52 protein-coding genes, 6 pseudogenes and 1 riboswitch (1 of these 59 only partly in view) are annotated in these 57,671 nt (G+C 43.4%); of the genes and pseudogenes, 14 read left to right on the top strand and 44 right to left on the bottom strand.

Translation table 11 applies throughout. The annotated features are described in order from the left end of the window. Positions 1–178: 178 nt before the first annotated feature. The 14 genes and pseudogenes from JCM16418_RS16600 to JCM16418_RS16535 all read right to left on the bottom strand — a co-directional run bounded on the left by JCM16418_RS16600 (position 179) and on the right by JCM16418_RS16535 (position 12,770). Positions 179–1,476 (bottom strand): annotated as a pseudogene (locus tag JCM16418_RS16600) (ABC transporter permease). Continuing rightward, positions 1,469–2,371, bottom strand: a complete 903-nt coding sequence (locus JCM16418_RS16595) for an ABC transporter ATP-binding protein (protein ID WP_036651132.1) — start codon at positions 2,369–2,371, stop codon at positions 1,469–1,471. Before JCM16418_RS16595 ends, JCM16418_RS16600 begins: the two are co-directional and overlap by 8 nt. Before the next feature lie 2 nt (positions 2,372–2,373). Next, positions 2,374–3,287, bottom strand: a pseudogene (locus tag JCM16418_RS27085) (ABC transporter ATP-binding protein). A 6-nt stretch (positions 3,288–3,293) separates the two neighbouring features. Beyond that, positions 3,294–3,697, bottom strand: a pseudogene (locus JCM16418_RS16585) (GntR family transcriptional regulator). Between the two features lie 78 nt (positions 3,698–3,775). After that, entirely contained in the window at positions 3,776–4,498 is a 723-nt protein-coding gene (locus JCM16418_RS16580; RefSeq protein WP_036651130.1) for a hypothetical protein, read from the bottom strand. Positions 4,499–4,674: 176 nt separating this feature from the next. Continuing rightward, complete coding sequence (locus tag JCM16418_RS16575) at positions 4,675–5,559, bottom strand: DUF4850 domain-containing protein (RefSeq protein ID WP_036651129.1); 885 nt, start codon at positions 5,557–5,559, stop codon at positions 4,675–4,677. Positions 5,560–5,826: 267 nt separating this feature from the next. Further along, on the bottom strand, positions 5,827–6,291 hold the full coding sequence (locus JCM16418_RS16570; RefSeq protein ID WP_036651128.1) for a DUF420 domain-containing protein: 465 nt from the start codon (positions 6,289–6,291) through the stop codon (positions 5,827–5,829). A 27-nt stretch (positions 6,292–6,318) separates the two neighbouring features. Beyond that, positions 6,319–7,236 carry a cytochrome c oxidase assembly factor CtaG gene (gene ctaG / locus JCM16418_RS16565; protein ID WP_036651126.1) on the bottom strand — a complete coding sequence of 306 codons (918 nt, stop codon included), beginning with the start codon at positions 7,234–7,236 and terminating at the stop codon, positions 6,319–6,321. 98 nt (positions 7,237–7,334) lie between these two features. Next, positions 7,335–7,655, bottom strand: a complete 321-nt coding sequence (locus tag JCM16418_RS16560) for a cytochrome C oxidase subunit IV family protein (protein WP_036651125.1) — start codon at positions 7,653–7,655, stop codon at positions 7,335–7,337. A gap of 3 nt (positions 7,656–7,658) precedes the next feature. Then, positions 7,659–8,282, bottom strand: coding sequence for a cytochrome (ubi)quinol oxidase subunit III (locus JCM16418_RS16555; RefSeq protein WP_036651123.1), 624 nt, complete (start codon positions 8,280–8,282; stop codon positions 7,659–7,661). Next, positions 8,279–10,129 (bottom strand): cytochrome c oxidase subunit I, encoded by a 1,851-nt coding sequence (gene ctaD / locus JCM16418_RS16550; RefSeq protein WP_052020440.1) that lies wholly within the window; start codon positions 10,127–10,129, stop codon positions 8,279–8,281. Before ctaD ends, JCM16418_RS16555 begins: the two co-directional genes overlap by 4 nt. Before the next feature lie 75 nt (positions 10,130–10,204). Then, positions 10,205–11,248 carry a cytochrome c oxidase subunit II gene (gene coxB, locus JCM16418_RS16545; RefSeq protein WP_036651119.1) on the bottom strand — a complete coding sequence of 348 codons (1,044 nt, stop codon included), beginning with the start codon at positions 11,246–11,248 and terminating at the stop codon, positions 10,205–10,207. 384 nt (positions 11,249–11,632) lie between these two features. Further along, the gene (gene map, locus JCM16418_RS16540) at positions 11,633–12,379 is read right to left on the bottom strand and encodes a type I methionyl aminopeptidase (protein ID WP_242403874.1); all 747 of its coding nucleotides are present in this window, start codon (positions 12,377–12,379) and stop codon (positions 11,633–11,635) included. 202 nt (positions 12,380–12,581) lie between these two features. Beyond that, a complete protein-coding gene (locus JCM16418_RS16535; RefSeq protein WP_036651115.1) occupies positions 12,582–12,770 on the bottom strand; it encodes a hypothetical protein in 189 nt (62 codons plus the stop codon). A gap of 354 nt (positions 12,771–13,124) precedes the next feature. On the opposite strand from JCM16418_RS16535, the gene JCM16418_RS16530 reads away from it, so the two are divergent. The 4 genes and pseudogenes from JCM16418_RS16530 to JCM16418_RS16515 all read left to right on the top strand — a co-directional run bounded on the left by JCM16418_RS16530 (position 13,125) and on the right by JCM16418_RS16515 (position 16,020). Continuing rightward, positions 13,125–14,147 (top strand): serine hydrolase domain-containing protein, encoded by a 1,023-nt coding sequence (locus JCM16418_RS16530; protein WP_036651113.1) that lies wholly within the window; start codon positions 13,125–13,127, stop codon positions 14,145–14,147. Positions 14,148–14,251: 104 nt separating this feature from the next. Further along, positions 14,252–14,518: a hypothetical protein gene (locus tag JCM16418_RS16525; RefSeq protein WP_036651110.1), complete on the top strand. Its 267-nt coding sequence runs from the start codon at positions 14,252–14,254 to the stop codon at positions 14,516–14,518. 150 nt (positions 14,519–14,668) lie between these two features. After that, a pseudogene (locus JCM16418_RS16520) lies at positions 14,669–14,941 on the top strand (DUF4870 domain-containing protein); the annotation flags it as partial. 158 nt (positions 14,942–15,099) lie between these two features. Further along, positions 15,100–16,020 carry a diacylglycerol/lipid kinase family protein gene (locus JCM16418_RS16515; protein WP_052020432.1) on the top strand — a complete coding sequence of 307 codons (921 nt, stop codon included), beginning with the start codon at positions 15,100–15,102 and terminating at the stop codon, positions 16,018–16,020. A gap of 85 nt (positions 16,021–16,105) precedes the next feature. Here JCM16418_RS16515 and JCM16418_RS16510 read toward each other — a convergent pair whose 3' ends face one another. Continuing rightward, entirely contained in the window at positions 16,106–17,464 is a 1,359-nt protein-coding gene (locus tag JCM16418_RS16510; RefSeq protein WP_036651108.1) for a nucleobase:cation symporter-2 family protein, read from the bottom strand. Between the two features lie 83 nt (positions 17,465–17,547). Next, positions 17,548–18,129 (bottom strand): xanthine phosphoribosyltransferase, encoded by a 582-nt coding sequence (locus JCM16418_RS16505; protein ID WP_036651104.1) that lies wholly within the window; start codon positions 18,127–18,129, stop codon positions 17,548–17,550. 169 nt (positions 18,130–18,298) lie between these two features. Next, positions 18,299–18,398: riboswitch (purine riboswitch) on the bottom strand. Between the two features lie 228 nt (positions 18,399–18,626). Between JCM16418_RS16505 and mscL the strand changes: the two genes are divergently transcribed. Then, a complete protein-coding gene (gene mscL, locus JCM16418_RS16500; protein WP_036651102.1) occupies positions 18,627–19,106 on the top strand; it encodes a large conductance mechanosensitive channel protein MscL in 480 nt (159 codons plus the stop codon). A 141-nt stretch (positions 19,107–19,247) separates the two neighbouring features. On the opposite strand, the gene JCM16418_RS16495 is transcribed toward mscL, so the two are convergent. Further along, on the bottom strand, positions 19,248–19,553 hold the full coding sequence (locus JCM16418_RS16495) for a hypothetical protein (protein ID WP_172679238.1): 306 nt from the start codon (positions 19,551–19,553) through the stop codon (positions 19,248–19,250). 142 nt (positions 19,554–19,695) lie between these two features. Between JCM16418_RS16495 and JCM16418_RS16490 the strand changes: the two genes are divergently transcribed. Next, positions 19,696–20,343, top strand: a complete 648-nt coding sequence (locus JCM16418_RS16490; RefSeq protein WP_036651099.1) for an NUDIX hydrolase — start codon at positions 19,696–19,698, stop codon at positions 20,341–20,343. Here the strand turns inward: JCM16418_RS16490 and JCM16418_RS16485 are convergent. Together JCM16418_RS16485 and JCM16418_RS16480 are read right to left on the bottom strand one after the other, a co-directional pair. Then, positions 20,335–21,216, bottom strand: a complete 882-nt coding sequence (locus JCM16418_RS16485; protein WP_036651096.1) for a TrmB family transcriptional regulator — start codon at positions 21,214–21,216, stop codon at positions 20,335–20,337. The genes JCM16418_RS16490 and JCM16418_RS16485 overlap by 9 nt on opposite strands. Before the next feature lie 78 nt (positions 21,217–21,294). Next, on the bottom strand, positions 21,295–22,143 hold the full coding sequence (locus JCM16418_RS16480; protein ID WP_036651093.1) for a zinc ribbon domain-containing protein: 849 nt from the start codon (positions 22,141–22,143) through the stop codon (positions 21,295–21,297). 326 nt (positions 22,144–22,469) lie between these two features. On the opposite strand from JCM16418_RS16480, the gene JCM16418_RS16475 reads away from it, so the two are divergent. From JCM16418_RS16475 to JCM16418_RS16465, 4 genes are all read left to right on the top strand, one after another. After that, on the top strand, positions 22,470–23,966 hold the full coding sequence (locus JCM16418_RS16475; protein ID WP_052020430.1) for an ATP-dependent helicase: 1,497 nt from the start codon (positions 22,470–22,472) through the stop codon (positions 23,964–23,966). A gap of 61 nt (positions 23,967–24,027) precedes the next feature. Next, positions 24,028–24,582, top strand: a complete 555-nt coding sequence (locus JCM16418_RS26720) for a 3'-5' exonuclease (RefSeq protein ID WP_148298837.1) — start codon at positions 24,028–24,030, stop codon at positions 24,580–24,582. A gap of 112 nt (positions 24,583–24,694) precedes the next feature. Further along, the gene (locus JCM16418_RS16470) at positions 24,695–25,075 is read left to right on the top strand and encodes a hypothetical protein (RefSeq protein WP_036651090.1); all 381 of its coding nucleotides are present in this window, start codon (positions 24,695–24,697) and stop codon (positions 25,073–25,075) included. Between the two features lie 209 nt (positions 25,076–25,284). After that, positions 25,285–26,019: a GTP pyrophosphokinase gene (locus JCM16418_RS16465; RefSeq protein WP_373280725.1), complete on the top strand. Its 735-nt coding sequence runs from the start codon at positions 25,285–25,287 to the stop codon at positions 26,017–26,019. Positions 26,020–26,361: 342 nt separating this feature from the next. On the opposite strand, the gene JCM16418_RS16460 is transcribed toward JCM16418_RS16465, so the two are convergent. From JCM16418_RS16460 to JCM16418_RS16360, 22 genes and pseudogenes are all read right to left on the bottom strand, one after another. After that, positions 26,362–27,468 (bottom strand): toxic anion resistance protein, encoded by a 1,107-nt coding sequence (locus tag JCM16418_RS16460; protein WP_036651087.1) that lies wholly within the window; start codon positions 27,466–27,468, stop codon positions 26,362–26,364. 20 nt (positions 27,469–27,488) lie between these two features. Next, positions 27,489–28,205: a hypothetical protein gene (locus JCM16418_RS16455; RefSeq protein WP_036651085.1), complete on the bottom strand. Its 717-nt coding sequence runs from the start codon at positions 28,203–28,205 to the stop codon at positions 27,489–27,491. 62 nt (positions 28,206–28,267) lie between these two features. After that, positions 28,268–29,281: an ATP-grasp domain-containing protein gene (locus JCM16418_RS16450; RefSeq protein ID WP_036651082.1), complete on the bottom strand. Its 1,014-nt coding sequence runs from the start codon at positions 29,279–29,281 to the stop codon at positions 28,268–28,270. Beyond that, positions 29,278–30,132 carry an HAD family hydrolase gene (locus tag JCM16418_RS16445; RefSeq protein WP_052020426.1) on the bottom strand — a complete coding sequence of 285 codons (855 nt, stop codon included), beginning with the start codon at positions 30,130–30,132 and terminating at the stop codon, positions 29,278–29,280. The genes JCM16418_RS16450 and JCM16418_RS16445 overlap by 4 nt, the downstream gene beginning before the upstream one ends. Further along, positions 30,129–31,274 (bottom strand): cysteine protease StiP family protein, encoded by a 1,146-nt coding sequence (locus JCM16418_RS16440; RefSeq protein WP_052020424.1) that lies wholly within the window; start codon positions 31,272–31,274, stop codon positions 30,129–30,131. Before JCM16418_RS16440 ends, JCM16418_RS16445 begins: the two co-directional genes overlap by 4 nt. Before the next feature lie 2 nt (positions 31,275–31,276). Further along, positions 31,277–32,746, bottom strand: coding sequence for a phosphoribosyltransferase family protein (locus tag JCM16418_RS16435; RefSeq protein ID WP_242403870.1), 1,470 nt, complete (start codon positions 32,744–32,746; stop codon positions 31,277–31,279). After that, on the bottom strand, positions 32,682–33,893 hold the full coding sequence (locus JCM16418_RS16430) for an HpcH/HpaI aldolase/citrate lyase family protein (protein ID WP_052020422.1): 1,212 nt from the start codon (positions 33,891–33,893) through the stop codon (positions 32,682–32,684). Before JCM16418_RS16430 ends, JCM16418_RS16435 begins: the two co-directional genes overlap by 65 nt. Positions 33,894–33,994: 101 nt before the next feature. After that, a pseudogene (locus JCM16418_RS16425) lies at positions 33,995–34,788 on the bottom strand (MeeY/MeeF family manganese export membrane protein). Between the two features lie 30 nt (positions 34,789–34,818). Then, a complete protein-coding gene (locus tag JCM16418_RS16420; RefSeq protein ID WP_036651078.1) occupies positions 34,819–36,117 on the bottom strand; it encodes a TerD family protein in 1,299 nt (432 codons plus the stop codon). 62 nt (positions 36,118–36,179) lie between these two features. After that, on the bottom strand, positions 36,180–36,761 hold the full coding sequence (locus tag JCM16418_RS16415) for a TerD family protein (RefSeq protein WP_036651076.1): 582 nt from the start codon (positions 36,759–36,761) through the stop codon (positions 36,180–36,182). Between the two features lie 94 nt (positions 36,762–36,855). Beyond that, positions 36,856–37,437, bottom strand: a complete 582-nt coding sequence (locus JCM16418_RS16410) for a TerD family protein (RefSeq protein WP_036651074.1) — start codon at positions 37,435–37,437, stop codon at positions 36,856–36,858. Between the two features lie 24 nt (positions 37,438–37,461). Further along, positions 37,462–38,061, bottom strand: coding sequence for a TerD family protein (locus JCM16418_RS16405; protein WP_036651072.1), 600 nt, complete (start codon positions 38,059–38,061; stop codon positions 37,462–37,464). Positions 38,062–38,287: 226 nt separating this feature from the next. Beyond that, on the bottom strand, positions 38,288–38,743 hold the full coding sequence (locus JCM16418_RS16400) for a tellurite resistance TerB family protein (protein ID WP_036651070.1): 456 nt from the start codon (positions 38,741–38,743) through the stop codon (positions 38,288–38,290). Positions 38,744–38,779: 36 nt separating this feature from the next. After that, positions 38,780–39,544 carry a VWA domain-containing protein gene (locus JCM16418_RS16395; RefSeq protein WP_036651068.1) on the bottom strand — a complete coding sequence of 255 codons (765 nt, stop codon included), beginning with the start codon at positions 39,542–39,544 and terminating at the stop codon, positions 38,780–38,782. A gap of 204 nt (positions 39,545–39,748) precedes the next feature. Continuing rightward, positions 39,749–40,576 carry a M15 family metallopeptidase gene (locus JCM16418_RS16390; protein ID WP_036651066.1) on the bottom strand — a complete coding sequence of 276 codons (828 nt, stop codon included), beginning with the start codon at positions 40,574–40,576 and terminating at the stop codon, positions 39,749–39,751. Between the two features lie 83 nt (positions 40,577–40,659). Beyond that, on the bottom strand, positions 40,660–41,490 hold the full coding sequence (locus JCM16418_RS23890; RefSeq protein WP_052020420.1) for a hypothetical protein: 831 nt from the start codon (positions 41,488–41,490) through the stop codon (positions 40,660–40,662). Positions 41,491–41,554: 64 nt separating this feature from the next. Continuing rightward, positions 41,555–44,652, bottom strand: a pseudogene (locus JCM16418_RS16380) (DEAD/DEAH box helicase). 220 nt (positions 44,653–44,872) lie between these two features. Next, the gene (locus JCM16418_RS26715) at positions 44,873–46,165 is read right to left on the bottom strand and encodes a glycoside hydrolase family 31 protein (RefSeq protein ID WP_306304799.1); all 1,293 of its coding nucleotides are present in this window, start codon (positions 46,163–46,165) and stop codon (positions 44,873–44,875) included. After that, positions 46,129–47,325: a TIM-barrel domain-containing protein gene (locus tag JCM16418_RS26710; protein WP_306304798.1), complete on the bottom strand. Its 1,197-nt coding sequence runs from the start codon at positions 47,323–47,325 to the stop codon at positions 46,129–46,131. Before JCM16418_RS26710 ends, JCM16418_RS26715 begins: the two co-directional genes overlap by 37 nt. Before the next feature lie 99 nt (positions 47,326–47,424). Next, the gene (locus JCM16418_RS16370) at positions 47,425–48,714 is read right to left on the bottom strand and encodes an ABC transporter substrate-binding protein (RefSeq protein ID WP_036651063.1); all 1,290 of its coding nucleotides are present in this window, start codon (positions 48,712–48,714) and stop codon (positions 47,425–47,427) included. A 156-nt stretch (positions 48,715–48,870) separates the two neighbouring features. Beyond that, entirely contained in the window at positions 48,871–49,707 is an 837-nt protein-coding gene (locus tag JCM16418_RS16365) for a carbohydrate ABC transporter permease (protein WP_036651060.1), read from the bottom strand. Further along, entirely contained in the window at positions 49,707–50,588 is an 882-nt protein-coding gene (locus tag JCM16418_RS16360) for a carbohydrate ABC transporter permease (RefSeq protein WP_036651058.1), read from the bottom strand. Before JCM16418_RS16360 ends, JCM16418_RS16365 begins: the two co-directional genes overlap by 1 nt. A 144-nt stretch (positions 50,589–50,732) precedes the next feature. On the opposite strand from JCM16418_RS16360, the gene JCM16418_RS16355 reads away from it, so the two are divergent. Genes JCM16418_RS16355 through JCM16418_RS26705 form a run of 3 tightly spaced genes read left to right on the top strand, consistent with a single transcriptional unit; the run spans position 50,733 to position 54,155 of the window. Next, positions 50,733–52,541 carry a cache domain-containing sensor histidine kinase gene (locus JCM16418_RS16355; protein ID WP_036651055.1) on the top strand — a complete coding sequence of 603 codons (1,809 nt, stop codon included), beginning with the start codon at positions 50,733–50,735 and terminating at the stop codon, positions 52,539–52,541. Next, positions 52,538–53,734 carry a response regulator gene (locus JCM16418_RS16350; protein WP_148298836.1) on the top strand — a complete coding sequence of 399 codons (1,197 nt, stop codon included), beginning with the start codon at positions 52,538–52,540 and terminating at the stop codon, positions 53,732–53,734. The genes JCM16418_RS16355 and JCM16418_RS16350 overlap by 4 nt, the downstream gene beginning before the upstream one ends. Before the next feature lie 28 nt (positions 53,735–53,762). Then, complete coding sequence (locus JCM16418_RS26705) at positions 53,763–54,155, top strand: helix-turn-helix domain-containing protein (RefSeq protein WP_306304797.1); 393 nt, start codon at positions 53,763–53,765, stop codon at positions 54,153–54,155. A gap of 61 nt (positions 54,156–54,216) precedes the next feature. Here the strand turns inward: JCM16418_RS26705 and JCM16418_RS16345 are convergent, their stop codons facing one another. The 3 genes from JCM16418_RS16345 to JCM16418_RS16335 are packed head-to-tail and all read right to left on the bottom strand — an operon-like array spanning position 54,217 to position 57,236. Further along, complete coding sequence (locus tag JCM16418_RS16345) at positions 54,217–55,488, bottom strand: ABC transporter substrate-binding protein (RefSeq protein ID WP_036651052.1); 1,272 nt, start codon at positions 55,486–55,488, stop codon at positions 54,217–54,219. A gap of 30 nt (positions 55,489–55,518) precedes the next feature. Further along, positions 55,519–56,355 carry a carbohydrate ABC transporter permease gene (locus tag JCM16418_RS16340; RefSeq protein WP_036651048.1) on the bottom strand — a complete coding sequence of 279 codons (837 nt, stop codon included), beginning with the start codon at positions 56,353–56,355 and terminating at the stop codon, positions 55,519–55,521. Beyond that, positions 56,355–57,236 carry a carbohydrate ABC transporter permease gene (locus tag JCM16418_RS16335; RefSeq protein WP_036651045.1) on the bottom strand — a complete coding sequence of 294 codons (882 nt, stop codon included), beginning with the start codon at positions 57,234–57,236 and terminating at the stop codon, positions 56,355–56,357. The genes JCM16418_RS16340 and JCM16418_RS16335 overlap by 1 nt, the downstream gene beginning before the upstream one ends. Positions 57,237–57,408: 172 nt before the next feature. Here JCM16418_RS16335 and JCM16418_RS16330 point away from each other — a divergent pair, with 172 nt between their 5' ends. Then, positions 57,409–57,671 carry the 5' portion of a TspO/MBR family protein gene (locus JCM16418_RS16330; protein ID WP_036651042.1) on the top strand. It continues 496 nt past the right edge of the window, so only the first 263 of its 759 coding nucleotides appear in the window; it begins with the start codon at positions 57,409–57,411; its stop codon lies off the right edge, out of view.

Below are 57,671 nucleotides of genomic sequence, written 5' to 3'. Positions count from 1 at the left end.
TCTCGGCACAATAAACATGGAGATATATTGAATAATAGCAAAAAACCTTGATAGACCAAAGTATATGGTCATCAAGGTCCTCAGATTTGTCTCAAACATATAACATTATTAATCTCATTTATAACCGTGATCTGTCTCAATTATAAACGTTACCCACATCTCCTTTATTTAACATTCCTTAGATCTTATAAGCCTTCATAGCCTTACGTATCTCTTTAATCGATGGACGTTTACCATACATCAGCACACCCGTGCGATAAATCTTCGTTGCTAACCATCCAAAGACGCCTATGGAGAGAATTAGGATGATAAGTGACAAGAAGATTTGCCAAACTGGAATAGCATTCATTCCAATACGCACAAGCATCGCGGTAGGCGCCGTGAAAGGAATAAAACTAGTAACTTTGATTAACATGCTATTCGGCGTATTCATACTGAATATTCCGATGTAGAAGGTTGCCAGCGACAACATGGTGACGGGCATAATCGCCTGACCTAAATCCTCTGTACGACTGACAAGGGAACCGACCGCAGCGAATAATACCGCGTATAAGAAATATCCCAAGATGTAGAATAGGAACCCGTACATTAATAAGGACGTATCAATATCTGATAGTGATAGCTGATATTCATTAAGCTTATCAATATTTTGTGGCATTAATAAGTTTCCAAGAATAACGATGCCAAACACCGCAATCTGCGTTATACCAACTAAGAACATCCCAATGATTTTGCCAAACATCTGTTTGAGCGGTGAGACGCTTGTGATGAGAATCTCCATGATACGTGAGCTTTTCTCCGAAGTAACCTCAGCCGCAATCATGTTGCCTGTCATCATATTGGAGGAGAAGAATAGAAACAGGAGGAAGTAGACAACAACATAACTCATCGCCTTCTGCATTTTTTCCTTCTCTGTCGTTCCACCTGCTTCCGATTTACCTTCACTTGTTATTTTTAACGTATCCATTTGGATCGGCGCGTTCAGCGCGGCAATTTGCTCACTAGACAACGAGTTCTTTGTAACGATTATCGTCTTCACATTCTGCAGAGCACTTTGTAGATAGGTATTGAGCCCTTGGCTCATCCCATCCTCATTCCCTGTAAATACGACTTTGGGGAATCCCACTCCTCCTGCATTGCTTCCCTCGAAACGAAGATACCCTTTAATTTTGTCATCCTGTATATCTTTCTTAGGTTGTGCCTCATCTGTCCCCTCATATTTCACAAAAGTATAATCCTTCAAGCCTGATTTGGCGGCATATTCAGTCAGTTCAGCAGCAATTTCAGGCTGACTTCCGTACAATAGTCCGATTTGCTGCGCCTTGTCTGCTTTATCTCCCGTGAATACATCAATTAAATAGGAATATTCATTCCGACTGTTAATAGTAAAGCTAGAATAAGTGTCGTAAACAAGAATGATTTCGTTTTTACTTTATTCTTATACGTAAATCCAATAATCGTCCCTAGATTATTCATGTGATTCACCCACCTCTTGGATAAAGATTTGGTTAAGCGTCGGCTCCTTAATTTCGAAACGTTCTACTGTTCCTTGTGCCATCGCATGATGTAAAATCTTCTGTGCCGCTTCTGGCGTATCCATGCGGATATGATATCCTTGTTCAACATTCTCTACACTGCTCACTCCAGGAATGGACTCCAATCCATTGATTTGCCCTGAGGTATACAGAATGACCTCTTCTCGTGGATAGCGGTTTTTAATCTCTTTGATCTTCCCCTGAACGATGGTATTGCCTCGATGAAGGATGGCAATTTCCCGACATAGCTCCTCGACATGCTCCATTCGGTGGGTGGAGAATAGGATACTCGTCCCCTCATCACGAAGCTCCTTCACCGTAGCCTTGAGAAGTTCCACATTAACAGGATCCAGACCACTAAATGCCTCATCCAAAATCAAAATTTGAGGTTTGTGCACAATCGCTGCGATAAAGCCCATTTTCTGCTGATTACCTTTAGAAAGTTCCTCAATCCGCTTATTGTAATATTCCGGTACTTCAAAACGATCGAGCCAATATCGCAAACTTTTGTCAGCATCTTGATATGACATTCCTCGTAGACGTGCTAGATAAATAATCTGATCACTGATTTTAACTTTAGGATACAGTCCTCTTTCTTCAGGTAGATAACCCATTTGCTGTGTAAGTTCCTTATGATAAGGTTTACCATGATAGAGAATATCTCCACCATCCGGATAAATGAGTCCCAGAACCATGCGCATTGTCGTTGTTTTCCCTGCACCGTTTGCACCTAGCAAGCCATAAATTTCGCCTTCACCCACTTTGAGTGATACCTTATTGACTGCCGTCTTCTCACCATATTGCTTAAACACATGCTCTAACTTTAACGGTTCCATGATTATTCCCCTCTCCCCATCTGCACTTTGGCAGGCATATGTCCTTCGAGCCACAGGCTCATAATTTCATCCAGCTCTAAACTACGAGTCTTGAGTAACGTCATGCCGGCTTCATGCAGCATTTTCTCCACAAGATGGCATTCTGTCGTTGTCATCCGAACTACGTTATTCGGTTCCTGCTGGCTTTTTACGATACCAGGTAGACCCTCTGCTAATTCGATAGTTCCACTCATCCAAATCTCTTTCCAATTATCCAGCAGGCTATCTTTTTCAACCATGCCCTTCATCTCACCGTGATGCATCAATATGACGTAATCAGCTAACCGCCGCACCTCGTCAACGATATGTGTGGAGAGCAGAATTGTGGTGTCATCATCTTTAACATAATCTCTTAGTTCATCAATCATCATTTTCCATGCAAAAGGGTCCAGCCCTGATGAAGGTTCATCCAATAGTAGCAATTTCGGACGCGGTGCAAGTGCAACTGAAATCTCAAACTTCCGCCGTTCGCCCTTGGACATCTTCTTCAGCTTCGTATTCGCGGGTACATGAAATCTAGTTAATAGACTCTCAAAATAATTCTGATCCCACTTTGAATACCAACTCGCACGAAATCTAGCTGCCTCTTCAGCCGTTTGATTATCCTCTTCTTTATTCGATTTCTCCGGTACAAAGCCAATTTCCTGCCTAATCTGTACCGGAATCCCCTTACTATACGATTGTCCGAACCAAGTAATATAGCCCTCATCGGTATAAGCGTTTGTAGCAGCAGATTAATCAGCGTGCTCTTGCCCGATCCATTCTCACCCACGAGTCCGATAATATACCCCTTTGGAATATGTAAATGAATAGGACCGATCGTCTTACTCCGCCGTTTTTTACTTACGCCAACCAATTCAATAATAGCTTGCTCCACGGCTGATCATCCTTTCCCCTCTTCGGCATGATATTTACGCTTCAATATGCTTAAAAATAACTCTTTCAGCTCTACTTCATCACATTTTACGGATAATCCCACATCTACGGCCGTATTTAATGCCTCTTCAACTGCCTCACGTTTAAAATGTTCACGCTGCGAACTGTCCACCTTCGCAACGAAAGTCCCTGTACCCTGTCTGGTACGCAGTAACCCTTCACTCTCCAAATCCTGATATACGCGGCGCACCGTTATAATGCTGCATTTAAGTTCACCCGCCAACTCCCGAATCGATGGCAAAAGGTTCCTTCTTCAATTTGTTCGCTAATAATAAGCGATCTTAGCTGGGATTCGATCTGATAGTATAGCGGTTCAGCGCTATTCTCATTGAGTTGAATCGGTATCCACACCCTTCGCACCTCATTTCCTGACACAGTCATACCGTATTATTTTTATATGAACAACCACTTTACTTTTCATCTTTATCGTTACACTAAATCTCTAGTTTGCAGTTTACGCAAAGTTACTATAGAACTTATATATAGACTAATGACTCCGATCAACAACATTCCCCACATCAGTGGAGAAAGAATTCCCATTTGATGAGACATTTCAACTGTTAAATTGAACAAATTTCCTCCACATAGATTAATGATCAAGGCAATTACAATCATCAGTGGAACAAACGCACTGGATATCCAGAAATATTTCTTTCCACGATTTAAGAATTCTGCATAAATATAAATTGCATTTGTGATCATCGCATACCCTAGCCAGGTTAGGATAAACGCAACATATCCCATGCCTGCTAATTGCTCTTGGATCGATGGGGAGACCACGTACAATAGACCGAAGAAAACGATACTATTGATAGCCAGCGCTAGAAACGTCTGTAATAATCGATACGTCATCACGATTTGCGGGGAAATGGGTAATGTTCTGAAGTAGATTAACATCTGCGTATACGAATCTTCTGATAGATACTTGAAGGATCTTCTTGAGAAGTAGAACCCTAAAAAAGTCATGATCATGAGCATCATAAAATCAGTAATTGGATTTAAGAATCTTACATCGGCATTCGATTGACCCATAATCATAATACTTATCGTAAAAGCCATATAACCTGCAAATATAAAAGTCCAAAAGAAGTATCTCTTCTCGTTCTTTATATCCTTCTGCGTAATCCACCAAGCTTGTTTTAAATTACTCAATTCGCTCCATCCTCCCTCATGTCTATCTCGCTCTGCCCAGTGTGTATAATATTATAACAGTGTGCTTACTGTATATATCTTTATACACAGTATATAGAGTGTTTCCATATGTTGTCAACAACATTTCTTATTTTCTCTCCACAAAAAAAAGCATGGTGCCTCATCAGGCAACCACGCTATTTCCAATTACTATAAGAAGGATTACGAAAGAATGAATCCATCATCGTTTGAACTAATTCACTTTGTTCCCTAGGCATACTCACCTCAAGTTTGGTAAATACAGCTCCTTCTTCATCATAGTTCTGATAGGCTGCTCCGAAGGTGTTATAGCTCTGATTCTTATGGCTTAATGTATACGTTATATCGTGTTTATTCCGTTGGGATTGACTATTGAATTTCACGTGCTCTCCTGAAAATCCCTGCTGATCCGCCCATGCTTCTAGCTTAGGAAAATAGGAGCCAATCATAGATATTGCACATCCTTGACATCCACCCACATCCTGATATACCCACTGGCGATCTGGATGAACTGGATCAACCATCTTTATGCTTACTGATCCGTTTGCTCCCGTGTCCGCTTCCTCTGCTTTCCATCCTTTAGGAGCCACGACTAAGTGGCCACCGTTGAGTGACGTATCACTCAACCAGTATGCTGCCAACTGCGGCTTTAGACGTATCGGAATATCTAGATGCTCAATGATTGGCGATGTGGTATTGAGCCTTGAAGATAAGGGGCCGTCACCAACCGCATATTTGCCTGATATGCAGTATAAGGGGATTTGATCAACTTCTTTCTTCAAAGCACGATATTTCATTACGCCACATTGCACCGTTTCATACACATGTTGCTCTGCATTTACAACATTATCAATTTGAGGTACCTGTGTATTAGGGGAGGGTGATACAACCGTCTGCTGCTTATTACTGGTCTTATTTAGTTTTGAGGAATTTACGGCAGGGCTAGTCATCGATGTCGTAAACAACAACACCATAACTGCAACAATGATGATAAGCAGCTTTGACCACACTTTATTTCTTCTGTTGAATATTCCCTTCGTCATGGTTCTCATAATCCCCTCAGACCTTCGTATGATGTATACAATTATAAACGTAAGAAGTACCCCAATAGTTATCTGTCATATCTATAGTTATGGTATTCATTACCCAAATATTTTGGCTTATGAACAATAAAACTAGCATCCCGTGTCTTGCTTGTCTTATTTATTTTTAAACAAACATACTGCTAACAAAAAAAGCCTTTCAGCTTAAATGCTGAAAGGCTTAATTCTCCATTATTATGAGTCATCTTCACTCATTCGGGTTGTCCATTATACTCCAAGAATAACTTCCCATACGGGTTTAGTATGACCACCCGGATATAGGATATATAGAAGTACATATACCGCCACTCCCGTAATAGCCGTAAAGAACCAAATGGTTGCTGTTACACGGCCCCATTTACGGTGCTTAGAGAATTTCTCTTTAAAAGCAAGTACGAGTGTCGTTATTCCAAATACAGCCGCGACTGTTGCTAAGATGATATGGAAGATCAGGAAGATTTGATAATACGTCTTCATATCATCTGATCCACCCCATGATGTGTTACCTACGAAAATCGTTCTAGATGTATAAATCAGGAAGAATAGTAGCGCTGCGATAGCGCCACTGATCATGACCTTCTTATGAGCATCTCTTTTGCCTTGAATAATAAGTACCCAACCAATTGCTACCAGTATTGCACTGATTACAATAAACGAGGTGCTGATCGTCGGCATCAGCATATATAAATCCATGAATATCCTCCTTAAAGCTATTATCTTCTAAGCTCGATTCAAAGAATGTTCCGGGATATCGACAGATGAATTGATGTCATCGTCCTCATCCTGGTTTTCAGACTTATACCAACGGAAGAAGACGACCGCCAGCATGGAGGCAAAAATAAACTCCTGAATAAACTTCATAACAATACCACCAACCTGTTGATCCACCTTCGTGCTCATCAAATTAAAGAACGTTGGTCCACCAAAGGATTTAAGCAAAGCCGAAGGATCTCCGGAAAGACAATAACCCATTGCTTCCGCCCAAACTTTCGGATCACTGTACGTGGCATACATCGGCTGAGTGGAGAAAATAATCAATCCACAAGCTGGTGTTAAAAGCACCATGTTGATAAAGATAAATCCGATCTTCGCAAGACCCGTTGCTTGATGACGTTCTGGAAGCGGATTGATCAGTGTCCACCACATGAGTATCGCGGCGATAAACAATACCAGATAGTACAAACGATGAATCATGAAATGCAGCATGACGTAATCGTGAATAGCCGGAATGTGATAAAACGAGAACAAACCATTAAACACAACGGCCGCTACGATGGGCTTCGCTAAGAATCCCATCTTCTTAAACGGATTAACCTTCAAGATTGCACGCCACAACCATGCTGGCATCCCCATCATAAGTAATGGTGGAGCAACCAAATACGATAATGCCATCGAAAACATATGGAACGTGAACATCATATGCCCTAGCAGGCTGACTGGCCCACCCTGAGCCAAGTACAGGAAGAACATACCGCTGACGAACATAATCTTTTTGCCAACTGAAACTGGCTCCGCTCCTTCAAACCTGTCGCTGAGTGGTCCGATAATCACAAAGTATCCAGCAGTAACAATCAGCATGAACGCCAAAAATAAAGGACTGAATAATTCTGCAAAGCTAAAATATTCTAACCCCAGCATGTTGAACTCTCCTCCCACTGGGCGAAATTCTGTCCAAATTGTGACATGTCGCCTTTATTGAAAAAAAGAGGGGGCAAGTGCCCGCCTCTTTTTCTATTTTACCACCAAACCCAGTATAGAGCCATTATGACTGCTGTACCAGCTACGAAGAATCCGAAAATCATAAAGAGTATAGGCATTAAATGCCCTTTATCCTTCAAATGCATCCAGTAACCCAATTGCATAAAAACCTGAAGGATTGCCATGATCAACAGTAAAATGACGGTGAATGTTGCGTTAACTCCCCCAGCCGCTACAGTTGCAAAAGCAATGACCGTAAGGATGATGGAGAAGATGAACACAATAATATGCTTCTGAGGTCCTTCTGAACGATGACGATGTTTGATTACATCATGATCTGCATGTTGATCTACAGACATATTTTAGCCCACCTTTCCAAGAAGGTACACGACCGTAAAGATGAATACCCATACGACGTCGATAAAGTGCCAATACATAGCGGACACATAAACCTTTGGCGCAGTCACGACCGTTAAACCTTTTTTATAAAGCTGACCAATCAGAACTGAAATCCACAATACCCCGAAAGCTACGTGAGCTCCGTGGAATCCAACTAGCGTATAGAACGCGGAGCTGAATGCACTCGTGGTCATGCCGAATTTCTCAGCCGTAACATATTCAGCAAATTCATAAATTTCTAGTCCAAGGAATCCAAGACCCAAAACAACAGTAACCATTAACCATACTCTCAGAGCAGCAACTTTATGTTTGTGCATCGCTTGAATAGCGAATACACTGGTCAAACTACTCACGAGGAGAATCAAGGTAGCTGCTGCCGTCATTGGCAGTTGGAACAATTCATTAGCAGTCGGACCATCATTGGTCTGATTGCGAAGGGCCAAGAATGTTGCGAAGAGAGTTCCGAATAGCACAGCCTCTCCACCTAGGAAGAGCCAAAAGCTAAGGATCTTATTGCGGCCTTCCAGCGTCGCCTTCTCCGGCTCGTGTGGCAATTCGCCATTTACCGTTTCTGCGTGCGATGTCATGCTTTTACCCCCTCTTCTTCCAGCTCTTCTACTTCAATGTGCCAGCCATGATCGTCAAAGAGCGAGCGAAGCAGCATCGAACCAAATGTAATCAGAAGACCAATAATAACAACAATCCAGTTGTTAAAGATCAAGCTCATGAAGGAGTTAGAGAAATGTTCTTTACTAAACATCATACCCAATCCTGCAATGAAAATTCCGACTGACATAACGAAAGGTAAAATTGTTGGTGAAGGCATATGAATAGGGCCAAGTGGTTCTGCCGGAGTCATTTCCTTATTACCAGCCATCTTCTCTTTCCAATAAGCATCAATTCCGCGAACAAGTGGAATTTGTTTGAAGTTGTATTCTGCTGGAGGAGAAGCAATTGTCCACTCCAATGTACGACCATCTTCCCAAGGGTCATTAGCAACGCCCTTAGGCTTCGTCGCAGTAAGAATGGTGTTGAACAAGAACAGAAGAACGCCAACACCCATTAAGAATGCTCCGACAGTACTTACCAAGTTTAATGTATCAAAACCTTGGTTTGGCAGATACGTAAAGATACGACGCTGCATACCCATAAGTCCAAGGAAATGCTGTACGAAGAATGTTAAATGGAAACCGATCGCAAACAACCAGAATTCCCATTTACCAATCGTTTCATTAAGTACACGACCGAACATCTTAGGCCACCAGTAGTGAAGACCTGCGAAGAGACCGAATACAAGACCACCAACAATTACATAGTGGAAATGCGCTACAACAAAGTAAGTATCATGGAACTGGTAGTCAGCAGGAGCAGAAGCCAGCATGACACCGGTAACCCCACCCATTACAAATGTAGGAATGAACCCAATTGCAAACAAGTTTGCTGCAGTAAATCGTACTTGACCGCCCCACATTGTGAAGAGCCAGTTAAAGATTTTGATACCCGTCGGTACAGCGATCAACATCGTTGAAATGGAGAACAGCGCGTTTGCTACAGGTCCTAAACCCGTTGTAAACATGTGATGCGCCCAAACCATGAAGCCCAAGAAGGCAATCAGAATGGTTGCAAATACCATGGAGCTGTAACCGAAAAGACGTTTGCGAGCAAATGTCGGAATAACTTCGGAAATAACACCGAATGCTGGCAAGATCAAGATGTAAACTTCCGGGTGACCGAAGATCCAGAAGATATGCTGCCAAAGGACAGGGCTACCACCGTTTGCGACTTCAAAGAAATTCGCTCCCAGTATCCGGTCAAATGTAAGCAATACCAACCCTACCGTAATGGCAGGGAAAGCAAACAAAATCATTGCGGACGTAATGAAAGCAGTCCACGTAAACATCGGCATACGCATGAAGGACATTCCTGGTGCACGCATCGTAATGATCGTCGCCAAGAAGTTAATGCCCCCGATGAGGGTACCTAAACCGGCTATCTGAAGCCCGATTGTATAAAAGTCAACACCGTGTGTTGTGCTATACGTATTGGTAGACAATGGCGTATAGGATGTCCATCCGGCATCTGGTGCGCCGCCCATAACCCAGCTAAGGTTGAGCAGAATACCACCGAACAGGAATGTCCAGAATCCCAAGGAATTCAGGAAAGGAAACGCGACGTCACGAGCACCGATTTGCAATGGAATAACCGCATTCATCAATGCAAAGATGACTGGCATTACACCAAGGAAGATCATCGTTGTTCCGTGCATAGTAATAAGTTCGTTAAACGTTTGTGCGGATACTAAATCGTTCATTGGCTTAATTAATTGAAGACGAATGAGTAGTGCCTCAATTCCGCCGATGCCGAAAAACAAGCCGCCTGCCAATAAATAAAGGATGCCTATTTTTTTATGGTCAACAGTTGTTAACCAGTCCATTAAGCCCTTATGGCGCTTGACACTATGTGCATGAGCCAAGGTTGGTACCCCCTCTAATAAGAATCTTGCTGTTGCTTAGTAATTCAATTTGTAGTTAGCCAAGTAATCGGCAATGCCATCGATTTGTTCATCCGTCAGACCAAGATCCTTCGGTGAAGGCATTTTATTGCCTGGTTTCACAGCTTGCGGATCATCGAGCCATGTCTTCAAGTTTTCCTTAACTGGCTTTCCGCCCTCTTGACCTTCATTTAACAAGATACTGGCTACCGATTCACGTGAACCGATACCTGTAAGGTTTGGAGCCACAGGGCCGCCTTGGTCACCTACAGCATGACAAGACAAACATTGCTTCTTGAATACTTCAGCAAGAGCTGCATCTTCCGGTAAAACAGCAGGAGCTTTCATAGCTGTTACCCACTTGTCAAAGGAAGCTTCACTTACAGATTTAACTTTGAATTCCATGAATCCATGAGAAGGCCCGCACAATTCCGCACATTTACCACGGAACACGCCTTCCTTGTCCGCACTAAAGCTGAACTTATTCAGCGTTCCGTCCGGGTTAGTATCCATCTTACCTGACAGTGACGGTACCCAGAATGAGTGAAGAACGTCTGCTGTCTTAAGTTCAAATGCAATTTTCTTCTTAACTGGGATGATTAGATCCTGAGCTGTCTTAACGCCATATTGTGGATATTCAAATTCCCACCAGTATTGGTGAGAGGTCACCTTTACCTGTACAGCGTCCTTGTCATTAAAATGATCATCACCAAAAGCAAAAACCTGCTGTACGGTTGGAACCGCAAGCACAATAACTAAAATCAGTGGAATAACAGTCCAAATAATCTCTAATTTGAAATTACCTTCCACTTGTTCAGGTACACCTGATTGGCCCGCTCTTCTGCGGAACTTGACCAGTACGTACGCCGTTATTGCAAACACGATCAGTAAGACAACAACCATGATCGAGATTGCCAGCTTCATTAACCCAAATTGTCCTTCTGCCACTGGCCCCTGCGGTCTTAATACCGACAAGTCCTCGCGGCCACATCCGGCCAAAAGCAGAGAAAATACTGCGAGCAAGGGAAGAAGTCGCTTTACTGCCTGCCACCGTTTCATCATTGATCTACCCCACTTTTTACATTTTCACAGGCGCCACAGAAAGCACATTCAATGGCTACATACCTGCACGAACACGGAAGATTTACTACTGTCAATTAAAACAATCACCTATTAAATATAAGTTTAAGGTACTATTTTGTCAATGTTTCTGACCTAGTTCACAAATTGTTCGAAAAGTCTCTAAATGCCCGCCGCACAAGGGTTTGTAATCGGTTTCAATGCCCTTACCGCTCTCTTGAAACTCTTCCTATGCAACCAGATGTTTCCCTTTACGTATACCCAAGTTTGACTTCTTACATTCATTTTTACCTCATATAATGAATTTGAATCGTCAAATTCCAACAAAAAAAGAGCCCTTATGGCTCTAATTCCATTTGTTACTATTTATATTTCGGTTAAAATGTAAGGACCATCTTTTGTAATAGCTATGGTATGTTCAAATTGTGCTCCAAAGGTGCCATCCGCGCTACGTACTCCCCACCCATCATCATCCCACAATACCGCTCCCGAAGGACCTAGAGTGAAAATAGGTTCAATCGTGATGACCATTCCTTCTTCCAACTTCAAACCTTCTTTTCTCTTACCATAACTCGGAACGTCGGGCGGCTCATGAATGACGCGACCGATCCCATGACCCACAAGTGGCCGAACGATGCCATAATCTTTTCTACGAGCCACCTTCTCTACGGCATGACCAATATCGCCTAATGTATTGCCGGGTAATGCCTGTTCGATGCCTTTGTATAGTGCCTTCTCTGTGTGCTTAAGTAGCCTCTTCAGCGTCTTGTTTATTTCACCTATACCGTAGCTCCATCCGGAGTCAGCTAACCAACCGTTTTTATTCACGACAATATCAATCGTAACGATATCGCCTTCCTGAAGTGGAACTTCTGTCGGAAAGCCATGACATACGAGTTCGTTCACCGATGCGCACGTTGCATAGGGATACCCTCGGTACCCTTTCTGTTCAGCAGTTGCTCCATGTTGTTCTAGAAACATCTCTACAGCTTCGTTAACTGCCATTGTAGTTACTCCTGGTTTTATAATTTGAGCAACGTATTGATGACATGCCGCAAGAATCAGGCCCGCTTCACGCATATATTCAATTTCTTCTTTGCTCTTCAGGATCATGTCCAAGCTACATCCTCCTCTAAGCTGAACTCCCATAACGCTATACTATATGCTTGAAAACACAAAAAAACCGTATTCTGCAGAGAAAAAACCTCGCAAAATACGGCATATACTAGATAGATTGAAGCAAGCAGCTCCATCTAATCAAATGCTGACTTGAATTCAATGAGTGAATACGGCCTCGTTTATATAAAGCAGCCGTTTATGAAACAGATGAATTCATCCGTCCCAATTCATGTTCTACAACCGAGGTTAATTCCTCTTCGTATCCTCCCATAATATGATATTTCCGGACGTATTCCTTAACAAATTTCTTCGGATCTTTGGGCCGGAAAATCCGTGTCATCTCCCGCAGACTTTCTTTAACTTCGTTGTGACCTTTTGTTGCCATGATCGTTCCCTCCCAAAACACTCGTATGGATTGCTCCAGTTAAGAGAATTGCCGAAAAGATCTTACCTGACATCATGAAGTAGTAGTCGTTTGCAGTTGTAGGTGGGTTAAAAGACCCCGGCTACCACTTAAGGTGTCTGACATTATACATACCCTAAGTAGTAAAAAATGAATCATTTCTTCTAGTATAACATACTCACTGATCGAATTCAGCCTTTCAAAAAAATGTCTGTGATAACTTTTTTTGCATAATTGAAATTATCTTATTTGCGATAGCTTCATTGGGGTAAAATCATAAATAACCTTCATGCACGTGATACTTAAATATTAACTTATTTATGAAAGGAGATTTCCATGAAAGACCCTCTTCTTCTGATGGCTTCTCCCTCACTTCGTATACCGAGCATGACAGCCGATATGCAAGACCATACAGATCATATGCATTCTGAAGCTTTTGACATGACCCATCATCACATTTTAAAACATTATCCCAAAATGCATAGCTTTCTAATCGTGAGAGGCGGTAAATTAATCTTTGAGCGTTATTACAATGGACATGAGCGAGAAAAATTGAATGATTTGCGTTCAGCCACCAAAAGCTTCACATCCATTTTGGCGGGTATCGCAGTGGAGCGTAATGAACTTCCCGCATTAGATGATCAGGTGCTTGCTGTACTTAGTAAATATACGACACGCAAAACAGATCCACTCTTACAGGAAACCCTTACTTTGCGCCGCTTACTAACCATGACCACGGGTTTAGAATGGCAGACGGGTAATAAGCTTGGGGAACCGCTAATTCATCGTTTTCACCGCAGTAAAAATTGGCTTTCTTACGCATTGTCCCTTCCCGTTGTACAGGATAACGTAGGAACTTTTCAATACCGGAGCGTAGATTCACATCTAATTTCTGCCCTTCTTACGGAATGCTGCGGTCTGGATGCTTTCAGTTATGCACGTGAGCATCTCTTTGGGCCGCTTGGCATCGATTACGCTGCTTGGACACCTAGTCCTGAAGGACATAGTATGGGTCATATCGGACTTTTTCTAACATCTCGTGATATGGCCAAATTCGGCTTATGCTGCCTCCAAGGTGGAGTCTGGCAAGGAAAACAGGTTATACCTGAAGCTTGGCTGGAACAAGCCCTAACTTCACATATTGAAGGATATCCGGCATACGGTGATTACGGGTTTCAATGGTGGAATGGTAAAATGAACGGTCAACCATTCGCATGCGCACACGGGCATGGGGGCCAGCAAATTTACCTTTTCCCGAAATCGGATACCGTTGTCGTATTTACCGCGGACAGCCGTGTGAGCCGCTGGAAGAATCCGCGTCCTTTATTGCAGCAGTATATTCTGAATGCACTCGAATGATTCTTAAAAACTGGATAAGCGGCTTTTGCTCAGGGAACATTAAGAGGGAGAAGAAAGCAATTCACCCTGTCTTCTATATACATCTTGAGCGAAGGAGATTATGTATGGAACATGAAGATAAACGAATGCTACCTTTATCCCATGAAGAAGTTGAGTCTGACGGGATATATACGAATGAATGGGGTGGCACGGAAACGTTACACAGAGGCCAGACTTTTCCGGCGGATCCCGTAATGGGTGTTACCGAATGGAAGCTTAGCGAACTGTCTTATGATACGCATGTTGAAGGTCGAACAGATGCACGTCTTATTCCCAAAAAGAATGATACAGATAAAGAAGGTAAAATCACACATCCTCGTCGTCAAACTTAAAACACATCTTCATACCATCATTGCTATACACCCTGACCATGTCCTTATTTAGGATTTATCGTACAGGGTGTATTTTTGCTGCTCATAACTTGTCTCAGCCCCTCATATGTTAGGAGAAAGCCTTACTGTTAACAAGGAGAGTGGTCCTGAATGTCCCCGTTCAAATCGTCTACCGGATTACCGGAAAATATCGCTGCAACACTTTGTTATTTGTTTGCTTTTATTGGAGGCATCGTATTCCTAGCTGTAGAGAAACACAGTCGCTATGTATTATTTCATGCACTGCAATCGATTCTAGTGTTCGGTTTCATCATGATTGCACACGTTCTTTGCGGTTATATTCCTCTAATTGGTTCGTTCATTGCTTCATTGCTTTCTCTCATTTCATTCGTCCTGTGGCTATATATGATCTTCACCAGTCTGTAAGGGAAATGGGTGAAGCTTCCATGGGTGGGAGCGATTGCCGAAAACCAGCTTCGACATTTCTAATATATATTCGACAATATGTATTAAATGATTCCCTTTTCCCCCTAATCTTTTTACAATATAGATACGCTTACAAACGTTATGGGGGAAAACAGATGTATTTGTTTGTTATTAATAAAAAATCGGGCAATGGTCATGGCATGCGTACTTGGTCCAAGGTTAAGTCTATACTTGACTCGCGGCAAATTGCATACCATCATCTATTAACTGAATGTCCTGAAGAGGCAGAGCAGCGAACTGCCGAAATGTTACACCTTACCGAAGACTGGAAGGCTGTTGGCGTGATAGGCGGTGACGGTACCATCCATAGCGTACTACCCGTCCTAAGAGGCAGCGGTATCCCACTAGCAGTCATTCCAGCAGGTTCGGGCAATGATACCGCTCGCGGCTTCAATATCCCACGTGATACCGCCTCAGCGCTTGAGATCATGCTAACGGGACGGACCCGTTCGGCTGATTTAATCTCAACCTCAGGTGTTCTTACATTAACAGCAGTTGCCATCGGCTTTGACGCGCAGGTTGCAGAGAATGTTAACCTCAGTATGTATAAAAAAATATGTAATTTCTTTCGAGCAGGAAGATTAGCTTATATTATCGGCATACTACATACGCTACTTACCTTCAAGCCATGCAAATTAACAGTTCACTGTGACGGTGGACAAACAAGCTATCCTTCCGCATGGATGGCCGCCATCTCTAACGTAACGAGTTATGGTGGTGGACTGGACATATGTCCACAGGCGGACCCGGGAGATGGTCACCTAGATATTTGCATCGTTCACGGCTGTACACGGTTACAGTTGCTCCGTTTGTTTCCAACGGTACTTCTCGGTAAGCATGTAACGCTCCCTTTTGTCACCATGTTGAGGGGAAAGAACCTTATTGTCCTGTTTAATGAAGAACGACTTGCATTAGGTGATGGCGAGAATATGTCTACCCTCCCCTTTGATATTCATGTTGATCCGGGTGCCTGCAAGTATGCGTGGGCTAGTCTCAAAGATCTCATACCTACATAACACATACAAAGAACCACCAGTATAGCGGCTAAGACCCGCAATACGGTGGTTCTTTTCATTACGTATATATTTCATAAGCTTAATACTATGCAGCCTCTTCAGCTTCGGATATGGAATTACTCGTTTTAAAATCCGAGCGGTTCTTAAACCCATTAAATAATAAATTCAGTACAATCGCCGTTACGCTACCTGCAACAATTCCATTATCGACTAATATTCGAGCCCCATCAGGCAATACATCGAACAATTCAGGTACTACACTTACACCAAGACCCATTCCTACAGAACATGCGATGATAAAGAGGTTCTCATAACGGTTCAAGTCTACCTGTCCACCTAGCATGCGGATACCTGAGGAAACGACCATACCGAACAGTGCTACCATAGCTCCACCCAATACTGCTGTTGGAATAAGCTGTGTAAGTGCGGCAATTTTCGGTACGAAGCCGATGACGACAAGCAGTCCACCTGCTACAAAAATTACATCCCTTGTTTTAACACGGCTCATCTGAACCAGACCCACGTTTTGTGAATAGGTCGTATATGGGAATGAGTTAAATAATCCTCCGATTACGATTGCTATTCCTTCAGCACGGTAACCTTTCGCCAGATCTTTAGATGTTATTTCTTTATCCACAATTTTGCCTAAAGCCATAAATACGCCTGTTGATTCCGCAATGCTGACGATCGCGACCAGAATCATCGTTATAATCGACGACCAGTGGAACGTAGGCGTTCCAAAATAGAAAGGACGAACGGCATGGAACCAGCTTGCTTCTTTCAACGGAGTCAAATCAACATGACCATAAATAGCAGCAACAATGGTTCCTACAATTAATCCGATCAGTACGGAGATTGAGCGCAGGAACCCTTTTGCGAATCGGTTCATTAAAATAATAAAAATAAGTACACCGAATCCAAGTATAAGGTTGAGTGGACTACCGAAATCGGCCGCCCCCTGTCCGCCACCTAAATCACGGAGCGCAACGGGAACCAGAGTCACACCAATAATCGTAACCACCGATCCTGTAACAACAGGAGGAAAGAGTGCGATCAGCTTGCCGAATACACCAGAGAACACAATAACGAATAATCCTGATGCAATTATGGCTCCATATATGGCAGATACGCCATCCTTCATACCAATAACAATCATCGGTGATACAGCTTGAAACGCACAACCGAGCATGACCGGTAGGCCAATGCCGAAGAAACGATTACCCCAAATCTGAAGCAGTGTTGCTACACCACAGGCTAGCAAATCAATCGAGATCAAATACGTGAGTTGTTCTGGTGTAAGCTTCAAAGCCCCACCCACGATTAGCGGTACAATAACCGCACCTGCATACATAGCTAGCACATGTTGAATACCTAATGAAAAGGTTTTGAGCGGATGACGCTTTGTTGTTACTATCGTTTCCTCAGATTCATGAGTCCGTTCCATAGCGGTATACTTTCCTCCTGGTTTAGTGATCTAATAGTCAATTCAATACAGATGATACTTATAGCTCGCCCTTTCCCTTGTGACTACTCTAAAGGATCTGCGAAAGATACTGCTCCATCATCAAGCGAAGCAATCCGAACAAGTGATTCAACGCGGTACCCTGCTTCCTTCAGCAGACGACCTCCAGGTTGGAATGCTTTTTCAATAACAATTCCGATACCGATCACTTCAGCCCCAGCCTGCTCTACAATCCGTGCAAGTCCAAATGCGGCTTCACCATTGGCAAGGAAGTCATCAATGATCAGAACTCGGTCACCCGAATGAATAAATTTCTTAGCAACGGTAATTTCATTCGTTTCCTGCTTAGTGAAAGAGAACACTTTCTCTACAAAAATGTCATGACGTAACGTAAGTGACTTCTGCTTACGAGCAAAAATAAGAGGTACGCCAAGTTCCAACGCTGTCATGATTCCTGGAGCTATACCTGATGATTCAATGGTTAGTACACGCGTGATGTTCTGTCCATCAAATAAACGCGTAAATTCCTTGCCCATTTCCTTCATCAATACGGGATCCATTTGGTGATTGAGAAATGAGTCTACCTTGAGCACCTGATTGCTAAGCACGATGCCTTCGTCTAACACTTTTTGTTTAAGTAATTGCATCTAACTTCCCCCTCTGGTTGCTTGATTATGATCCTGTAAATATCAAAAAAATCCATCTCTCAACCGCCGATTCTGATTCGGCAAGAAAATAGATGGACTCCGGTTACAACTCAAACATACGAAAGTCCCTATACGATACGCGGCACGCATGCCTGCACATCGTTAGAAACACGAAGAGTCGTGATCCCGTAGTCCAATCATTCCGGTGACTGGGTAGAGACATGCAGGCCTATTCCTGCACATATACGAGAAGCCATATGAAATTCAGGTTCGTCATTTGAACATGTGTACTAAAGTTACAATGCATGAAGTATAACGCACATTCACTCTAAAAATAAAGTGGAATTTCGTGGCGTTCACTTCAGACAAACCTGCGTTTGGATGAAATGGCAAATTATTGAATAATAACTGCAATCTTTGATAGGTTTAGGTATAGTATACAATATTGATAGATTCGTAATACTAGATTTAACGTTGATTCGGGAGGTTTCTACTGGATGAAGGGATTTATAAACGAATTTAAAGAATTTGCAGTTCGGGGGAATGTCATTGATTTAGCCGTCGGGGTTATTATCGGGGGAGCTTTTGGTAAAATCGTTACTTCCGTGGTCAATGATCTTATTATGCCACCCATCGGATATCTGCTTGGGGGTATGAACTTTACTGACTTATTTATTCCGTTAAAAAAAACAGAGGCTGGTACAGAAGTACACACCTTGGCACAAGCGAGCAAAGAAGGTATTCCTATCATTGCCTACGGCCAATTTATTAATGTGGCGCTGGACTTCTTTATTGTTGCGTTCTGTGTATTTCTACTCGTTAAAGCCATCAACTGGGTCAAGGCGAAAGAGCATGAGAAGCCGCCTGAGGAGAAAAGCACTCGTGAGTGCCCGTATTGTCTCTCGGAAATTCCGGCAGCAGCCACCCGCTGTGCACACTGTACCTCTATTCTTGAGGATCAGACGGAATCGGCTTAGCTTTCTTTTTAGCACACAACTAATTAATGTCCATTGAACATAGGAAGAGGGTATAGCTTAATAGCTACACCCTCTTCCTATTGTACTAGATAATTCTATGTAGACTGAGTGATCCCAGCAATAAATCGAAATCGGTTATGCTTATAATCCAGTTGGTCTTTGTGGCATCAAGTTACCAAGCACCTTTTTCAGATCACGATCCTCAGTATATTTCTGTTCGCCTGTATCGAGTGAAGTCACGCGAATAGAACTGTAGCTCGCCAAAGCATCTGTTGGTGTAAACACGAGTTTGTCACGATCAGAAAGAATCACATTATAATGCATATCCTTAAACATGCCGATCAGCTGCTCCGCATCTGGAGTCTCCCCTTTTCCAACGAAAACGAGGCCTCGCAAATGCTTAACGCCCTCCTTGTGCTTCACTTCAAAATGGACGATGCATTCCATAGTTATTGCTCCTTCCTTGGTATACATTATTGAGCTATTGGGCTCATTTCATCCCTCTATCGTTGGCTATCATTCATCTTGACAGATAAATTAAGTTAAAACATAATAAGCTCCATCATATATATGGAGGCATAACAAGAATATGTCAAAAGAAATGCTAGATATATACAATGAGCAGCAGGAACATATCGGAGTAGCCCCAAGAGACGAGGTTCACGAGAAAGGCTACCTGCATCATACCTTTCATTGTTGGATCATTCGTAGCACTCCTGAGGGTCCACAACTATTGTTTCAAAAGAGACAGGATACCAAGGATACCTTTCCAGGTTACTTTGATATTACCGCTGCGGGTCACTTGACTGCCGGAGAAACGATAGAACATGCCGCGCGTGAAATCCAAGAGGAACTAGGAGTTAATATCGAATTCTCACAACTGGTTTCTCTTGGTACTGTCCAGTATGAAGGCCGCGGTATAGCAAATGGTAAGGCATTCATTGATAGAGAAACTTGTTTTGTATTTGGTTGTCAGCTAGACATACCCCTATCTTCCTATCAGCTTCAGGCAGAAGAGCTAGCTGGACTCTATGAAACTCCGCTTGAACAGGCAATCGCTATGTTTGCAGGTGAAATCGATTCAATCCATGCAGTGGGCATCTCTTCTGTTCAGCCTGGCACTGATTTCCCTCATTCACTCGAATGTCATGTTAGTGTACAACAATTTGTTCCACAAAGCGGTGATTATTATCTCCATACACTCCGGGGATTAGCGGCTCTACCTTCGTTACGTTAGGGATGAATCCTCGTTAACACGTGAAATGGCATCAGAATTAGATTCTTGCTCTGTTTCTTTTTGTGTTTCACCATCGATTTCGATTTCATCCGAACTTACATATTTACGATAAATATGCTCGTAATGGGGTCCATAGCGTTCACTCAGCTCATCACCCATGTCCTGCTCTAGTTCATACAGTACCATTTCCTGCGTGAAGTGATGAAGAAGGAGTTCGACCATGACAGGGTGCTCGGTTACGAGCGCCTGTGTTGTGTTGCCCTCCCCTCTCATCCCTAACATGCACCAGCGGCGATCAATCACAAAAGAGAACTTGCGGCCCCGATTAGCATCGGCTTCTGTTCCCCAAGTAGGCCAAGCCATTAGTCGACTCATAGCATCATCATTACCGATACAAGACCACAGTAGCTTCACACCTTTGGCCTCCGCCTGTTCCAGCTCATTGCGTAGCAAAGAGGCTTCTTCACGCCAGACATCCACGACAATTTCCTCGCTTGCTCTTGCCAATTCTCTAGACAATGCTTCCAGAACATTTCGGTCTCCCTCCACATTATAAAAAGGGAGTTGATGTGGCTCTACGCGTGGCATTTGACTCTCCACAAAATGAAGAGATTCCTGCATTTGCCCTGAAATCATCCGCGTTAATTCATCAGGCTTAAGCATGCTGTACCGAACTGGTTCTCCTTCACTACGTTGAAGAAAGCCTTGCTGTGATAATCGTTGCAAGGTTGCATATACATTAGATCTGGATACCCCAAGTCCCTTAGCTACTTCATAACCAGATGAAGCCCCTTTACCTGCGAGCTCCACCATGATTTTTGATTCCATTTCGGTAAATCCCAAGTTCTGCAAATGTTGCAGCAATTGTTCCATTCGTTAGTCCTCCCAAGCTGCCTGAACCCTTGCATTTCATTGCAAATGTCTGGATAGGTGCTTATGCAAATGCAATCTCTATATCTGTTCTGCTCCGCATCGCGGACACCACTTCGAGCCTTTAGGCAAGTCTGCCCGGCATATTTGGCATTTCACCGTATCACGAATTCCCTCTTCGCTTTCCGTCTCATCCCCGCTCTGATTGTTCTCTTTCCAATAGCGGATGCGGCGATCCAGCTCAAGCTGTCGTTCTCTCTCCCGTTCAAACTCATCTGCCTGACGGCGTTCCCGTTCCGAATCTAATGGGTTAGCTTCGGAAGGTTCGTCCCAGCTTTCTTCCTCAACGTATTCATATGCTTCTTCTACAGGAGTGCTGGCTTGCGGTTCATCATGATAACTACTACTTCCTGTATATGGCTTCTCAGCATATGGTTTTTCTGCATATGCTTGCTCTGCGTATGCTTTCTCTGCATATGCCTGCTCAGGATATGCTTGCTCAATGTTTATTTCATCTTGATATCTTTTCTCAGGACCTGCAGGCTTTACAGTCTCTGAACGCTTCTTAATAGCCTCACCTGGAACCAACTTACGGCCACAGGCTGGACAAAAGTTAGCATCCAGATTAACAACTTGACCACAAGTACAAATGCGCTCATTCTTAAGCTCACCAATTCGGCCGCGCAGCTCGTCAATTTCTTCCTGCAGTTTGTCACATTCTTTCGCATGGTTCATCATTTCGGTTTCAGCAACAGACATATCTCCTGAAGCATAACCTTCATAGAAAATCCGGCCCATCCCTGTAAAATGAAAACTCATTTCTTTCTCAATCTCAGCAATTTGACCGTTTAGCTTATTCACTTCAACGGCGCCCTGAGCCTTTTCAGTCGCTCGGTTCGCTCCATCTTTAATTCGTTGTATAATATTCATGATTTCTTCCTCCTCTTTCCCCTTACCTAACCTTTTTCATGTATCGTCTCTCATTCAATCGACAACGATTATGGGATACAATATGCAGAGCCCGTTTCTACAAAGATACCATGTCAGACGTGTCCTGTGAAATCTGGCACGCCACAATTCATTTTTCTCGGCCTTCCCCTTGCATACGCAAGGTATAATGAATATCATGCTTTAATGCGTAACTACATGATATAGCCTTTTCTCACTTGGATGGTTATATCATACCAAATTTATAGGCTGCTTGTGAAAAAGACAACCCTTGCACTCAGCCCTCAGTCAACAAAGGAGGACAAACGATGGGCTTTCCAGACCTGCCCCTTCATAGCAATCCCGCCAAAACGCCAGCCACCTCTGTACCTCCTATGGCAGCCAGTGCACCCGCTTGGACAAGCCGGGAGCGTGTGACAGACGTTATGGATGATGCCTTCTTCTTTCGCGCACTAGAAGAAAATGGAATTCTGCTCAACGCCGAGCAAATTGAGGCTGTGCGTCATCATGAAGGTCCGCTCCTTATCGTTGCAGGAGCTGGCTCCGGGAAGACGACAGTTCTTGCTGCGCGCACTGCTTATTTAATTGCCGTTCTTGGCATTCCAGCTACACGTATCCTGCTCGTCACCTTCACGAGTAAAGCCGCGCAAGAGATCAAAGAGCGCATCGCGAAAATACCTGGTATTCCTGCCGGGGCCGCACGGTCGGTTGAAGCACGTACCTTTCATTCTTTTGGCCTGATGCTACTGCGTAAATCGGGCTTCACTCAGCGTATTCTAGGTGATTTCGCGCCCAGGCATACCATAATGAAAATTGTTCTTCGGAAGCTAGATCCAAGCGGTGTATATCAGCCCGAGACTGTACTTGCCGCCCTTTCTTCATGGAAAATGAAAGGATACTGGCCTTCTCAGTTACCCGACGATACGAAAGATGAAGCAGCCATGAAACGTATTATGATGGCCTATGAAGAGTGGAAGTTAGAGCGAAATCAATGGGATTTCGATGACATCCTGCTAAATACCTTAAAGCTGCTTGAAGATCCAAGATTACTAGCACAGTTACAGTCTCGCTACGCGTATATCATGGTTGATGAATTTCAAGACACCAACGCCGTGCAGTACAGTTTGGTTCAACATCTCGCTGCGAGTAGCACTCGGAATATTGCAGTTGTAGGTGACGATGATCAAACCATCTATACCTTCAATGGTGCTCGCCAGGAATCAATTCTTGAATTTGATCAAGTGTATCCAACCGCAAAGCGGGTAACCTTGCATATTAATTATCGCAGTGATCACCGCATTCTTGGGTTAGGCAGCGCGCTAGTCAGACATAACAAGCTACGTCTTCCTAAGGAGCTGTTAGCCTCTGCTCCTTCAGGTGCAGCACCTGTTTACTTATCCCCAGCAAGCGTAGATGAAGAGGCTCAGTGGGTGGTCGGCCACCTGATAGAGGATGCGAAGCGTGAGCAAATAAAATATGGTGATATCGCGATCTTGCACCGCACTGCTGGTAGCAGCCGAGCCATTCTTGAACAGTTACTGCTACACGGCGTCCCTTTTGTCCAATATGGTAGTGCTCCCGTATTCTATGATCAAGCACTAATCAGACCGTTAATGGATCATTTGCGGTTGTCATTGATTCCGCGTCGTATGGAGCACTACAAAGTGTCCTCGGACCATTATATGTGCCCAAAGAGCAAGGTATGGCTTTTATTACAGAACAGGAACAGCGACAAGCGAAGAAGTATCCACTCATTCACCTCATTCGCTGGGATCGGCTGCAGCCGTTTCAGCAAGAAGCCGTGAAAGATCGGGTTCGGCTAATCAAATCCTTAAAATTGATGAAGCCGTATATGCCATACAGGAAATGCGCCGCCTGTTTTATGACAAATACATGGAGGCAGGCGATCCGCTTGTCTATACCCAGTACAAGGAAACGGTCAATGATGGACTCGCTGAGCTAGAGAGCGCCGCTGCACGCTTTGATACTGTCGAGCAATTCATCTCGTATGCGGATGAGTTAACCACACGCCAACAGCAGATGGAAGCACTTCGTGATCAAGAAAGCGGCAGCGATGCTGTTCAGCTCATGACTATTCATCGTGCCAAGGGCCTTGAATTCCGGCGAGTGTACTTGATCGGCGCAAGCGAAGGTATTCTCCCGCATAGCACTGCACTTAAGGACCAGCCTACGGCTGAGCTCAAAGCAGATTATCCCAAGACACCAAATCATGTGTTGACTGAGGCCGCACTTGAAGAGGAACGGCGGTTAGCTTATGTAGCGGTAACTAGGGCTAAAGAACAGTTATATATCAGCTCACCGATGTATTATCATGGTAAACCTGCCGAGCCTTCGCGGTTTCTACTGGAAGCCTTCGGAACCGCACCAGTTGTCAGCATCTCCAGTCCTAAACAAGTCTAAGAACCTCCTTGAACTGATTCAAACCGATTGGCATCGTGTAAGAATCAGTAAAATCATTTGTTTATAATCGTGATTAAACCATAAAACGTTTATCAAACAGGAGGCCACTTGTATGGAAACCGAGAAGAAAATGTACTACATTTCTGTCAGCCATAATTTGATTCAAGATGTACCTAATGATTCAGCCGAATTTAGGGTAATGATGACCCAGGATGAAGTAACTAATCTTCGCGATCAAATGAGTGCACTGATTAAGGATGATGAATATACCTTTAGACGTGCCTTTGTACCATTTAAATCGGCAGATCATGATGATGCAACCCACCAATTTGATGACGAATTAATTGGCGTGTATCAATACCTTTATGATCTAGGCGATGCCGAAACCAAACGATTAATTGATCAGATGAACGTTCTAGAGAAACTTGAGGATACTGATTATCATGATAAAGGGTATGAAAATTCTCCACTGAATAAAGATACTTTGAAATAATCACAATTCAACGACTTTTTAATTTATGCTGAATATATGATCCAAAACTTGAGACAGCCGCCTTGGCCGGAATGATTTCTTCATGAAATGATTCTGGTCAGGGCTATTTATATTGAATCATGTTCTTCGCATTTTTTGCTTCTGGATCTTGAAATCATGTAAGATAGAGGAAGTATCACCCCAATTATGTAGTTATAGGAGAATTACAATTGAACAAAGAGTCTAACCATCAATTAGTCATGAATCCCGTCACTCTTAAGGAACTGCATCAGCTTGATATTGAACATAATTTACTGCACCAGTTCGCTGAGTGGAAGAAGCTTCCCATGTTATATCAGCTCGCTCTGGAAGAGCTCCAGAATAAGATTAAACTGATTAAGACCGAGCTGAAACTTCAAGACGGCTACAGTCCAATTGAACATATTAAAGTACGCATTAAAGAGCCCAAAAGTATTTTAGCCAAAATGGAGCGCAAAGGCTTCGACATTACACTTGAAAGCATCTTAACGAACATTCATGATATCGCTGGCATGCGAATTGTATGCGCCTTTGTCAAAGATATCTACCGTCTGCTGGATCATTTCGCGCAGCGCGATGACATCCGGGTCATTGAAGTGAAGGACTATATCGCCCATCCTAAATCAAATGGATATCAGAGCCTGCACGTTATTGTAGCGGTCCCACTTATTCTGTTCGAAGGTACACGCTGGATGAAGGTCGAAATTCAAATGCGTACGCTTGCCATGGATTTTTGGGCCAGTATGGAACATATCATATTCTATAAATATGATAAAAGAGTGCCCTCCCACGTCGTGGAAGAGCTGAAAGAAGCAGCAGAAGCTGCAGATCAGTTGGATAATCAAATGCTTCGAATTCGCGAAGAAATTTTGGCACAGTCCAGTGATTTTATACCAGAAGATTTACAGGAACAGTCGGAGTCATAAGCGAAATTTCTAGCATGATGTAACGAGAGATAATCTATATATCATTCTACCTTTAAGGATGCTCACGGGTATCATTCAAGCTTATAATGGCTTCGGTTTTCTCCCATGCAGCCGCTAAGATAAGCGCCACAATTAAAGTGATTGCAATGATTGTACCCAGCATATGTGCACCCCGTTTTATGAAATGAAGTATATGTAAGTATATGTATGCGTCTAGTGTCCTATGCTGCGCCACCTTCCTTGCAAACATTTTCCATTTCAAACGATACCAACACAAAAAAGCTGCCCTTGAGTTCTCTCTGATGAGAGCCTCGGACAACTTTTTTTGTGTTGGTATATTCCCTATTCTAAATAACTAGCTACCGCTTTCTGTGCATTCAGCTCTGGAGCTGGCGCTGGTGTATTGCCTGGCATCAGGCCAAGTTTCTGCGTCAGTTGCTGATTAATATCCGTCATCCTGCGCGTATGCTCCGTTGCCGATTGAATAATCGTGCGATTAGACTGCTCGTACATATCAATTGCAGAGAATAGATCCGTCATCGCTCGGTTGACCGAATCCATTTGCAGCGCTGGTTTTCCTAACAGTTCATTCGTTTTCTGTGTTGTTTCCTTTAACAAGCGAGAGTTCTCTTCGAACATATTTTGCAATGTTTCATTTGCCGAGTTTACCGCATTTATCGTATCCAGTTGATCTTGTAGCGCCATAGAAATCATGGCTGAGACCGTAATTAAATGACGTGTTTTATCAATCGTCGCATCCACAGAATCAATCAGTTTATCGTTGTTGTCATTGATAATATCTGTACCAGCAATCGCTTGCTGATAAAGCATGACCATTTCTGTAAACGATTGTATTCGAGTAACTACCTTCCGTAAACCGCGTTCTAGTATGGTTTTGCGATAATCATTTTCCGGTTTGGCGATTTCTTGTTCAAAGAGCTCCTTGAGCTTGTTTCCCATCGCAATTCGCACTTGCAGATTGTACACCTCTTCAATGGAGGAGCGCTTAAGATTCTTCATGTACACGACATTCTCTTCGAGCGTGTCCTTCCCATTACGTAGCGATTGCGTAATGGCGTCTACGTTGGTTTTAACGGATTGATATTTGTAAATGTAGTTCTTCATCGGTGTTTTCTTTAACATTTTCTCGAAAAATCCGAGCTGTTTACTCTTGCTAAGCGAATCAATTTCATTGCGTAATTTCAAAATATTATTCGTCACTTCAGTACGTTTACCAGACATGAGTTCACTCACGGGGCGCTCTAACATCGTAAGGGATTGTCCTGCTTTTTCCATCGTCTTCTGGCCCATCTGCCCGATTTGGTCCATCAGCGTCTCCAGTTCCATCGTATCGGTTGAAGACACACGTTCAATCACCTGTCGAGCTTCCTGCTCGACCTTCGCTACATCTGAATCCTTCAGCTGTACCATTAGTGGGCTTGTTGACATGATAAAATCCTCCTCTTCCTTTATGAATCTGTTGTTCGATAACGCTGCTGAATCAAGTCCATCCGAGTTTGAAGCTCAATCAAATCTTTATTCTCAATCGCTTCTACGTAAAAAGATAGTTTCGAGTTGATATCCTTCAATCCTGTTAGCAGAAGCCGCCGATTCATCACTTTGGCTTCACCACTTAGTTTTAGAAATGGGTTGATCGCTCCATTCAGGTCTTTAAACACAAGACGCTGTATGTTGTGATTCATTCCCCCGTCATTCATTTCCTTGAGCTGTGGAATTAGGCGAGTAATTCGGGCTAGCAAAGCTTGTGTCTTCTGAACAATCTCATCGTCTAGCGCATTCTTCTCCCCTTCGGAGAGCACCATTTGTTCGATCACGCTGATATATTCATGAACAGGATCCCAGATGGGGTCTCCCGCATTTGCATTCGTACCCCTTGCTCCAGCATTTACAGCGATGGTGCTAGGGTCAAACTTCTGAGGGCGATCTCCGTCACGACCTGACGGTTCGGTGATGGCCTTACCGCTCACTGGATCCATTTGTGGTGTTCCAGGGATACCCTCTCTCTCCAACCTATGCCTAGTAGACTTACTTATCACGACCATACCACCAAATCCTATTAGCACAGGAATTAGTAAACTAATAAAAGAGGGAAGAAATATACCCGAAATTAAAGCTACAGCATACCCACCAAGCGATATCATCGCTGCAAGCTTATAACGCTTCATTCGTTATGCACCTCCTACAATTTCGTCGACTGCTTCTCTGGCTATTCGGGCACCCTAGCAAATTAAGACATGATAACCGCCTGTTCCACATAACTTGCCTTAATGCCAAGGCGAGGTTGTGGCGTTTCAAAGGGCTGCTCCAATATCGCTTTCACAGCTAAATATGGAATGTTCACACCGCTAAGACAGGTAATATAGAGTCCACCAGACATTCGCGGATTAATTTCCAACAGCTTCGGAACGCCACCATTATATTTTACCTGAATATTAAAGACATAAGGGATGCGATATCGTGCTGCTATTCGCTCTGAAATCTGTTGCAATTCAGGTATATCCTCTAAATGATAAACCCGACCAGATGATTTCATACGCGGTATGGCCGTAATTAACTCGCCCTTTGCCGATGATAAGCAATCAATACTATATTCATTTCCTTCAAGTAACTCCATGACCATCACATCTTCAAAACGCTCTGCTTGGGCAAAAGTTTGATAAGCTTCCTCGAACGTTACGTTCAGATGAACCCAACCAAATATTTCTTCCAATGGATCACGCTTGTCCACAATCATTCTAAAACCCATTCCACCCTCAGCATTAGTGGGTTTGAAACAAACCTGATGACCACGAGCTAATAGATCCTCATAAGCTGCTTTAAATTCCTCTGCTGTATTCACAACATGATAAGCCGGAATTTCTACCACACCCGTTCCCTGGAGCGATTCATAGAAACGGTCCTTATCCATCAAACGGCTAAGCAGCTCCGTATCCTGACAGACCATAACCTTGGTTCCGATTTCCTCGAAAAGGGCAGTATGCCGAGCAATTTCATCCATATGTAGGCGGGGAATAAAAATCTGAATTTGATGGCGCTGACAAAAATCTAAGCAAAACTGGACATATTCCCATCCTTCTAACGCAGGCTCTGTTTCCGCGTGATCGCATGCTTGTAGCGACATATGCTCAATATCTGGATGCGTGCCGTACAATTCAAATACCTGCTGGTCATCATTTTGACGAATCATATTCATATAATGATAAGCTACGGAAAACCAGCGGTTGAACCAAATTCTTGTCATGTGTTATATACCTCATTATATGCGAAATGTGATGTATCTGTCTGTCCAGCTTGCAAAGCAAACCACTGTTTAGCTTTAGTAATCATTTCAGCTGAAGCAAGAATACCAGACTGGTCTGTAAATATGATGTCAGCATTAGCCTTAGCTTGATTATACAGTTCCCCATGGCTGGGAGCTAGTTTAAGATGGGCCTCATCAAGCAGGCTCTGATCTAACAGTGAATCTCCAGCTGCTACTACATTATCAGCAGTAGACCCCAGTCGATCCATGACATATCTCAGTGCACTCCCTTTGCTGAGTCCAGCAGGGACGAGGTAAATCTTCCGCCCTTGGATGGACAAATTCCATCCGAGAGTGGATAGTTCTACACGCAATTGCTCCATTTCATTTAGAGGCAAACATGACAGAACAACAACAATAGAGTAAAAAAGCTGTTCCGCATGTTTGATGCTGAGAACCCAGTCTGGACTTGCGATTCGGTCAAATAGCTGCATGACTTCATTTGCGTCCGCACTGGATTGTAGAGCCTTATGAACATGTACAGCCCACTCTTCATCCGGCTGGCCATTTCGTAGTATCGTGCCCCCATTACTAGTAATAGCGATTTGAGGCCGCAGTGTATCTTTGATATAGAAAATACGGCTGTACTGCTCAACCGTGCGTGTCGTTACAGGAATGAAATAAGCAGAGGCAGATAGATCATGTAGCAGCTTCGCCGCTGTCTTTGACATAAAGGAAATATGTCTACCTTCATATAACTCAACCGGGACGATATCAGCTTCCTTTATATCGGTTCCCATGGCTTGCTTGGAGTAAATGAGGGTGCGATCCAAATCACTAGCAAAAATCATAATTGTTCACCGCTCTTTAGCGGTTTAATCAGACCGCAGCAAGAATATGTTAATTCAGGATACACTTCGACTGGAACCTGCTTGTCCCCTGCAAGAAGTAGAATATGCTTCAAGTTCGGATTATCGAGACGATCCACAAGGATTTTCCAAGGTACGCGTCTTAGTAATACACGCGTCGTTTCACCTACGCCCGGCTTAATTAAATTCACATCGGCAATACCATAGTCCTCTTGGATGCGCTGAATATCCTGCATACCCTTCCAAGTGACTGCCGTTAGTTCAGCGTTGTTATAGAGACGTTCAGCTTCTTCCTCAGCTTCACTGAATACCGATGGGAAATACTCGGATACCTTGTCCACGAATACATTTGATACATCGTCCGTAAGCCATTCCTTATAATACTTCGCTCCGTGAAAATCATCGGGCCCAATAAGATCGTCCCGCAGCACGGTACGGCTCATAAGTCCCGATACAGTGGAGTTCAAACACGCACTTGGAATTAGGAAATCTTCGCGCGTCCCGAACGTATCTGAGCACCAACCCGGATCAGCTAATACAGCCAAGTCATCGTCAAGCTCAATCCCGTATTGTTCCTTCATCGTCACAGCCGCTTCGATCAAGACTTTGCGAATCGCCCCTTTACCTGTCCAGCCATCCACAAATTGAATCGAGGCCTCTGGATGGTTGTGATGCATATATCGAATCGCATTTACATCAATACCCTTACCTCTAATAATAGATACACTGTAATGAGGAAGATCTACTTCATATTTCTGAAGAATATAGCGTTTCATTAGAATTCCAATAGGCGTACCCGCACGTGCGAGCGAAGCCAGCACGATATCGAATCCACGTTTTTTCACAACAAGTTCTGCTACAATTCCAGCAGATAGAGCTACTTTGCCCGCTGTTTCTTCAAGTGTTTCATGAAACAAGCGGATGTAATCTGCTGTCGGTTGATATTCTACAGGCAGCATTTCTGAGTAGTGCGTTCCAGACTGAATGGCCTCCTCACGATCTTCGGTCCCTTTTTCAAGGGCGACATCGCTTAGATCCTTCAATAGAAAAACAACATCTTCCTTCCGATAGCTACCTACAGCCGCTGGATTAGGTAGTGGTCTTGACGTCATATGAACGTTCATTATTAGAAACCCTCCGTTTGGCGTGATGCTGGTACGTTAAAATAAATCAAGTGAATAACCGGAATACGAGTATCCTTCAACGCATTCATCATCGATTGTTGTTGCTCTTCATCATAAGTTCGCTCCATAAACACAAACATTTCGTCATATACATGCGGTGGAATATTATAAAAGAAATTGGGCGTCTGCGAATCATCAGGGGATTCATACCGGAAAGCGTAATTTACCGCATAATGATCATGTCCCGCTGGATAAATAGGGCTGCGAGTACTCGATTGATAACTTACTCCTTCACCCATCTCCGCGCTAATTCGCATTGGAATATACATAAATTCACCAGTCCCCATACATAACGTGCGGGTACCTGTTCTCTGAGCCTTCAACCAGGCTGCGCTGCTATGAACTTGTTCATCCAGCAGTATATTATCTTCACTGTGCAATCCGAAGCGGCCTGTGAGTCTCAAATATCCGCATAAATTAGCTCGTTGCTTAGAGTCGATAGAGGACACATCCACATGCCCAAAATGACTACTTACATCATGAACCTTGAACACAGGTTCGGAAGCATACGCCAATCCCTTTGGTTCCAAAGTTTTCGCCCTAGCGTTTCCTTGGTCTATCACTTCTACCTGAGGGGATAAGTGCTCCAGATCAAGCGGCCCTCCAGTCACCTCAATCTGCCCAGACATTAAGGATAAGCAATGAATGTTGACATTCAGCTCGCGTTCCACTTCTTCAAAACGTCGTTTATCCGCATCTGAACGCCAGTCTAGCAAACTGACGACAGTATAGCGACTACGAGGATGTTTTCCATGCAAGTCCCTTATAATGTTCAATGCCGTATTGCCCGTCGTAATTTCATCATCAATCAGTACGACTGGCTGTGATCCTGTAAAAAAATCAGATTGCAAGGCGTAACAGCGATGCGCGGTCGCATGCGAATGCTCCTCTTCAAACTGGAGTACGGCATTCATTTCGCGAATCTCCTCGCGTGTTGTATGAAGAAATCGGCTTGTCCCAGCAAATAAATCATACATGCTGTGACCAAGCGCCGTTGCAGTCTCAGCGAAGGATATAAACAACGTGTCCTCACCCAGCGGAAGCAGCTCCGATTTAAGTCTTTGATATAGGCCCTCAGCCTGCTGTGGATGCTGGAGGGCATCCATGATGTTCTCCATCTCCTCAGGTAGCTCTTGGCCAAACTTCTGAACATACAGAAGTGCAAGCGCTGCGCCGCTAAGCAGTGACACATGCGGATTCACAGGTATATGTTTGCCGAGTACCTTGCTCACAAATAGAAAGCTACGCTTCTTATTCACCCGAGCTGCCATCTGAAATAAAGCTTCAGGAGGCAAATCAAATGGATTACCTGTAATGGCGATATCTACTTTCAGATCGCCTAGAATGTTATACGAGTACTTGCTCTTGCTCGTCTTTGCTGATGAGAAGCGTGGTAAAGTTCTGGTTTTCATGCAACACCCCGTATATGTTCGATCGAATTAAAATCCGTCTTGCCCAGTTCAAATGCGGTTTAATTTCGTTCATTTTATTGGAATACTGGCTCTTTAATACGCCCTGAAGGCCATTGTTGTTCTCAAGTACATGCGTAGCATCGACAAACTCTTCATGTGTTACCGCATACAAAGATTGTACTGGCAAAATATGAGACGGATGAATGATTGTCTTGCCTACAATTCCATTCTCTTTATCCAGCGCTACTTCCCGAATTAATCCATCCAGATATATATTGATGAATTGCATTCTTAGCTTAAGACCATCCCTACCAGCCATTTCTTCAAAAGGAGTTTGTCTTAGCTGCGTCTTCAGTACTCGTTCGCTCTTGAAATACTCCCATACGGGCCCTGAAATCACATAGTTGTCATCGGCACGTCCGAAAATATTAACAATATCCGCTATACAATCTCGGATGACTCCGATATCATAAATCGTCATATCCGGACTACGTCTCAGACCAAATAGACTTGAGAAATCCGTAGCACCAATGCGGACGTTCAGCACATAATCCTTGAATTCATGAAGTACCTTTTTAAGTTCAAAAAGTGTATTCGCTCTCGATTCAAGATATATAATATCGCATGACTCCAGAATAGGCATCACATAAAGTACAGGCATGGTTGAACTCTTCTGCTGGTTATAATCGCGAACGATATCCAAATAAAGCTGACAGTTACTCATAGAGAACTTAGGCAACACGAAGCCAGCTACCCATGCCAGCGTATCTTCCAATTCCACAATAACTCGTTTCATTTGTTCAGGTGAACGAACACGAATAAATATGATTGGCATGTCTTCTTCAGACATGATACCTGATTGTACAAAGGATTGAAGTTGTAACAGCTGTTTCAAAACATTGTCTTCAGCGGACTGAACCTGAAGATCGCCAATGGCATCTTCGAGGTCTAACACCATAGACACCATACCTACATTTTTCCCACTCCGGATATCTTCAGCGATAGATGGTCTAGTGGCTGGCATATATAGAGCAGCTCCAATGGCGTGGGATAATAACTCTTTATCCGAACTTCGATTGAAACTTACAGGGGCAGAGTGAAATATATGTTGCTCTTCTTCTCTGGAAAGATAATTAAAATACCGCATGGAATGTATCCCCTTCCTACATTGGTGATTTGGAAAACAGAGTTTAAAATATCCCTCCCTATAAGCAGGAGGGATATTCTAACCCGTTACATATCTAAGAATTAAGCTGATGTAGAATGATCAGACTTCTTACGACGAATCGTGCTATATACAAGTGTTCCTACGAAAATCAGGATCAGTAATCCGAAGAATACGAATTGCGGCATTTCAAATCCAAACGCACCCGCGATCATTTTCACACCAATGAGGATAATGAGAATAAAAGCTGCCTTTTCAAGTTCAGGGAACTTATCAATTAATTTCAGGAATAGCTGCGCAACGCCCCGCATCATCAGGACACCGAGAATACCTCCTAAGAATAGAACCAGACCTTGTCACTCACACCAAATGCAGCAAGGACACTGTCTATGCTAAAGGCGATATCTAGTAATTCAACGGCAAGCACCGTGCGCCAGAAGCCATAGTTCTTGTTCTCAATCTCATCGTCTCCATCATTTTTCTTCCCAATATATGGAATCAGCGGAACATTACCGACACGTTTCATCTTCAGTTCTAAGTCGAATAGATTGCTGAGTGCAATCCATAACAGATAGACCCCGCCGAGTACTTTGATCCACATGATTTTGACCAAGAACGTACCTACACCGATAGCAACAAACCGGAAAATATAAGCCCCGACGATACCATAAAACAAAGCTTTTTTCTGTTGATCTTTCGGTAAGTGACGGACCATAATGGCCAATACTAGCGCATTATCCGCAGACAACAGACCTTCTAATAAAATTAGTGTTCCGATAATTCCCCAGCTTGCGGGGTCAGATAATGTTGCCGTAATACTCGCCCAACTGAAAAAGCTTCCGAAATTATCTAGAAAGCTTTGTACAAACTCACCCATTCATTGTCCTCCTCAGACCAGTTACCTAAATTATTTCGAACCTTTTACCCATCGCAAGCCCCACTGATAAGCTTTGTCCATTTCCTGATGACCTGAGAAATAACTTACTGTCTTTTCGATACTGAACGTCTGATTATTCACGTTATTAATGAGAGCGATGGCACACATTCCCTTGCCGTTGTTATGCTCGTCCAAACGAATGATGATCTCAGGACCATCTTTCTGCTTGATCGTTACGACTCCATCAGCATCAGACCACTTCGACACACCTTGGTAAATAAAAGCAAATACTAGAATCCGCTTAATATCACGAATTTGAGCACCATTAATTCTCAGGTTTTCGCCCGTTGTAACTGAACCCGTACGATCATCGCCATCAAGCACAATATAAGGCTCCGAGTGAAGCGATCCAAAGGAATTACCTAAGGCTTGGACAACGGATTTGGTACCATCGGTTAGTTCATATAGACATCCTAAATCAAGATCTACGCCACCCCGACCAAATAGCCCCGACTTCTTCTGATTCCAGTTCAGATTAATGACAATTTCGCCAATATCGCCTGAGCCCTTCTTCAGATTAATGACATCCCCGCGCTTTTTCAGTTCAATTTTAGCTAAATTGACTGGCGCTGGGGCTGGCTCGGTCTTAGGAACCGGCGTCGGCGTCGGTGTCGGAATAGGTTTCGGCGTCGGCGCTGGCGTCGGTACTGGAGTGGGTGTTGGGGCTGGTGGAGGCGTTGGTGAAGAGTCAGACCCATCTGCTTGTACCTCAATACCAAAGCTAGCACACAATGCCTCGAGACCACCTGAATAACCTGAACCAATGGCACTAAATTTCCATTCACCTTGATGTCTATATAATTCTCCGACGACAATGGCTGTTTCTATAGAGAAATTTTTTCCGAGATCATAACGAATTAATTCTGAGCCCGTAGTCGTATCTACAATACGAATATAAGTTCCATCCACATCTGAAAAACTTTGTTTTCTTTTCTCACCATCATAGATGGTTAAACTAAAAGCGATTCGTTCATAGGCAGGAGGAACATCTCTCAGCGAAATGATTACTTGCTCCTTGTCCATCTTACCCACATATGACGTTTTATTGTCGGACTGGACCGATACCGAACCGCTTCCGCCTACAGGATTACCATAGAAAATCAAATCCTCATCTTGCGTTACTTTGTTGTTACCACCAAGAAGGAAAGCTGAGAAATCTACTTCAGCAGCTCCTGAACTGAGCCAGCCCATACCTACAGCAACTCGGGTTAGCGAAGGATTGGACTTAGTTAAATCACCCTTTTGACCTTTTACTAATGAGATTGTCATATGTATCACCCTTCTACCGTCCGCATAAGGGTACCAGCTAAGGCACCCAGCGGAACTGACTGTTATTGTGCATCAAGGCCGTAATTCTTACATAAAGCAGATAAGCCACCGGAGAACCCAGATCCTACGGCTTGGAATTTCCACTCTGTACCCTGTCTGTACAATTCGCAGATGACTACAGCTGTCTCAATGGAGAAGTCCTCGCCAAGATCAAAACGCAGTACCTCACGGTCACTTAGTTCATCAACAACACGTACGAAGGCATTTGATACTTGTCCGAAGTTTTGGCTCCGCGCTACTGCATCATGGATAGTAACCGTGATACCTACACGCTGAATTTGCTCTGGAATGAGAGAAAAGTCAATTTTAATTTGCTCATCATCTCCATCACCTTCGCCTGTGCGGTTATCCCCTGTATGAATAACTGAACCGTTAGGTGTCTTTGCATTGTTATAGAAAATGAAATCTTCTATACCCTTGGCCTTGCCATCTTGATAGAGCATGAATGCAGAAGCATCTAGATCAAATTCAGCACCGCCGTTGTACTTATTGGTATCCCAACCAAGACCAATAATAACCTTTTGCAGACCTGGATTTGTTTTGGTTAAATCAATGCGTTGTCCTTTAGATAAACTGATCGACATACGATCGCTCCTTCCAAATGTATCATTCAGCTAGAAACTATGAATGGATTGATAGAGAAAGGCCGCCGTTTAATGAGGCGGCCCCATCTTCTAATTACCCAACATCAAGTCCGAAATCACGGCATAGGCCAGCAAGACCATTTTGATAGCCACTACCTACAGCGCTGAATTTCCATTCACCGTTGTTACGGTACAATTCAGCTACAACAATAGCTGTTTCAACTGAGAAATCTTCGCCAAGATCATAACGGATCAGCTCGTCGCCAGTGCTGTCGTTCACGATACGTACGAATGCATTCGATACTTGTCCGAAGTTTTGAGCGCGTACGTCAGCTTCATAAATCGTAATACAGAAAGAGATTTTTTCAATTTCAGCAGGAACGGTAGCTAGATCCACTTTAAGCTGCTCATCGTCTCCTTCACCTTCACCAGTACGGTTGTCACCCGTGTGCTCAACAGAACCATTCGAGCTCTTAGGATTGCTGTAGAATACGAACTCTTTCTCAGAACTTACTTTACCCGTAGCGTTTAGTAGAAAAGCAGAAGCGTCTAAGTCAAAATCTTTACCGCCATCGTATTTATTTGTGTCCCAGCCTAGGCCTACCAAGATTTTTGTCAAACCTGGGTTTGTTTTAGTCAAATCTACCTTTTGTCCTTTTTGCAAACTAATAGCCATAATTAAATCCCTCGCTTTTCTAATTTATAAGTATTTTTGCGATAATATATCAATATGTTTAGCGTGAGCACCTTCACCAATTGCATTAAACTTCCATTCTCCATTATGACGATAGACTTCGCCGACAACTAAAGCTGTCATCCCTGCGTAGCTATCTGTCAAATTGAAGCGGATTAGCTCCTGCTTATTAGCTGGATTTAAGACCCGAATATAAGCAGAACGAATCATTCCGAAATCCTGACCTCGTGATTCACACTGATAAATGTTAACAACCATTAGAACCTTCTCGATATTTGACGGTATATTTGCAAGATCAATCGAAATTTGCTCATCGTCACCGTCACCAGCACCCGTTAAGTTATCACCGGTATGACGTACCGAGCCGCAAGGACTCTTTAAATTATAGAAACATATGACATGTTTAGGGTCGGGCAATTTATTATCCGCATTCAGCATTAATGCCGAAGCATCGCAATCGATATTGGCTGCCTTTTTCTTAAAACCGAACATGCCCTTAGATTCCGCTTCAGCCGGGTCCCAACCCAAACCAACCAGAATGCTGCTTAGTCCAGCATTTCCCTTGGTCAAGTCCACTTTTTGTCCTTTGACAAGCGAAATTGACATTTTCTTACTCACCCCCTCTCATAAAATACCATTACTTCCATTATAGCATTTCCCTGTGATGCTGAATCGCATTTTTTGGGGCTTTTTATCTCATACGGTAAGATACTGTAGAAGTTTCATATATTGAATTTTTTCATATATTTTCAAAAATAAAAGCACCCCGTCCATTGGGACAATGCCCGCTATGAGGTGCTTCAACAATTATAACTGGGTTTTATTGATAGATTTACAGACCAAATTCACCAGGACTCAAGCTAAGACAGTTGCAAATATCCCGAACAACCGCTTTTTCCTGATCATCAAAATCACCGTCTGCCGCACCGACTGCGCAACATACACCAACGATAATACGTGCGACATCTGGCTTGGATCTAAACTTACCAATCACACGCAATGATTCTTGCTTTCCTACCATTACATCAAATTCCATGTTTCCAGCATAATGGTTGAAACGTTCAATGACCTCGCTCATGTTAAATACATTCAGCGCTTCGCTTCTTCCCATGTAAGCAGCCATCTTTTGTTTCTCAGCAGCATCAATGGTTCCATCTGCCACGGCTACGATTGCGCAGCCCGCAACAATTGCATCCATAAGATCCTTGTTCTTGTGGCGTTTGACCTGATCAGTCAATCCTGTTTTTGTTTTGGATAACCATCCTTGAAAAGCATTAAGTGTCGACATATCCATACCTCCATTTTTAATAAATCATCATTCAAATTAACCGATTAACGACTTGGCTTTCGCTTCCTGAATCCACGATGGGAACTCATTTAGTAAACGATCATACAGTTCTTCATCTGCTATTTTGCTCAGACTAGTGACTTGGAAGAAGTTAGCGTTATCTATAAATCTACCATCTAGATCGTCCATTTCTTTAAGAAACTTAAATTTTTCGTCTCCCACGCCAACAAACTGCCAGAATATGCCGAGTTGTGACGATTTGGATATGATCTCAGCCGTATCTTCATGATCAAAGCAATTGCCGTCAGTCACAAATATAACGTAGACTGGTTCCTGTTTCAAATAACGACTATTTTCGATAGAGACATCCTTCTTACCAAGTCCCAAAAATCCACTTTTCTTCGTGCTGAGTGCTCCTGGAAAATAATAATCGACAATGCGTTTCATCACTCCGGCATAATTCGTGCCGTTCTCTAAATCGTATTTGGAATAAATCTGTTTGTTAACGAAATCATAAAAGTTCTCTTGTTTAATCTCGCCAATTTCATAGTCTTTCAAACCAAACAGGAATACGTCCGCAGCACCGTTATCATCAAAATTCATGCCAAGGCCTAGCGTCCGCTCACATACCTCCTGCACTACACCGCTACGGTATAACTGAGTCATCGAACCTGAAATATCCAATGCTAGTGCAACTCGTGCGGTCTGTCCTTGAAGCCCCCTCTTCGAAAGAGAAATGGTAGCCTTCTTAGATAGATCGATTAGACGTTCTTCAGCTCTTTTCTGCAAGTCAATACTCATGAGCTCGTCCCTCCGTTCATTGTAAATGACATTACAAATCATACGAATTATTCCAACATGCAGTTGTCGAAAGTATATAACTTTTGTCGTATGCCAGTCAACTTGATATATCCATTTCACCTAATAATAACCTGTGGTCAAGCAACGCTAAAAAAGCGCTGCATCCCCCTTCGGATGCAGCGCCTCGTCATATGAATAATGAAATTATAGCTTGATATTATCCTCATTAAAATAATCTTCTAGCGTCAAGCCACTCTTCGCTATATCTGGCGCTAAATCAGTACCGATGTAACGAATATGCCAAGGCTCATACACATAACCTGTCGTTCCTTCCTTACCTTCCGGATAACGAATCACGAAGCCATAATCCGCAGCATGCTGCGCTAGCCACTTACCTTCAGCGGAAGTTCCAAATACCTCCTCGATGGCGTTATTCACACTTGGACTAGACACATCAATGGTAAGACCTGTTTGATGCTCACTTGTACCAGGAACCGCACTGACGCGTGAAGCATACTCTTCACCTTTGGTTCGCACATTATTCGCATAAATCACCTTCTGCCGAGCATAGGAACGGTAGCCAGAAACTGCACGCATTTCCATGCCATCCTCCTTCGCACCTGCAAATAACCTCTCTAAAGCCTCGGCTGCTTCCTTACGCATATGACGTTTCTCATTAGCTCCATCAAAAGAGAAAGGCACATTCGGCTCTACCAAATCTCCAGGTTCATAACCTTCAGGTAGACTACGCTGTTTATTTACAATAACCGTAATAGCCTCCGGGTTCGTCACAACCTCATGACCATCCACTTCTTTAACAGTTGCTTGGAGAGCATTCTCACTACGCTTCGCCATAACTGGGTTAGCGACTTCATTCCCTTGATTCCCGCTTGCCGGTGAATTTAGAGTCTGTCCCTTCCCAGCATCTGAACCACCCGTATCCTTATCACACCCGCTCAGCACTGCTGTCGATATCGCAAAAGCTGCAATCAGCATGCTTGTCCATACGATCTTATTCCATGTACGTTTCATGATTTCATATCTCCTTATCCAACCTGTTTACCCTATTACATGCTTACATTCATCTATTCGACCGATTTACCCAAAGGCTTCGGTTAATGTTCAAGATTGTCATGGCTAATAGACTTCAATCGTTCTTCAGCCCGTTTTGCCGTACGAGATATGATATCTCGCAGCACAGCTTCCACTGTCTTCAATTCTGGCAGAAATGCCGGCCACTCGTCGAATGGAAGCTCTTTAATCGTAACCGCATGTGGTGTTAAACGTATGTTAACCTCGTTAAAAGCGGCACCCGGTTCATGCAATTTCCCTTGCTCTGCAGCTTCTGCCAGCCATTCACCTGCTGAAGGCCCACTCTTGCTCTTCTCCTCCAACCGCGCTGCCTCTTCAGCAGCCGGTGTCCCAGAATGGGCGGGTACCAACTGAGCCCACCCTCCGAACACGCTAGCTAACAGTATTTCACGACTCAGTCCTAACAGTAGCAACCGAAGCATGGGTTCCTCCTTCAAACGCTGCTGCGCTTGAAGGAGCACTGCTTCTGCATGTAGACACACAGCGTCTATACCGCTGTTGCTGCTATGTTTATCTTTGTTACAACTACACGCCGGTGTCCCCCAAATGAATCCAGTATCCACAGGAAGCAAACGATCCAGCCATGGAGTTGTCTCTCCTTGCAGCAATGCGTAAAGCTCATATAAATTAAGCTCGAGCCGCTTCTCTATTTCTGCTTTGACGCTTGGTACCTTTGCTTCACAAGGAATGCTCACTTCCAAGACCCCTTCAGGAGACTCCGTTTGTACATCTTTTGGCGAGTCTGAAGCTAGACTCTGCAACACCGGAGAAGGATGTGCACTGCCCGCAGTCACTTTGCCTTTAACGAGGCCGGGTACAATATTCAATTCAATGCTCCAAGCTTCTTTTGTCATAGTACCCTCCCTTAGCCCTGTCCGCTTCCAGTGCTCTCACACCGCTTCATTATACGAATAGCAATTACATCCAATCCTCACCCTGCAGCTTGATTAAATCTTGCAGCTCGGTGTCTGACATTTCAGTCAGCCATGTTTCCCCTGAGCCGACGACTTGCTCGGATAAAGCTTTCTTATGCTCAATCAACTCATCAATTCGTTCCTCCAGCGTTCCTTGGCAGATCAGTTTATACACCTGTACATCCTTCTCCTGGCCAATACGGAATACACGGTCGGTTGCTTGATTCTCAACCGCTGGGTTCCACCATCGGTCATAGTGCATCACATGATTTGCACGGGTCAAATTCAAGCCTACACCTCCCGCTTTAAGGGAGAGAACGAAGAATGAGGGCCCCGTGCCCTCCTGAAAGGACGTTACCATGTTATCGCGATCCTCTTTGGGAATACCCCCATGTAGGAAGAATGGTGCTCGACCGTAGCGCTGCTCTATGCGTTCCACGAGCAAATGACCCATCGCCACATACTGAGTGAAAATAAGCGCGGACTCACCATTCTCTTCAATGCTATCCAGTAAATCAAGCAAACGTTCCATTTTTCCAGAAGCCTCGAGTTTAGAATGTCTGCCGTCTTCCCGTCCAACCAACTGAGGGTGGTCGCATATTTGTTTCAGTTTCGTTAGCGAAGACAGAACAAGGCCTTTGCGAGCAATACCTGTTTGCTGACCAATCTGCCCCATCATCTGATCCACTACGCTTGGTACATTGCGCCCTGGGTTTCAGAGAGTGTGCAGTAAGATTTAATTTCAATCTTCTCTGGCAGATCCTTACGTATATCTGGGTCACTCTTTAACCTACGCAGCATAAACGGAGATACAAGCTTATGCAGCTCTTGAAGCTTACCTTGTTGAACATCCCCCACTGTATAACGCTGCCGGAAGGATGAGGAACTTCCCAAGTAGCCCGGATTCAGAAACTGAAAGATCGACCACAACTCGCCAAGTCTATTCTCCACAGGCGTACCTGTCATCGCAATGCGATGTGGAGCATTCAGTTTCATAACACTTTGCGCCTGTTTTGTACGGTAATTTTTAATATACTGAGCTTCATCTAACACAACGGACGCCCAAGCCACAGAGGCCAGATCGACTCCATCCCTGCCTGCAAGATGATACGTTGTAAGGATAACATCATGTGTTGCCGTCTGTTCCTGAAAATCTTCACTATGCAGACGACGATTACCATGATGAATATACAATGCTAAATCAGGTGCAAACCGCTGTAGTTCACGCTGCCAATTACCCAGAAGCGAAGTTGGGCAGATGATGAGTACGGGATTCTTACGTTCCGAATGGTGCTCAAGTAAGCATGTAATGACCTGAATGGTCTTACCTAGACCCATGTCATCTGCAAGACATACCCCAAAGCCCATATCTCTCATAGCAGCAAGCCACTGAAAGCCACGTTCCTGATAGGGACGAAGTATGCCATGTAACGAAACGGGTACAGGGCGGGGAGGCACCTTACGCAGTCCATCCTCACCAAGCAACGATTGTAGATATCCAGGTGTCTCCACATGTGTGACATCTATACCTTTCCAGTTGCGTTCTCCCTCTTCAGATGCTGTTAAGTGAATCCAATCGGACATATCCATCTCGCCTTGTTCATACCGCTTCAAATAACGAAGCACTTGGCGAATTTCCTTTAGATCCAGCTCGATCCACTCGCCCCGGAACTGTACATAGGGAAGAGTTGACTCCGCAAATGCTGCAAGCTCTTCACGCGTAAGTGTCTGTCCGCCTATGGCAGCATCCGCACGAAAGGCAATCAATTGCTCCATGCCGATGATTGGCATGCCTTGAGTGCCAGCAGCATCTTCCTGTGCCACCATCTTGAGGGATAGCCCGATCCGGCGTCTTCCGCGGCGGGTCCATTCTGAAGGCAACTGCACTGTAATGCCCGCTTTGTTTAATTGTGGAACCGTATTACGCACGAACTCCACCATCTCTAAGGGTTCTAGTTCCATACCCTCCGGTGCTGGAATGGTCAATGCTTCACGAATATGCACAGAGAACTCCGATGCAGCGCCAAGTGCAAGCAGCATTTGTTCCTGTACAGCAGGGTAGACCCGACCGCGGCGAATCATGTCCGTCTCCAGTGATCCCCATATGGATCGAATAGGAAGCCATGCACCAAATTCGTCTTGAAACTCAGCCCAGAACGATACATACCAATGTTCTGCTACATCTGTATGGCGAGGCTCTAGTCGAAGGCCAAGCTGAAGCTGTCCATTCTGAGCGGCATCCTCTCCTTCACCAGCTGTGGGAATCGCCGTGCCCCCGATTAGACTGACAGCCTGTGTTAATTCTGCCACCTCTTCGGGTGCTCCTTGAACGTTAAGGGTACGGCTTGCGGTAAGCAAGCTATTCCACCAGAGCTTCTGTAGCGGCGAATGCCCCCTACGATAATCCGTCAAATTTCGGGATAGTTTCCCTTCTGATTCCCGGATAACCTCTTGCACTTGTCCGTGAATCATAGCAGTTAGGAATGAGTGCAATACTACCGCACCTGCTTCTTCACGCGTGCCTGGTTCTGCGCCAACAAGCGCAGACACCCCGAGCGCGACAGGTGGCATAGAAGCCGCAAGCTGCATAAATCGCTCCACGTCTTGTGGTTCTTTAAGCCTTGGCTTCCACTTGCTCATGACAGCCTGTTCGCCAGTCTTGCGCCGCGATGTTCCAGCGGCAAGCGGAGCTGTCCCAGGTGCAACGTTGCCCTGTAACATTAGCTCTAGCGCGAACCTTGCACACTTAGCCCAATAGGCCATCTCCGCCCCAGGTTGGATTCCTTGCTGCAGTAAAGATGCCTCGTCCCAAGTAAGTAGTAGGGTTAGTGCATCAGCTCCACTCAATGCGAGTCCCTCTAGCGTTCTGCCCATCAACTGACGTCGTTCGCCACGACGGTTACTGCTGCGGGCACCTACTACTGGGGAAGGATATTTAAGTTCTGCGAGACGCAAACCAGCTTGGGCAAAGGGACGTGCTCCACTCTTCAGCACAAATTTCTTAACCACTTTGCTCCATGCATCTACTTTCGGTTCGGACATCTCACCAGAAAAACAAAAAAACACGTCACCTAGCCATACGCCATAAAGCGGTTGATTCATGGTTGTCTCCTGTCGTTTTTCCGAATTACACATATAATTCCATCTTATACGAAAATGGTTGAATTTAAAAACCGCGAAAGACCTGATTTCTGCCTTACGACACTATTCTAGCTATTATATCCAAAAGTTCCCCATCATCCAACCCCGGAGGGATAACAAGAGTAAGCAAAAAACCCGCCTCTTCACTAAGAAAAGGGCGGGTTAAGCTTCAATATTAGGTTTACTTAACCGGGGTAATGTTCCATTTACCGCCTTCAGCACTGTCCTGAACTTGAATGTGCACATCTCCACTCTGTGGATCTACAGCCCATCCTTGCTGTCCTAAAGCCAGTTCATTTAGTGAGATAGGGTCAAGACCCGATATCGAGTTCGGCACGAAATGGGGTTGACGTAAAGTAAAACGTAATTGATTTCGGTTAGCATCGTATTCTTTATGAAGATATTCATAAGAAAGTTCAAGCATACTCTCCATTCCCGTTAACTCAACTTTCAGCTCCGAATACACTCCATTTTCATACGCAAAGCTAACACCATCATCCTCATATAGCATATATTCCGCATGGAATTGAGGAGTTGCAGCAGCGCTATATATATGAAAAGTAATCGTCTCATCAATCCCATCCTGAGCATATTGCTTAAGCGGCCCTTGGGATATGATAGCACCTGCCTTCACATACATCGGCATCTTATCAAGCGGACAGTACGCTAGGATGTGCTTGCCACCTTCATGAGCCTCTCCAGACCAATAATCGATCCATGTGCCTTCTGGTAAATAGACGGCACGATGATCTGTATCGGGACGATACACCGGTGCGATAATTACAGAATCTCCGACCAGGAATTGGTCACATAGATTGGTTACGTTTGGATCATTCGGATATTCCAGAATAAGCGGACGCATGAGTGGTAAGCCGCTTACGGAAGCTTCATGGAAAAGATTGTACATGTGTGGCATCCAGCGATATCGCAGTCCGATGTACTCACGCATGATTTGTTCAATTTCTACTCCGAAGGACCAAGGCTCTTGTCGCATCGTATCAATGGATGAGTGATTACGACAATAAGGGAAGAATACACCCATTTGAGTCCAGCGTACGAGTAGCTCTGCTGAAGTATGATGCGCAAATCCGCCAATATCTGGGCCCGCAAAGGCAATTCCAGATAGCCCCATATTCAGTACCATTGGCATCGCTAGTGCCATATGCTCCCAGAAACTACGATTATCTCCCGTCCATACGGCTGCATATCGTTGTATTCCTGCGTAACCAGCTCGAGTAAGTACGAATGGGCGTTGACCGTCCATATTGTCCTTCATGCCTTCATACGTAGACTTGGACATGAGCATTCCATATAAATTATGCAATTCTTCATGAGTTAATGGATTGCCGTTATTGCCATGAATCACATCGAGATCCATCGTCTTACTCGCATTAAAGACTGCTGGCTCGTTCATGTCGTTCCAGATTCCTTCAATGCCTAGCTCAGTATAGAAGCTATGTTGATCAGCCACCATTTAGACGTGCGGTCCTCCGTAAAATCAGGGAATGCACTCGTTCCAGGCCATACATCACCGAAGAAGATATCTCCTTCAAGTTTTTTACAAAAGTGATTGTCAGTAACACCTTCGCGGTAAATTGGATACTTAGGGTCCTTCTTGACGCCGGGATCTACGATTGGCACAATCCGTATACCCATGTTTCTAAGTTCACTCAACATTTTGTCTGGATCAGGGAAACGTACAGGATCGAACGTAAACACCCGGTATTCATTCATGTAATGGATATCAAGGTATATGACATCACATGGAATATTCTTCTCACGGAATGTCTTCGCTAAATCAAGCACTTCTTGCTGATTCATATAGCTATATCTTGACTGATGGTACCCAATTGACCATTTAGGCGGGATGGCAATACGCCCCGTTAGGAATGTATATCGTTTTACGACTTCCTTCAGTTCAGGACCATTAATGAAATAAAGATCATATGAACCCGTAGAACAACCGATAGAGAAGGCGATACCATGTGATCTCATATCAAAGTCGGAGCGTCCAGGGTTATCCAGGAACAAACCATAGCTTAAACCGCTATGCATATGGATCATGAGAGGTATCGATTCATATAGTGCTTCGATTTCTGGCATATGAGGTGCGAATACGTCTGTATTCCAGTTTGTATAACGTTCACCCCGCTTATCTAGAAAGCTCGCTTTTTCTCCCAATCCATAGAAATGAGAATCTGTTGGCATTTCAAAAATAGCATTAGCTGCGCCGCGCGGGCTGAAGGAAATAATTTTTTGCTCAGCAATGATTTGTCCTTCTTTATTTTTAACTGTGAGTCCAAATGTCCGCTTATCCAGCTCTACAAGGAGTGTAGACGTTCCAAATTTTATCCCGTCCACAGACTCTTCTACTTGGACCTCTACCGATGCAGGACTTTCTTGGACGGGCTGTATAGCAATGGTCGTCGTAAGATCCAGATCTGTTCCGGTAAAGAATTTAATACGAAATAAATCCTCTGTAAGGAAGACAATCGCAGCTCCTCCGCGCTCCGCACGACATACATAGACATCACCTTGCTGTTCCAATGCCTTAAAGCTACCTATCGTTTTCCAAGCTTCTTGCATACTAATCGGTCCCAATTTATCCGGATGAATGGCTTCGCTACCTTCCATAATTCAATACTCCCCTTTCATGATGAAAAGAGGCCCCTTTTCAATTGCAAAAGGAAGCCTCGTTATTTAAAGTTCAAGTCTCGGACTTCAAATTTAGTTTTACTTTTTCAAATTGTCCCATGTTTTTTGTAAATCAGCAAATAATTTCTCTTTATCCGACTTACCTGCGATATATGCCTGCATACTTCCAGCAAACTCATTCCAAGCCCCACCAGGGAATCGAGCAAACTGCCAGCTTAGAAGTTTGTCTTCTTTACTGTATTTAACCACTTCTGCGCCCAATGCGCCTAAATCTTCTTCTGTCGCATTAATACTCTTAAATGCTGGGATGAATTTGAACTCTTTCGTGATGTACTGTTTACCTTGATCAGACGTCACCAACCATTCCAAAAATTCTTTGGCTTCAGCTTTCACTTTAGAGTCTTTCGTTACAACCCAGTTATTTGGAACACCTACGAGCAGTTTATCATTTTCTTTAGCATCATCATTAATAGGCATTGGCAGCATACCAATATTCATGTTTGGCGTAATACCGTCAATTTGCCCTTGAGTCCAGTTGCCTTGTTGTGTCATCGCAGCTTGCCCATTAGCAAACATCGTCATTTCTGTATTGTAATCCGTCGTTAATGGATTTTTATTACCGTACTTGAGTGTCAAATCAAACAACTTCATGAACTCCTCCATTTGAGCGTTGCCAGCAAACTTCTGAGTGCCATCGTTCAGTCCTTGAATGTATGCACCCGGATCTTTCTGATGGACAAATGGGACATTTAACGTATGTTGGCCTATAATCCATCCTTCTTGATAGCCGTTAACAAATGGTGTAATTCCAGCATCCTGCAATTTCTTAGCCGCTGCTTCTAACGCCGTTAGCGTTGTGGGAACCTCTGTAATGCCTGCCTTCTTGAATAAATCTTTATTGTACACGAATCCATAGCCTTCAAGATTCATTGGTTGTCCATAGATTTTACCATCTTTCGTGATTTGATCCTTGGATACATCAACCATATCACTTACCCATTTTTGATCTGAGAGATCCTCAAGTTTAGGCTCCCACGTATTCAGATCTGTATAGCCCCCTACGTTAAAAATATCTGGCTCTTCGCCCGAAGCAAACTTCGCCTTGAGTGCTGCTCCATAATCTGAGCCGCCGCCAACCGTTTGAATGTCGAGCTTCACACCAGGATGACTTGCTTCATAATCTTTCTTCAGTTTATTTAATGCTTCAGCAATTTCAACTTTAAATTGAAAAATATGAACCGTTTTAGTTTCTCCAGTACCACCTGTCTCTGTACCAGTAGCATTATTGTCGCTCTTAGAACCACAACCCGCTAGGACTACGGAGAGTGCAAGCATCGAGGCTAATGAGATTTTTGTGCGTTTTTTCATGAATAAATCCTCCCTTTTAATATCTCTGTGTATGAAGTCATTCAAAGATGTTGTAATCGCTTACTGACCTCAGTATAGCCGAGTCATGATTACCCACATCACTTACAATATTGATCAAACAGGGAGACGGGATTGACCTGTAAGATATCGGCCATATTATCCCTTCACTGCTCCTTGGGTTATGCCTTCAACAATGTATTTTTGCATAGATAAGAAGAATATAATCACTGGCAGTATGCCGAGTGCAAGCGCCGGAAGTGCTAAATCCCACTGCTTCATAAATTGTCCAAAGAATGCAAATGTCGCAATCGGGATCGTTTGCAGACTAGGACTTTGTAGCATGAGAGACGGAAGCAGATAATCATTCCAAATCCAAAGTGTATTCAGAATAATAACGGTAACAAACATCGGCTTCATGAGCGGAAGAACGATACGGAAAAAGGTTCCGTAAATATTGGTGCCATCCACTCTGGCTGCCTCTTCAATTTCAAGCGGAATGGATTTAATAAAGCCATGGAATAAGAACACGGTAAGTGGAACTCCAAATCCTAAATAACATACGATTAACCCAGGTATACTATCGTTCAGTTCGAGCCAGCTTGTGACTTTAACCAGGGGGATCATAATCGACTGAAATGGAATCACCATCGCAGCGACAAATATCGTAAACAGAAACCGGTTATACCTCGTATCATGACGTACCATGCGATAGGCTGCCATGGAACTAAATAGAGCTAGCAATAAGTTACTGATCACGGTAATGATCAACGAATTTCCAAATGCCGATGGAAATTTAGTCAACGACCAAGCTCTACTATAATTATGCCATTCAAAAGACTTAGGCCAGCTTGCCGAATTTGACAATAAATCTCCGAATGTCTTCACAGAGTTCACAAATAGGAAGTAGAACGGAACAAGGAAAACAAGCCCGACTAGAATCATTACGACTTCAGTCAGAAGCGTACTCCATCGATAGTTTTTCGATGCTTCCATTAGGATTCGACCTCCTTGCTTTTTGTAAATTTAACCTGCAGGCTTGTGATAACGGCAACAACAACGAAGAAAATAATAGCTTTAGCCGTACCTAGACCATAGCGGTCGTTCTGGAATGCTTCGTTATAAATATTGAGTGCGACAGATTCGGTTGACCGAAAAGGTCCGCCTTTTGTAAGCGATAGATTCAGATCAAACATTTTAAATGACCAAGAGATCGCTAAGAATAAGCATACGGTCACAGCTGGCATGACCAGCGGCATAATAATACTTTTCAAAATTTGAAGCTTATTAGCTCCATCAATTTCGGCTGCTTCCATGATATCCTTGGGAATATTGTTAATCGAGGAAATATAAATAACCATTAAGTACCCAGCGGTTTGCCAGATAAAGACGATGATAATACCCCAAAATCCTGTAGTTTCGTCACCAAGCCATGGTAGATTAAAGAATGACCATCCGGTTGCAGCCCCTACAGCAGAAAACCCTTTCACAAAAATAAATTGCCAGATAAATCCGAGCAGCAATCCTCCAATCACGTTAGGCATAAAGAAAATAGTACGTAGAATATTTCTGGTTTTGAGCGGCTTCGTAAGGAAATACGCAAGAAAAAAACCAAGTACATTCGCTAAAATAATGCCCACGACTGTAAAGCGGATCGTAAACCAGAATGCTCGTCCAAAATCCGGATCTTTAGTGATAATCTGTTTGAAGTTATCAATCCCTACCCATGACACTTCACCAGAAATCCCATTCCAATTGGTAAAGGAATAATATAAGCCCAGTAGGAAAGGAGTCACGATAATGATGAGAAAAAAGACCGTGGAAGGTCCTACGAATACTAGCTGCGAGAGCAGCTCGGATGATTTTTTTCGGTTCATCCTGATCTCCCCTTTTCGTTTCTTTGAATGTGTATAGTTAAATTATGCGGAATTTGTTATTGCATAAACACGGAAGATCGTGAACCATTAGGAGTAATATATTGATATGAAATCCGTCATACATCCAATAGAGGTGGACCTAATATGAAATTCCGGAGCATTCGTTATAATTTGATTCAATTCATGCTAGTTGCAACCATAATTCCTTTAATTCTCTCCATCAGCATTACGTACATCCATACCAAAGAAACCATTAGAAAGCAGGCGCTACAGGAAAATAAACAGCTTATATTCCAAGGAAAAACAAACCTTGCTAACTATTTGGACAACCTTAATCGGTCCACGTTATCGGTATATTCTGATGCTAACTTTTTACGTAATCTTTGGAAAATTCCAGATGATTATCGCGCGGTAGCTGAAATCTTTACTTCACTTCAAAATATGCAGCGTTCCGTAAATGATATTGATCAAATTTATTTACATGCGATGCAATCTAACCAATCTACACTAGTCACTTCAGCCGTTTTCCCAAAACGGGAATATCGTCTCGAACCCTATATCAGTACTCAGAAGTATGAGCAGGAAACGACAATCATTGAGCCTACTCACAAGGGGCATGATTATGGATTTCCACCCTCCCCAACTTCAAATTCTGACAAAATGGTGTTTACCTTTCATCGTTCGATTACGAATATTCCTTCCGAGGAAATACTCGCTGTCCTTGCAATGGACGTGAAGCTGGATGCAGTTGCTGCCATCTGTAATCAGCTATTTGATAAAGAGAAGGAGCAATTAATCATTGTCGATCGTAGCCATACGGTTATCTACTCCGGCAACGCGGAATATATCGGTAAGAAGCTTCCCAATCAGGTGGTATTGGACCAGATATCCAAAGAGTCTATAAGCGGATTTTTTGAAGACAGTGGAGCCATGCATGTGTATGAACAAATGAAAACACCATACGCAGAGTGGACTATTATTAAGCGAATACCGAATGCAACCTTATATGAACGGGCTACCCAGCTAACCCAAATCAATGCAGCAATAGCACTCATTGCATTACTACTGATTATTATCGGTACCCTGTTCATTTCAATTCGGATTACCGAGCCCATCAAGAAGCTAACAAGCTATATGAACCAAATCCAGTCTGGGCAGCTTGATGTTAATATTGAATGGAACACTCGCGATGAAACAGGTATTATGTTCATGCGCTTTAGGCAGATGATGGATACGATTAACAATCTTATTTTGCGGGAGTATCGATTAGAGCTTGCGAACAAGACCAACCAGCTTAAAGCTCTACAAGCGCAAATTAATCCTCATTTCCTGTACAATGCACTACAATCGATTGGAACACTGGCTTTACAGAATAAGGTGCCTAGAATCTATTCTTTACTAAACTCTCTTGCTAAAATGATGCGCTACAGCATGCGAAACAACGATATGATGGTGGCGCTGAAGGATGAAGTCGATTATGTACAACTATTTCTTGAGTTACAGCAGGAACGATTTGGAGATAAACTCAATGTGGAGATCGACCTTGAACCAGAAACACTTCAAATACCCATACCGAAAATGATTTTACAGCCACTCGTTGAAAACTACTTCAAGCATGGAATGGATCAGCAAAATGAGGGCACTGGTAAACTAAGTTTGATCAGTCGATTAATTGATGATCATGTGCTGCAAATCGTTGTAGCCAACAATGGAGCTTCTATCGAAACCGATTTACTCTCTTCGCTGCAGCAGCAACTGGAGAAGCAGAAAAATGGAAATATTCAAAGCGAGTGGACAAATGAAGGTGATGAACATATCGGAATTCAAAATGTACTAAAGCGCCTGCAATTATATAGCGGACAGGCTAGCGGGCTTGATATTGATAATATCGAGCCGAATGGTGTCCAAATTACACTTGAGATTCATATTACAGAGGAGCTAAGGCAGCCATGAAGGTACTCATTGTAGATGACGAAACTCATGTAAGAGAGGCAATTAAACTGCTTGGCAATTGGGAGCAGCATGGTGTAACTGAGCTGCTTGAAGCAACCGATGGACAAGCAGCAATCGAGCTCATTGAAGAAGCAAATCCATCCATTGTTATGACAGATATGCGGATGCCGCGTAAAGATGGCACAGCCCTAATGGAATGGATAAGCAGGTATTCTCCACAAACCAAAATCATTGTTATTAGCGGATACGATGATTTCGAACTCGTGCGCCATGCCATCCGTCATGGGGGCATAGACTACATCTTAAAGCCGGTCGATCCCAGTGCCCTAAATGACGCATTGAGCAAAGCTATTGATACGATCAACCAAGAAGAAATGAAACGTCTTCTCGCGACTAGGAAAAATATTGAAGTGAACCGAATGAAGCCTCACTATGCTGATAAACTGTTTACAGATCTCGTTAGTGGGCACGGTATTCAAGAAGTCATTGTTGCCCAGCTTCAAGACGAATTTGGAGTTCCTGAATCAATCAATGAATGTACTGTAGCCGTCATTAGTACGGCACAGTTAGATATGGGGTTAATTCATAAATTCAAATTGTCGCATCAATTGCTGTATTTCACGCTAACCAATATATGCAATGAATTTCTTTCATCGTGTAATAAGGGTGTCGCATTTCACCATCTTGAGAATCCAGAGGAAATCGTGCTCCTATTCTGGAAGGAAGCCTATCCTATTCCCTCATTTCTTGAAGAAATACGCGGCGGGATTGATCTTGCGCTCCATCGACGCGTTCATTTTGGATTGGGGTCGCAGCAATCTTCTCCCAAAGGGATTGCAAAATCTTATCAAGAAGCACATGCATACCTATGGGGGCGAAATCTACTTGAACCTTCTATCTGGTTGCATACTAAAGAGAATGCAACAAATACACTTCATCGACCATTGCGTCTGAGTTCTATAGAAGAGCAGCTACGGACCTCTGCACTAAGTGGCAGTCTAGAGCAAATTGGCGCTGTTATTCAGAAATGGATGAATCAAGTGCATGAACTTGAAGTGGTGACACCCGATAATCTAAAACAATGGAATGATGAATGGGACTGGATGATGAAGCAGTGGATGGCGACTGGAGAGCTACTAAAAACGACCATGATAAGGATGCGCTGCTGGAAATGCCGCAATCACTTCCTCTAGATGAACAGGGGCGATTATCTTTTCCCCTTTGGAGGAACAGTATAAGGGACGGCTGACTGCAGCGGGTAGAATGCTGACTCAGCAGCATACAAGGGAGAATCATATTATTCATGATATCGCCCATTATCTTGAGAGGCATTATGCAGAGGATATTTCACTACAAGATATGGCTACACGCTTTTTCTTCAGCCGTGAATATATATCGCGACGTTTCAAGCAAGAATTCAGTGTTAACATTTCCGACTTTCTCGCTCGAATTCGCATCGAGAAAGCCAAGCTGTTACTTCTCAACCCCCAGCTCCGCATCTCCCAAATTGCCGAAATGGTCGGTTATCCGGATGAAAAATATTTCAGTAAAGTATTCAAGAAACAGGAAGGTCGTACACCTAATGAATACCGTAAAGAAAAGACGATGAGCTAGTCTCATCGCCTTTTTTTCGTTTATTCTTATTGTTAACTCCATTAATAGTCAAAGCAAATGTTTACCGTACACTTAAATTGTTCCAATTCTGCTGAAACTGTTCAAACATGCCCTCTTGATCCACTTTACCTCCGATATAGGCCTGTATCGCACTAGCAAACTCAGGTGACATACCGTTAGGAAACCGGAACCAATTCCATGTCAGCGTCTTCCCTTCGTCTGTATATTTCTGAACTTCCATACCGAGCTGGCCCAGATCTTGATCAGTTCCCTTGATGCTCTTAAACGCAGGAATGAATTTAAAATCCTTAGTCATACTCGTTCTTCCCGTATCCGAGGTTACAAGCCAATTCAGAAATTCCTTGGCTTCTGCCTTGACTGGAGAATTTTTATTAACTACCCAGTTATTGGGTACACCTACAAAGAGCTTATCCCCATCCGCATCATTATTTATAGGCATTGGTAGAATACCAAGTTCAAGCTTCGGGTTGATTCCGTCAATCTGTACTTGCGTCCAGTTCCCTTGCTGCATCATTGCAGCCTTACCCGTGGCAAACATCGTAACTTGCGTATTGTAATCCGTAGTCAGTGGATTCTTGTTTCCATATTTAAGTGTCAAATTAAGTAGGTCAAGCCACTCGCCCATAACGGGATTGTCCGTAAAGTTCTCCGATTTATCGTTCAGCGCGTTAATAAATGTAGCAGGATCTTTCTGATCCGCAAAAGCGACATTAATATTATGATTACCTAGTACAAATGCTTCTTGATATCCATTCGCAAAAGGCGTAATGCCCGCGGCTTGCAGCTTCTTGGCGGCTTCCTCAAGCTGGCTAATCGTAACCGGACGCTCTTCAATCCCAGCTTTTTTGAATAACTGTTTATTGTATATAAATCCGTATCCTTCTAGATTCATAGGCTGACCATACAGCTTCCCATCTTTAGTCATGGGCTCCTTAGCCAGATCCTTCACATCCTTGACCCAGGGCTCATTAGACAAGTCCTCCAAGTATTCCTGCCACATATTCATCTCGGAGTATCCCCCAATATTAAAAATATCCGGCTCTTTGGAAGCTGCAAATTTGGCGCGGAGTGATGCACCATAATCACTGCCTCCCCCTACGGTCTGAATGTCCAGTTTTATACCAGGGTGAGTCTTCTCATACTCTGCCTGTACATGCTTCAAAGCTTCAGCAATTTCTACTTTAAACTGAAAAATATGAATGGTCTTCTTGCCATCGGCATTAGAATTGCTATTACAACCTATGAGCAAGGTGAAGCATGTAAACAGAGCTGCTAACCGGATCGCTGGCTTTGATATGAACCATTTCTTCATCCTTCGTTTCCTCCCTTCTATGAATTTGGATTAACCTTTAACAGAGCCCTGAGAGATGCCCTCGATAATGTATTTTTGCATGAGCAGGAAAAAGATAACGATTGGTGTAATCCCGAGCACCAGCGCGGGAAGCGCCAAATCCCACTGCTTCTTAAATTGTCCAAAGAAAGCATACGTTGCAATCGGAATGGTCCTAAGATCTGGACTCTGTAGTATCAGCGACGGCATTAAATAATCATTCCAAATCCACAAAGCATTAAGAATAATGACAGTCACGACGATGGGCTGCATCAATGGGAGTACGATGCGAAAGAAAATGCCATAGGCAGAGCTACCATCTACTCTTCCGGCCTCTTCAATTTCTTTGGGTACCGATTTAACGAAACCATGAAATAAGAATACGGAGAGTGGTGCTCCAAATCCTAAGTAGCACAGAATCAGTCCAATCCGGGTATCCATGATACCTATCGTGCTTACAACTTTAACGAGTGGTATCATGATGGACTGAAACGGAATAATCATTGCAGCCACAAAGGCGCTAAAGAGAATACTGTTAAACATCGTGTTGTGCCGAACCATGCGATAAGCGGCCATCGAACTGATTAACGCAATTAACACATTACTCACAATTGCTACAAGAAGTGAGTTCCAGAACACTTGAGGAAATTCAGTTAGCTTCCAAGCTTGGACATAATTGTCCCATACAAAGGTGGTAGGAAAGCCTGCTGAATCGGTAAGAATATCTGCAAAAGATTTGACTGAATTCACAAGCAGGAAATAGAACGGAACTAGAAATAGCAAAGCAACCAGTATCATAAAGATCTCTGCTAACATCCACTTGCCTCGGCTACGATGTGAAGTTTCCATCAGACTTCAACCTCCTTGCTCTTCGTTGCTCTAACCTGAATAAATGAAATAATGGCTACAATAATGAAGAATACAATAGCTTTAGCTGACCCCATCCCGAATCTACTGATGTTAAATGCTTCATTATAAATATTTAAAGCAACCGACTCTGTAGATTTAAATGGGCCCCCTTTCGTTAAAGACAAGTTCAGATCAAATAGCTTAAAGGACCATGATATGGCTAAGAATAAACATACTGTAACTGCCGGCATTACCATTGGAATCGTAATTTTGCGGAGAACCTGACCTCTAGATGCACCATCCATTTGTGCAGCTTCGATCAAACTTTTAGGAACATTATTCAGAGAGGAAATATAGATAACCATCAGATATCCGGCATTTTGCCATACAAATACAATAACGATTGCCCAAAATGCAGTCCCCTCTGTCCCTAACCAAGGCAGGTTGAAGAAAGACCAATTCAGTGCGCTTCCCATGGATGAGAACCCTTTCACGAATATAAACTGCCAAATAAAGCCCAGCAGTAAGCCTCCAATAACATGCGGCATGAAGAAAATCGTACGTAGCGCATTACGCGAATAAATCGGCCTAGTCAGAAGATAGGCAAACACAAAACCGATGATATTTGTTAGTACAACACCCAATACCGTGAACTTAACGGTAAACCAAAAAGCATTTAAAAAGGCTGGGTCTTCACTAAAGATATGTAGGTAATTACGAAAACCAACCCAACTTGCATGTTTCGAAACCCCATTCCAATCCGTGAACGAATAGTACAGACCAAGTAGGAAAGGAATAACGACGATAATAAGGAAAAATAGGGCTGATGGGCCAACAAAGACCCATTGCTGCAGCAGTTGCGATTTTTTCTTCGAATTCACGCTACTCACTCCTTGTGAGATTAAGTTTTCCTTTTATTACCACGCATTTATGAAATGAATCTTCCATACTTAAACAACACCTGTTCTTTTTGGGGCAAAATTGGGTATATCTTTAAAGACACCTTAATTTACATAACGATATATCATATATCTGTTCAGGAGGCTGATCGATTTGCTTAGAAGAAATCCCTATAAGTGGTGGAATGTACTTGCATTTATCGCAGTACTCGTTATTAATGGATTGGCGAGTACGACGATCCTTGGAGGTAGACAAACTGGAGAAATTTCAGATATGTATCCTACGCTGCTAACACCAGCCGGATATGCTTTTATGATCTGGGGTCTTATATATTTGTTGCTTCTAGGATTTATCATTTATCAAAGTAAGCGATCTTCCGAGACCCGAGATTCGGTTCTTTCAATAGGTCCGTGGTT

Origin of the sequence: Paenibacillus pini JCM 16418 (genome assembly GCF_000576305.1) — a bacterium.
GTDB classification, from domain to species: Bacteria; Bacillota; Bacilli; order Paenibacillales; family Paenibacillaceae; genus Paenibacillus_AQ; species Paenibacillus_AQ pini.
Note: the sequence above shows the minus strand (reverse complement) of the source record. Positions and strands in the feature narration are given on the sequence as shown.

Coding starts and splice junctions, on each gene's coding strand:
- JCM16418_RS16595 (WP_036651132.1), bottom strand. CDS start 2,371: ATGGAACCGTTAAAGTTAGAGCATGTGTTTAAGCAATATGGTGAGAAG.
- JCM16418_RS16575 (WP_036651129.1), bottom strand. CDS start 5,559: ATGACGAAGGGAATATTCAACAGAAGAAATAAAGTGTGGTCAAAGCTG.
- JCM16418_RS16570 (WP_036651128.1), bottom strand. CDS start 6,291: ATGGATTTATATATGCTGATGCCGACGATCAGCACCTCGTTTATTGTA.
- ctaG (WP_036651126.1), bottom strand. CDS start 7,236: ATGCTGGGGTTAGAATATTTTAGCTTTGCAGAATTATTCAGTCCTTTA.
- JCM16418_RS16560 (WP_036651125.1), bottom strand. CDS start 7,655: ATGTCTGTAGATCAACATGCAGATCATGATGTAATCAAACATCGTCAT.
- JCM16418_RS16555 (WP_036651123.1), bottom strand. CDS start 8,282: ATGACATCGCACGCAGAAACGGTAAATGGCGAATTGCCACACGAGCCG.
- ctaD (WP_052020440.1), bottom strand. CDS start 10,129: ATGGACTGGTTAACAACTGTTGACCATAAAAAAATAGGCATCCTTTAT.
- coxB (WP_036651119.1), bottom strand. CDS start 11,248: ATGATGAAACGGTGGCAGGCAGTAAAGCGACTTCTTCCCTTGCTCGCA.
- map (WP_242403874.1), bottom strand. CDS start 12,379: ATGATCCTGAAGAGCAAAGAAGAAATTGAATATATGCGTGAAGCGGGC.
- JCM16418_RS16535 (WP_036651115.1), bottom strand. CDS start 12,770: ATGGCAACAAAAGGTCACAACGAAGTTAAAGAAAGTCTGCGGGAGATG.
- JCM16418_RS16530 (WP_036651113.1), top strand. CDS start 13,125: ATGAAAGACCCTCTTCTTCTGATGGCTTCTCCCTCACTTCGTATACCG.
- JCM16418_RS16525 (WP_036651110.1), top strand. CDS start 14,252: ATGGAACATGAAGATAAACGAATGCTACCTTTATCCCATGAAGAAGTT.
- JCM16418_RS16515 (WP_052020432.1), top strand. CDS start 15,100: ATGTATTTGTTTGTTATTAATAAAAAATCGGGCAATGGTCATGGCATG.
- JCM16418_RS16510 (WP_036651108.1), bottom strand. CDS start 17,464: ATGGAACGGACTCATGAATCTGAGGAAACGATAGTAACAACAAAGCGT.
- JCM16418_RS16505 (WP_036651104.1), bottom strand. CDS start 18,129: ATGCAATTACTTAAACAAAAAGTGTTAGACGAAGGCATCGTGCTTAGC.
- mscL (WP_036651102.1), top strand. CDS start 18,627: ATGAAGGGATTTATAAACGAATTTAAAGAATTTGCAGTTCGGGGGAAT.
- JCM16418_RS16495 (WP_172679238.1), bottom strand. CDS start 19,553: ATGGAATGCATCGTCCATTTTGAAGTGAAGCACAAGGAGGGCGTTAAG.
- JCM16418_RS16490 (WP_036651099.1), top strand. CDS start 19,696: ATGTCAAAAGAAATGCTAGATATATACAATGAGCAGCAGGAACATATC.
- JCM16418_RS16485 (WP_036651096.1), bottom strand. CDS start 21,216: ATGGAACAATTGCTGCAACATTTGCAGAACTTGGGATTTACCGAAATG.
- JCM16418_RS16480 (WP_036651093.1), bottom strand. CDS start 22,143: ATGAATATTATACAACGAATTAAAGATGGAGCGAACCGAGCGACTGAA.
- JCM16418_RS16475 (WP_052020430.1), top strand. CDS start 22,470: ATGGGCTTTCCAGACCTGCCCCTTCATAGCAATCCCGCCAAAACGCCA.
- JCM16418_RS26720 (WP_148298837.1), top strand. CDS start 24,028: ATGCGCCGCCTGTTTTATGACAAATACATGGAGGCAGGCGATCCGCTT.
- JCM16418_RS16470 (WP_036651090.1), top strand. CDS start 24,695: ATGGAAACCGAGAAGAAAATGTACTACATTTCTGTCAGCCATAATTTG.
- JCM16418_RS16460 (WP_036651087.1), bottom strand. CDS start 27,468: ATGTCAACAAGCCCACTAATGGTACAGCTGAAGGATTCAGATGTAGCG.
- JCM16418_RS16455 (WP_036651085.1), bottom strand. CDS start 28,205: ATGAAGCGTTATAAGCTTGCAGCGATGATATCGCTTGGTGGGTATGCT.
- JCM16418_RS16450 (WP_036651082.1), bottom strand. CDS start 29,281: ATGACAAGAATTTGGTTCAACCGCTGGTTTTCCGTAGCTTATCATTAT.
- JCM16418_RS16445 (WP_052020426.1), bottom strand. CDS start 30,132: ATGATTTTTGCTAGTGATTTGGATCGCACCCTCATTTACTCCAAGCAA.
- JCM16418_RS16440 (WP_052020424.1), bottom strand. CDS start 31,274: ATGAACGTTCATATGACGTCAAGACCACTACCTAATCCAGCGGCTGTA.
- JCM16418_RS16435 (WP_242403870.1), bottom strand. CDS start 32,746: ATGAAAACCAGAACTTTACCACGCTTCTCATCAGCAAAGACGAGCAAG.
- JCM16418_RS16430 (WP_052020422.1), bottom strand. CDS start 33,893: ATGCGGTATTTTAATTATCTTTCCAGAGAAGAAGAGCAACATATATTT.
- JCM16418_RS16420 (WP_036651078.1), bottom strand. CDS start 36,117: ATGACAATCTCATTAGTAAAAGGTCAAAAGGGTGATTTAACTAAGTCC.
- JCM16418_RS16415 (WP_036651076.1), bottom strand. CDS start 36,761: ATGTCGATCAGTTTATCTAAAGGACAACGCATTGATTTAACCAAAACA.
- JCM16418_RS16410 (WP_036651074.1), bottom strand. CDS start 37,437: ATGGCTATTAGTTTGCAAAAAGGACAAAAGGTAGATTTGACTAAAACA.
- JCM16418_RS16405 (WP_036651072.1), bottom strand. CDS start 38,061: ATGTCAATTTCGCTTGTCAAAGGACAAAAAGTGGACTTGACCAAGGGA.
- JCM16418_RS16400 (WP_036651070.1), bottom strand. CDS start 38,743: ATGTCGACACTTAATGCTTTTCAAGGATGGTTATCCAAAACAAAAACA.
- JCM16418_RS16395 (WP_036651068.1), bottom strand. CDS start 39,544: ATGAGTATTGACTTGCAGAAAAGAGCTGAAGAACGTCTAATCGATCTA.
- JCM16418_RS16390 (WP_036651066.1), bottom strand. CDS start 40,576: ATGAAACGTACATGGAATAAGATCGTATGGACAAGCATGCTGATTGCA.
- JCM16418_RS23890 (WP_052020420.1), bottom strand. CDS start 41,490: ATGACAAAAGAAGCTTGGAGCATTGAATTGAATATTGTACCCGGCCTC.
- JCM16418_RS26715 (WP_306304799.1), bottom strand. CDS start 46,165: ATGGTGGCTGATCAACATAGCTTCTATACTGAGCTAGGCATTGAAGGA.
- JCM16418_RS26710 (WP_306304798.1), bottom strand. CDS start 47,325: ATGGAAGGTAGCGAAGCCATTCATCCGGATAAATTGGGACCGATTAGT.
- JCM16418_RS16370 (WP_036651063.1), bottom strand. CDS start 48,714: ATGAAAAAACGCACAAAAATCTCATTAGCCTCGATGCTTGCACTCTCC.
- JCM16418_RS16365 (WP_036651060.1), bottom strand. CDS start 49,707: ATGGAAGCATCGAAAAACTATCGATGGAGTACGCTTCTGACTGAAGTC.
- JCM16418_RS16360 (WP_036651058.1), bottom strand. CDS start 50,588: ATGAACCGAAAAAAATCATCCGAGCTGCTCTCGCAGCTAGTATTCGTA.
- JCM16418_RS16355 (WP_036651055.1), top strand. CDS start 50,733: ATGAAATTCCGGAGCATTCGTTATAATTTGATTCAATTCATGCTAGTT.
- JCM16418_RS16350 (WP_148298836.1), top strand. CDS start 52,538: ATGAAGGTACTCATTGTAGATGACGAAACTCATGTAAGAGAGGCAATT.
- JCM16418_RS16345 (WP_036651052.1), bottom strand. CDS start 55,488: ATGAAGAAATGGTTCATATCAAAGCCAGCGATCCGGTTAGCAGCTCTG.
- JCM16418_RS16340 (WP_036651048.1), bottom strand. CDS start 56,355: ATGGAAACTTCACATCGTAGCCGAGGCAAGTGGATGTTAGCAGAGATC.